Genomic DNA, 48,183 nt, shown 5'->3' on the forward strand with positions numbered 1-48,183 from the left:
TGAACAGGCTCTCGGTGAAGGTGTCGGCGCCGCGCATAGGTCTCTCTCAGATCGAGATGCTCACATTGTCCTCGCTGCGCCTCGCTCGACCATCACAACCGGTCGGTATTTCAGCAGCCTGCTAGGGGCGATTGACGCGCTGCAGTTGGTGCTGGACCTGGCGGGCATGATTCCTGGCGCTGGTGCCATCCCGGACTTGATCAACGCCGCCATTAGTCTGTGCCGTGGGGACTTCGTGGGCGCTCTGTTCAGCGCCGGGTCGGCGATCCCCGTCGTCGGTGACGCGGCCGGAGCGGCGAAGATCCTCAAGAACAGCGACAAGTATCTGGAGGCGGCCAAGGTCATCGAGCAAAAAGTGCTGCCGATGTTGCCCAAAAGCATGCGCAAAAAGCTGGAGGAATACTTGGCCAAGATGCGGGCCAAGATTGATGAGGTGATGAAGAAAGAGAGTCGCGCAGACCCCAGCCAGAGCAATAGCGGCAGTGGCGGCAAGAGCAAGGGGGAGGGCAAAGGGCCTGGCCCTTGCGACCATTTGAAGCAGGGCAATGGCACAGGGCCCTATCGTGGCGGCGCACACAGCAAGACCAAGGGGCCTGTGAATGACGGCAAAGACTCACATCACATGCCGGCGGATGATGTGAGCCCTCTGGCCCGCAATGACGGGCCGGCCATACAGATGGAGCCAGCCGATCATCGCCTCACAAAGAGCAATGGGTCTCAACCTGGCTCAGCCCGATATCGTGCGAAATTGGATCAGCTCTTGAAGTCGGGCCGATGGCGCGACGCGATGGTGAAAGAACTGCTTGACATCAGACGCATTCAGGACTTGATTGGTGAGCCCGGAAAATACAATGAGGCGATGCTGGAGATGCTTGAGTATTTCAAGTGCCTGGAAAAGAATAACTTGCTGAAGTAAGGTGGATGGCGATGAATCATTGGATCTTGAGCCCCTATAAATCGGTGGGGCCTCTGCGTTTTGGAATAAGCATGGCGGAGGCAGAGTCCATCCTGGGCGCGGCGGCATTTCGCTCCTACGACGCTGATGAGGGTGTGACGACGTTGTACTGGGACTCAAACGCCACTCAACTGGTTTTCGAGGGCAAGGCTGGTGGCTTGAGTATGGTGAGTTTATATGGCCCTGAAAATCAGGTCAGTGTGAACGGTGAGGTTCTGGATTGGCGCAATAGTTCAGCATTTTATGATTTTCTGAAGGCCTCGGACGCAAATTCAAAACACGCCTATGGGATCTCCATATTATTTGATTTTGGAATTGCCGTGGCTGGTCTTCATGGTGATGCTGTAGGTGATAAGTCAGTCACGGCATTTGCCGAGGGGAAATGGGATCCCATGGATCCGATGTTGAGTCCGCTTGAATGAGCGCTGCTGCAGAACAGACCTGAATGGCGGTCGGCCGTCGCACCTCCTGAAAGGGCAGTGCACAGCGAGAGCAGAGGTGCACGCCGGGTTCTGGCGCCCCCGAGTCATCACTGAACACCTACGCGGCGCAACCGCACGTCCGTAAAATGGTGGCATGTCTTTGCTGCGGCCGCCCCAACAACTGTCTTTGTTTGACATTCAGCCAGCAAGCCTCCCCATCGCTTTGGCGCCATCACCTCCCGCTGGTGCGCCCCAAGCGCCGCGTGGTCCGGCTCCAGTACCTGATGTCACGCCCGTCACCACCTTAGCCCCTCACGCCCCCGGCACCGTGGACCACCGCCATCCGCAAGCCGACCGAGAAATTCTTTTGGGCGAGTCCCTGGTGGCCTATCACCTCAAACGCGCGCTCCGCAAGTCGGTGGGCTTTGTCGTCAGCGCTGATGGCTTGGTGGTGACGGCACCCCGCTGGGTGGGGCAAGGCGAGATCGACAAGCTCCTGCGCGAGAAGTCGGCCTGGTTGCTGCGCAAGCTGGCCGAGCAGCAGGAGCGCCGCAAGCGCGTGGAATCCTCTCGTATCGAGTGGCGTGACGGCGCGACCTTGCCCTTCCTGGGTGAGCCCCTGCGCTTGGTGCTGAATGCCTCGGGCTCGCGTGCTCACGTGCAGGCTATTGAGGCGCATCGGCCGGGTGAGCCGCGCCAAGCCCTGCACCTGCCTTTGCCGCATGCCGCTGAGCCCCAACAGATTCGAGATGTCGTCCAAAGCTGGCTGCAACGCCAAGCCAAGCAGGTCTTTGAAGAGCGCTGCCAGCATTTTGCGCAGGCGCTCGGGGTCAAGATGAAGCGGCTCAGCCTCAGCTCCGCCCAAACCCGCTGGGGCAGTGCCACCGCAGACGGCGCCATTCGCCTGAACTGGCGATTGATTCACTTTGGCATGCCCGTCATCGATTACGTGGTGGCCCACGAACTGGCCCACCTGCGCGAAATGAACCACAGCCCAGCGTTTTGGGAGGTGGTGCGCTCGGTCGTCCCTGACTTCGCGACGGCTCGCCAGAGCTTAGTGAAGGAAGTGTTGCCGCCCTTGGGTTGACGCGTCTTATGGCGCCAAATCCAGCGCCAGTTGCCAAATTTCTGGCGAATCTGGCCCCTATCCCCTGTCATCCCCCCCCAAAGGGGGATAGTGGATTGACCACCCCCTGGGCACACTGTCTTCACCGCTGTCACGCAAGGCTAGATGAAGGTCCAGGGAGGACTAAAACGCTTATGCGGCATCAAAGAGGGAGGAAGCCGGTCAACGAGAGTTGATCGGCTTTCTTATTTCTGCCCTCCATACCGTGGTGTCGGGCAGCGCGCTTCTGAGGGTCTCCCTGTGGACCGACCGGCGAGCAGATGACGTAGACTGACGTTTACGTCAACGTCAACTGATCGCCGCCACCATGCCCACTGCTTCCCGCCAAGCGCGCCGCGCTGCGGATGCCGACGACTCGGTCGATAGCCGGGGCGAGCCTCGCACCTTCACCATCACTGAGCTGGCGCAGGAGTTCGACATCACGCCCCGCGCGATTCGCTTCTATGAAGACGTGGGCCTGATGGAGCCCGCACGCGCGGGCCGCAACCGGGTCTACACCCACCGCGACCGCACCCGCCTTAAGCTCACCCTGCGCGGCAAACGCCTGGGGCTGAGCCTGCAAGAGATCAAGCAACTGGTGGACATGTACGAGTCAGGAACCGACACCCGACCACAGTTGGAAGCCTTTATGCAAGTGCTGGCCAACCACCGCACCCAGTTGGAGCAGCAGCTTGAGGACATCCAGGTGACGCTGGCAGAAATCGAACAACATGAACTGCGTTGCCGCAGCCTCTTGGCCAAGCGGCCCAAAGCCTGACCCCTCATGACCACGCAACTGACCGAACTGTTTGAAAGCAACCGCCAATGGGCGGCTCTGACCGAAGCCCAAGATCCTGGCTTTTTCAGCAAGCTGCTGGAGCAACAAACCCCGCAATACCTCTGGATCGGTTGTGCTGACAGCCGCGTGCCGGCCAACGAATTGGTCGGCCTACTCCCAGGGGAGTTGTTTGTGCATCGCAATGTGGCGAATGTGGTGGCGCACTCAGACCTCAATGCACTGTCGGTCATTCAATTCGCCGTCGATGGCCTGAAGGTGCAGCACATCATCGTGGTGGGTCATTCCAACTGCGGTGGCGTCAAGGCGGCGCTCAATGACCTGCGCTTGGGTCTGGTCGATAACTGGCTGCGCCATGTCAAGGATGTGCGCCACCAGCACCAGGCATTCCTCGACCAAATCGATGCTGAACGCCGAGTCGATGCGCTGTGTGAGCTCAATGTGCTGGAGCAGGCTCGCAATGTCTGCACCAGCACGGTGGTGCTCGATGCCTGGACGCGCGGCCAGGAGGTGGTCGTCCACGGCTGGGTCTATGGGCTGCATAACGGCCTGCTGGACGACCTGAAAATGACTGCCCGCGCAGCGGAAGACGTAGACACCGCCTATGCGCACGCCTTGAGCGGCATCCGTGATCGTTATCTGGCTGCTTGAAGCCAAACGCCCATGTTCCCCCAGCAGCTCAACGACAGCCGTGCCTTTGACATTGCAGCTGCACTGCTGGAGGGCTTTAACCGCCATTACCGCTTGTTCCGCCAAACCAGCGCACAGGCCAAGCAGCGCTTCGAGCGTGCCGATTGGCATGGTCAACAGGCGGCCCAGCGCGAGCGTATTGAGTTCTACGACCTGCGCGTGGCAGAGAGCACCCAGCGCCTACAGCAGGAGTTCAGGGCCTCTGAGCTGTCCATGAACACCTGGCAGCAAATCAAGCTGCACTACATCGGCTTGCTGACCAATCATCACCAGCCGGAGTTGGCCGAGACCTTCTTCAACTCGGTCACCACCAAGATCCTGCACCGTCACTACTTCCACAACGACTTCATCTTTGTGCGCCCGGCGGTTTCCACCGAATACATCGAAAACGACGAACCGGCGGCCACGCCAACTTACCGCGCCTACTACCCGAGCAAGGACAGCCTGCGCGAGTCTTGCTGGCGCATGGTCAGCAACTTCCAGCTTGAAGGCCGCTGGGAAGACTTAGACCGCGACGTGGACGCTGTGCTGGCCGCCCTAGAGGCCCAGCTGGGGGAGTTCCGCGCTCGCGCCAACTTCCAGATCCAGGTGCTGTCCAGTCTGTTCTACCGCAACAAAGCCGCCTACATCGTGGGCAAGGTGGTCAATGGCTTTCGGGAGATTCCCCTGGCCCTGCCCATCTTGCACAAGGAGGCTGGGCAGCTGGTGATCGACACGGCCTTGTTTGGCGAAGAAGACCTGCTGCTGCTGTTCAGCTTTGCACGGGCTTACTTCATGGTCGACATGGAGATCCCCAGCGCCTATGTGCAGTTTCTACGCAGCCTGATGCCCCGCAAGCCACGCGCCGAGCTGTACAGCGCCCTGGGCCTGCAAAAGCACGGCAAGAACCTGTTCTACCGAGATTTTTTGCACCACCTGCGCCACAGCAGCGACCGCTTCCGCATTGCCCCTGGCATCAAGGGCATGGTGATGCTGGTGTTCGACCTGCCCAGCTTTCCCTTTGTCTTCAAGGTCATCAAAGACTACTACCCACCGCCCAAGGAGACCACGCGCGAGGGCATCATGGGCAAGTACCTGCTGGTCAAGCAACATGACCGCGTGGGGCGCATGGCCGACACGTTGGAGTTCAGCAATGTGGCCTTTCCGCATGCGCGCTTTGACGACGAACTGGTGGCCGAGCTCCAAAAGTTCTGCCCCAGCGTGCTGGAGATCTCCGACCGCGACGGCGACGGTCAGGTCGAGCTGATCCTGAAGCATGTCTACATCGAGCGGCGCATGATCCCGCTCAACATCTATCTGCAAGACGCCACGCCAGAGCAACTCACCCAAGCCGTGATCGAGTACGGCAACGCCATCAAAGACCTGGTGGCCGCCAACATCTTCCCCGGCGACATGCTGTGGAAAAACTTTGGCGTGACCCGCCATGGCAAAGTGGTGTTCTACGACTACGACGAGATCGAGTACATCACTGATTGCAACTTCCGCCGCGTGCCCGAACCGCGCAACGAGGAAGAGGAAATGTCCGGCGAGGTTTGGTACACCGTTCGCCCGGGCGATGTCTTCCCCGAAACCTTTGAGCCCTTTTTGCTGGGCAACCCGGCGGTGCGGCAAGTTTTTATGCAGCACCATGCGGACCTGCTCGACCCCGCCTTTTGGCAGCGCCACCAGGCGCGCATTGCCCAAGGCCATGTACACGACGTGTTCCCTTACGACCCTGCCAAGCGCTTCGTTCACCCACGAAGCGGCTTGACTCATTCAACCTTCCCTGAACCTTCGAAGGAGCTTTCTCATGAGTGATCCCATCGTCATCGTCTCGGCCGCCCGCACCCCGATTGGCGGCCTCTTGGGCGACTTCGCCAACCTGCCGGCTTGGGAGCTGGGCGGGGTGGCCATCAAGGCTGCTGTCGAGCGTGCGGGTGTGCCTGGTGACGCCGTCAATGAAGTGCTGATGGGCAACTGCCTGATGGCGGGCCAAGGCCAAGCCCCGGCACGCCAAGCGGTGCTGAAGGCCGGTCTGCCGCAATCGGCTGGTGCGGTGACGCTGAGCAAGATGTGCGGCTCAGGCATGCGCGCCATGATGTTTGCCCATGACATGCTGGCCGCAGGCAGTGTGGACGTGATGGTGGCTGGCGGCATGGAGAGCATGACCAACGCCCCGCACCTGATGTTTGCGCGCAAGGGCGTGAAGTACGGTGCGGCGCAGATGTTCGACCACATGGCCATGGACGGCCTGGAAGACGCCTATGAGCGTGGCAAGGCCATGGGCGTGTTTGCCGAACAATGCGTGGCCAAATATGGCTTCACCCGCGAGGCTCAAGACGCTTTCGCCATTGCGTCGACCACCCGCGCTAAGCAAGCCAACGAAGACGGCAGCTTCGACTGGGAAATCGCCCCGGTCACGCTGGCCGGTCGCGGTGGCGAGGTACTGATCAAGCATGACGAGCAACCCTTCAAGGCCAAACTCGACAAGATCGCAGGCCTCAAGCCCGCCTTCAAGAAAGACGGCACCATCACCGCGGCCAATGCCTCCAGCATCTCCGACGGCGCGGCCGCCCTGGTGCTGATGCGGGCCTCCACCGCCGCGCGCATGGGCCTGTCGCCCGTGGCGCGCATCGTCTCGCACGCCGTGCATGCCCAAGCGCCCGAGTGGTTCTCCACCGCCCCGGCGGGTGCCATCCAAAAGGCGCTGGCTAAGGCGGGCTGGACGGCCGAGCAGGTGGATCTCTGGGAGGTCAACGAGGCCTTCGCCGCTGTCACCATGGCCGCCATGCATGAGTTCAAGCTGCCGCACGAGATCGTCAACGTGCACGGCGGCGCTTGCGCCCTGGGCCACCCCATCGGCGCCTCGGGCGCGCGCATTGTGGTGACGCTGCTGGGCGCGCTCAAGAAGCAAGGCAAGAAGCGCGGCATGGCCTCGCTGTGCATCGGCGGTGGTGAAGCCACCGCCTTGGCCCTTGAGATGCTTTGACCCATATGGCCACGAGTCAATCTGTCTTGGTGATCGGTGCCTCGCGCGGCATTGGGTTGGAGCTGGTGCGCCAGTACCGCGCCGCTGGTGCCCAAGTCGTGGCTACCGCACGCGATGCGGCGGGCTTGGCCCGCCTGCGTGAGCTGGGGGCCAAGGCCTTGACGCTGGACGTGGCCGATGCTGTCAGCGCCTCAGGTCTCGCCTGGCAGATCGACGGCGAGGCCTTTGAGGTGGTGGTCATCAATGCCGGTGTTTATGGCCCGCGCCAAGACGCCATGAGCACGCCCACGCAGGCCGACTTTGACCACGTCATGCACACCAATGTGCTAGGCCCCATGCGGGTGCTGCCCCAGGTGGCTGAGGCTTTGGCGCCCGATGCGCGCGTGGCCATCATCTCCTCACGCATGGGCTCCAAGGGCGTGCGCAGCAATGCCTCGGGCTGGCTCTACCGGGCGTCCAAGGCGGCGGTTAACTCGGTGCTCAAAGATGCGTCTCTGGTGTTGCAGGGCAAGGCCCTGTGCGTGGCGCTGCATCCGGGCTGGGTGCGCACCGACATGGGCGGGGCGGGCGCGGACCTCACACCCGAGGAGAGCGCCGCTCAACTGAGGGCCAATATCGCGAACTTGCGGGCAGAGCACCACGGCTGCCTCTTAGACATCGACGCGCAAGTGCTCCCTTGGTGAACGACGAGTCAAACCCTCATGAGTCTTCAAGAAGTCCAACAGTTTTTTCAGCGCTACGAAGCGGCATTCAATGCCCTCGACGGCGACGCTGTGGCGGACCTGTGGCACTCGCCGTCGGGCATCGCGGTTGAGCGGGCAGGCCAGGGTGCATTGACTTGGTGGCCTGACGAGGCCCCGATGCGCGCCAACCATCAAGCCCTGTGCGAGGTCTACGCTCAGGCGGGCTTTCACACCACCGAGGCCTGCATCGTGGCCCATCAAGACCTGGGCGCTCAACACAGCACGGCTTTGCTGCACTGGGTGATCCGCCGCCAAGATGGCTCAGAGCTCCAGGCTTTTCACACCCACTATCACCTGATGCGCGGCCCGCAAGGCCCTAAAGTGCTGCTGTGCACCGCGTTCCAAGAAAACCTTTCGGAGATGAAACAACATGCTGCTCAGTGAAGACCACCGCGCCGTGCAAGATGCCGTGCGAGCCTATGTGCAAGACCAGATCGCCCCGCACGCGGCGCGCTGGGACAAGGAACACCACTTCCCCGACCTTGAGCTCAAAGGCCTGGCGGCCCTGGGTTGCTACGGCGTGGCCGTGCCCACCGAGTACGACGGCGCGGGGCTGGACTACCTGGCTCTGGCTTTGATCTTGGAAGAAATTGCCGCAGGTGATGGTGGCACCTCCACCGTGGTCAGCGTCAACAACTGCCCGGTCTGCTCCATCTTGATGGCCTTCGGCAATGAGGACCAGAAGCAGCGCTTTCTGAAGCCCCTGGCGCGCGGCGACATGCTGGGCGCCTTCTGCCTGACCGAGCCGCATGTGGGCTCCGAGGCCGGCGGCCTGCGCACCACAGCGCAGCGCGAGGGCGACGAGTACGTGCTCAATGGCGTCAAGCAGTTCATCACCAGCGGCAAGAATGGGGATGTGGCCATCGTGATGGCCGTCACCGACAAGGCCGCGGGCAAAAAGGGCATCAGCGCCTTTTTAGTGCCCACCGCCACGCCCGGCTACACGGTGGCCCGTATCGAAGACAAGATGGGCCAGCACAGCTCGGACACGGCACAGATCCTGTTCGAGAACTGCCGCATCCCCGCCGCCAACCGCCTGGGCGACGAAGGCCAAGGCCTGAAGATTGCGCTCTCAGGCCTGGAGGGTGGCCGCATCGGCATTGCCAGCCAGAGCGTGGGCATGGCCCGCGCCGCCTTTGAAGCGGCCCTCAAGTACGCCAAAGAGCGCGTGGCCTTTGGTGAGCCCATCTTTGAACATCAAGCCGTGCAGCACAAGCTGGCCGACATGGCCACTCAGATCGAAGCCGCGCGCCAACTCATCTGGCATGCCGCCAGCCTGAAGGACGCCGGCCTGCCCTGCCTTAAAGAGGCGGCCATGGCCAAGCTCTTTGCCAGCGAGATGGCCGAGAAGGTCTGCTCCGCCGCCATCCAAGTGCATGGCGGCTACGGCTATGTCAGCGACTTCCCCGTCGAGCGCATCTACCGCGATGTGCGCGTCTGCCAGATCTACGAAGGCACCTCTGAAGTGCAAAAGATCTTGATCGGCCGGGCCCTCGCCAACGCATGAAGCCGGCCGATGCCGCGGTCTTGCGCGGTCTGAAGCGGCGACTCGACAGACCCGCCGCCGATGCCCTGGTGCATCTGCAAGGCGCGCGGCCGGTGTCCGCCACCTTGGCGGCTTGGCTGGCGGCGCGCGGCTCGCTCTCTGCCCGCCTGCATCGCGCATTAGGCCCCTTGGCGGTGGCCCGTTTGGCGCAAGGCCTGCAGCCCCCTTGGGGTGACGAGCATGCCCTCTTAGGCTTGCCACCCCACACGCCCTTGCATGCCCGCGAGGTTCTGCTCTATGGCGCAGGCCAGCCCTTGGTCTATGCCCGCTCGGTCACATCACAACAGGCCTCTCGCGGCCCCTGGCGCGCCATTCGCGGCCTGGGCCAGCGGCCCTTGGCGGAGCTGCTCTTCATGCGACGGGACATCACCCGCTCTGAGCTGTGCGCACGCCGAGTTTGTGGGCCTGAGGCGCAGCGCGTGCGCCAAGCTTGGGAAAGGGCGGTTGGTTCATCGCCCCGTGGCCCCTGGTGGCGCCGCCATTCGGTGTTCCGCTTCCATGGCGCGCCCTTGCTGGTGTGCGAGTACTTTCCGGCCATTGCTCAGGCTTGGCCGCGCTGAGTTTTGTTCCGTGCTGCTCTGCGTAGCGCAAACCAGCCACCCCGGAGCCTGCTAGTTCGCCGATCGCGCAAATCAATGTCTGATTGCGAGGCCGCGCGCTGTCCTCAAGGGGGCACCCTCTTCAGCAGGCAGCAGTAAATCAGCAACATTGGCTGATCGCCGTTCTCTTGCCCAAACAGCGGGCATGCAAGAGGCTCATTGCGCAGCGTCGTGTACTTGAGGGTTCGGCTTGCCATACAGAAATGGTTTCGCTGATGTCCAGATTTTTATCTTTTGCCTTCTTGGTTTTGATGCTTGTTGGCCTGTCCTGGTGGCACCTTGGCACGGATGCTGAGAGCGAAGGTGAACACAGGGAAGCTGCGCACGTACCTGTCGCCGCCAGCGCCCCATGGGCGAATGAGGTCAGCCCGCCGACGACCCCTGCGCCGGCCTCTGCTCCACTTAGTTCGCTGGGCAAGCCTGCGCATGAGGCAACACAGGGCAGATACACAGCGATGCTGCCCACCCCCGCTGAGCAAGGGGCTTCTCCGGAAAGCCTCAGGCCACTGCTGCAGTGGTCTGTCTGGTGCCAATCGCGCCAGCCTGAACCGATGGAGCCGGTCAGGCGGGCTTGCATTCAGGTCGAGAAGCTGGCCAGCAGCGCCCGTCAAAAGGTCAATTTGGCCGCAAAGCAAGGCGATTCATCAGCTCGCCAGCTGATGAGTGATCTGGCCCAACTGCGCCGAGAGCGGGAACAACCTCCCCCAGACGACGACATGTTGGCTGCGGCCTTGGTGGAGTGGGTTCAACGGAACCAAGCGCAAACACTCCGGTGACAGCGGGCGCAAGGCCGCAAGGGGCCACCCGATCGAAATTGAACTGAACACTTTTGTCGAAAGGAACACATGTGAAGCATTCACTATTCCGTCTCACTGAGAGACATCTTCTGCGCAGCATGAGGGTGCTGATGGTGGGCCTCTCCCTGGGAGCGAGCCACTCAGCCTTTTCAGCCACCGGCGCATTGGTTCACGTCAACTCTGATAAGTGCATCACCACCGGAGGCCCTCTTGAATCTTGCGTACGCGGCGCAGCCAATCAGCAGTTTGAGAAGGTCAAGCTTGCTGGGGGCGCCCATCTGTACAAGACGGGCGCGAACAAATGCTTGGCATTTCAGGCAGGCACCTCTGTCGTCTACACGGGGGAGGAGTGCAACTCGAATGAGCCACGCCATCAATGGCGACTTGACGACGGCATGATCAGGAACGTGGGCGCCAACGCCTGCATCGCCTCGGGTGGAACCTGGCCCGCCATGGCGACTTGCAACCCGCAAGACGGAAACCTGCTTTTTGCTGACGGCAGCGCAGGCTTGGGTATCTTCAACCCATTTGCCGCGCAGTGCGTGGTGGTCAATGCCCAAGGATTGATGGAGTCTGGTTCCTGCTCCTATCACTCAGGCGCACTGTTTGACTATCGAGGTGATCGCCGCCTTGAATCCATGGCTCGCCCGGGCCAATGTATCGGCGGGACGACGAAACTCGCCTTGATCAGCTGCTTAAGTGCACCGACATGGACATTTTCAGAGAACAGATGGCGGCAAGACGGCACCAATAACTGCGTTGAAATCATGGACCCCCACGAAGCGCCAAGCATAAAAGCCTGTGGGGACTGGCAATCATTAAAGCAAGACTGGACTATTGGAGAGACCGTCAAATACTACAGAGCTCAGCCGCAGGATGTCTGGGGGAGTAACGGAAATGTCTGGCGAAACGGACTAGAAAGCGAAGGAAACGGATATGCGCCCCCAGGTAGCTGGCAGTGGATGAGCAATCTTGGATTGGGGTACAGTAAAGTCAGCGCCGGGCACCAATATGTTTGGGCCTTGACGACTACCGGAGATTTAAAAAAATGCCGCCAACCCTGTTATGCGTCCAATCAATGGTTGGGTGTATCTGCTCCGACTAGATTCACACACATCGATGTAGACCCGGCCGGGGAGCGCATCTATGCCGTGTCTGGCGGAAAGATCATCTGGAACCGAGAGTCTGGTATCGGGCCGTGGATGTCCCTACCCCCCCCCCAAGCGTGTCGATGAAGTGGGTGTCTGCAGGACCACATTGGATCTGGGCGGTGCAAACCAACGATGAATTGTGGCATTGCGCCCAGCCATGCAGTAGTTCCACCTCGTGGAAGAAGGCGCCAGGGTTGCTCAGAAATCTTGATATGCGTCATGGCTGGGTTTACGGCACAAATTCCAATGGCACGGTGTTTCGGATCAGGGCTGATCTTTCAAGTAGTTGGGAAAGCTTTCCCGAAGCAGGCGTCATGGACCAAGTCAGCATTGGGCAAAGGGACGTGTGGGGGGTGAGGGGTGGAAATATCTACCAGTGCCAGCGGCCCTGCAACACGAGTTCAGCGTGGACGCAGGTCCCTGGGCAGCTTACTTATATTGATGCGGAATGAGGTGCTTAACATGAAAATCAAAAGCTTGCATGCCAAATTGGCCTTGCTTGGAATACTGATGGCCAATACGGCTTACGGCGTGACATCCATTCCCATCAATGGTGGGCTTACCGGTTGCCGTTTCTATGTTCCCCAAGACCCCGCTACTGAGGAGCAGCGAGGAAGAATCTACTATGACCGCGAGGCCCTCAGCGTGGATGGCAATTGGCTGAAGCGCCGAGATCTAAACTCAAAATCAATGCCGTTCATGTTTTCGCTGATCAAGGTCAGCCAAAGCCCTTCTTATGATGAATATGTGGCAGTGCAAGAGGGGACGAACCACAGGTGTTTGGGAGCCGACGGACATGCTCTTTCGAATGGCATGCGCACTTTCAACATATTTCCTAAAGCTGAGGGTTGTGAAGCGGCATCAAAAATAGACCCGAATCTGCGGTGGTCGACAACATGGTCTTTTGAGCCAGCTCTTCAAAATTACTATTCTACCGCCTCTCAACGGGCGAGTCGTTTCCTATATCAGGACTTTGGAAAGCTGCATCTTTGGGCCCGAACTGGCGGGATAAGTAGGCCAGTGAGTAGCCTAGGAAACTCGCTCGCCATGTTGGGGGGTGGGCGTTTGGGGGGCAATACACAAAACCCTGTTCCAACACCCGGTCTGGAATGCTCGGGTGTCAGGACACCCAGTGATGTGCAAGTACCTTCCAATAACATTGAGCCTGGTGAAAGAGCTTTTGAGCGGCATCTACTTCCACTTATTCAAAATGCACAGCCGCGGCCACAGCATTTTTCAGTGCGCAACACCGAAATGCGTCGACTATTTAATCGTGCCTTGGGAGAGTTCGGTAGCAATTACCACAAGGTGATGTCGGTAGCCCAGACTTATGGTGAAACGCTGAACTTGCCACATGCCCAGCGCCAGGATGCGGCAATCAAACGTGCTGTTGAATACTGGCAGGCCATGGACGAAATACGGCCAGCCATGGAAACGTTCATTGCCAATAATGCTGCCCGCCTGCTTGAATTCACTGAATTCAATTCAAGCCTGCCAAGCGCAGCTATTGACTCTGCAGTGCAAAGAATTGCAATCAATAAAGATCGCTGCAACCACCTGCCTTCTGATGATCAGTCCATGTGTGCGAAGGAGGAGCTCCGTAGGCGCATACTAAGGCCATTTCCCGATAACAGCCATGGGGTAGATTTGTCTGAACTTCCGCCGTCGTCGGGGGCCGCCCATTTTATGGGTAACTCTTTTCAGGCGCGCCTAGCGATGCCTCAGTATTACCTCACTAATCCTGGTAGATTGGAGAGTTTTAATCAGATGGGTCTTAATATTAGGGTCTCGAAACCTTATTGGGCTTCCGTCAAAGGTCTTGGCCTCATGCATACGGATCGTGCTCACGATTGGGTAAAGGATACCTACATTGTGAGCCTTGAAATCACGAGGGATAATTTGGCTAAGGTAACGGGTTGGACACCCGAGAGGGCCTTTGCCGAGTTTACCAAGGCGGTGGGTAAAAGCACGACATCGGGCTTAGAGTTTCATGCCATCTTTCAAGGAGGGCAGCCGGTGGCCTACGAGCTAAACATGATTGCTGCGGACATGAACTTAAAGGCGACTGCTATAGAGTATTTTAAGGCGCAGCTTGCTACGTACGCAGCATCGCGGATGGCGTACGAAACCTTCGGTTTATTCTACAGTTCGGATAATGCCCACCACCTGTATGGTGCTGCCCGTAATATTGGCGCGGGGCTCTGTACCGCCTATCAGGCTGTGCGGACAATGTGCAGAGTTAATGCTGTAACTAATGATCTGAGTCACATGGCTGAAGCTATAAGTCAGGAGGTTTCGGCATCGGGTTTGGTTGAGAGGTTGAATTCCATGGCAGTGGACAATATAGCTGGAGCGGCTAATATTAATGCCGCCCAAGCCATAGCGGCCGGTGTTGCGAATGCCGCTGACCCTGAGATCGTTCAGGCTTTAAATGCCGGGGTGGCCCCAGCGGGTGAGCGGACATGGGCGCAGTTTTTCACTCAACCTACCCACTGGTTTGGCGAGTCAAGTGTTCCAATTGTTGAATTATCCTGGCGAACTCGTTGGAAGGCCGGTCAGGGATGGGTGCCGGTTTCGACGGCTATTGATTTTTCCCTCCTTTATCAGAATCGTGCAAATGTGGTGAGAGCTTTCAATAAGTCGACTCCTGCTGGTACAAAGGTATTGGACGTACATGTTCGTCAAGTTCATTCTCAAACCTATAGGATGTATATCTATAGTGATTGGGATTATATGAAGGCAAATGTATTCAATCTCAATGATAAGGAGCAAATGCTGACCAATGTAACTACAGGGCGGTAGTGATTGCTGGCGTGGTCTCGGGTCTCAAACCGCATCTAATGGCGCTCAGGCCACGCCCACCAGCCTGTGGAGAGCTGGTGGGCTCTGAGCATCAGTCCATGAAGTGTTTTTTTCGTTGCGAAGGCAGCTCCCCAAAGACCTTCTTAAAGTCTCTGATGAAAGAGCTGACATGGGCATAGCCAAGGTCTTGCGCCACGGCCTTCAGGGGTGCGTCGGTGTGCTGCAGCAAGTGGGCGGCATGCGCCATGCGCTGGTGGCGTACCCAGGCCAGCGGGCTCATGTTTTCGTACTTTTTCATGGCCGCTTCCAAGGTCCGTCGGCTGACCTTGACCCGCTTGGCCAGCTCGTCCATCTTCAAGGGCTGGGCTAGGTTTTGTAAGACCAGCTTTTCGGCCTGTTGCAGATAGGGCGGCTTGCTTTCTACGAGCCGGGCGGGGTGTTGGGGCACGGCTGCTTCTGGCGCTTGGCCAAAGGTTGCCAAGTCATCTTGGTCGGTGAACCACTGGTAGGTGGTGCGTTGCAGGTCGTGGTTCAACACCATGAACCGCGCATAGTGCGTCATTGCCGCTTCATGGCGGCCGAGCGCTTGAGCCAGGCGCGCCAAGGAGTAGGTGGCACCATGTACAAATCCCAAGCCGTGCCGCTCTCCCAGTTCGGCGGCCCGAGACAGCGCTTGGTAGGCTTGTGCATCACTGCCGCAGACCTTAAGCACGTTGCCGAAATTGATCTCCAGCCCTCCCACGTAATGGGGGGGCTTCTCACGCCAGCACTGCTTGAGGTTTTCATAAACGGCCGTGGCCGCGCGCAGCTGCCCCTCGCAGCCCAACACGGCCATTTCCAGCAGCTGAGTGCGCTCTCGGTTGATCTCGCTTTCTGCACAGCTGCTTGCCCTTGCAAGGCAAACCCTGGCTTCGGCCAAGTAGGCCAAGGCCGCCGCCTCGTTAGGCGGGCGCTCAGGCGGGATGTCCAAAGTGATGGAGGTCTGGTTATTCAGGGCACGCGCCTGTTGCTGCAAACGAAAGAAGCCCAGTGCCAACCAAAAATCCAGATGTTCGGGCCTGGCAGGTGCAGCGCCAAGCACGCTCAAAATGTAGTGCTGCGCCCAATGGTCCGCTTCGTCGTAGCGCAACAGGCTCGCCAATGCCTGCAGGCCGTAAAGGGCCAACTGCATGCGCTGCGTGCTGGCCAGTGCCTGGCTCTTGAGCGCCCGCTCTGTGACGGCAAAGCAAGCTTGCATATGGCCTCTCAGGCGCAAGCAGGCAGCGATGAGCACCAGGCATTGGTTTTCTTCATGCTGGCGCTTGTTTGCACAAAAGGTTTGGCGTGCCAGCCGCAGGTCAGCCATGGCTTGATCGTATTGCTGCATGCTGGCCGGCTGCCCATAGAGCACCAGCAGGCCCTCCGCCCGGCTTAAGGGCGATGCGCAAGCCAAGACTTCATCGCGAAAGGTCTGCAGCCCCTGGGCCATGGGTTGCAGCGCTGCCCCCATGTTCATCTGCAGGTCTCGCAGCCGCTGTGACCATGCGTCGGATGTGGACATACTGCCTCCTTCAATGGATCCCCGCGATTGTGGCCAAGCGACCTAAGCGGAGGGAGGGTGATGCAGAAAAAGCATGCCCTCCAAAGCAGACACAACCATGAACAGGGGTTAAGTTGCACTGACACGACCTGGGGGCGTCAGAGGCAACTGCCCTCTGAAGGGAAATGAAGAGACCGATGTCAGTTGGGCACCACGTCCGTCGGGTACTTCCAGAACTCTTTGAGCAGGTAGTTCATGGGCAGGTTCAGGGCCGTGTTCTTGGGCGGAATGGGCTTCATGAACCAGCGCTCATACAGCGCTTGGGCCTCGCCGCTGCGTATCAAGCGTTTCAGCTCGTCATCGACGATGCGTTTGAAGGCAGGGTCGTCCTTGGGCAGCATGATGGCCAGGGGCTCGATGGTCAGCAGCTTGCCCACCACTTTGAGCTTGTCGGGCTTGGCGCTCGCGACCCTCAGGCCAAACAACAAAACGTCGTCCATGGCAAAGCCATCAGCCTCGCCCTTTTCCACCATCTCTACGGCCCTGGCATGGTCAGGGGCTTCGAGGATCTGGATCTTGAGCAGGCGGTCTTTGTTGGCCCGATCAACGGCCTTGAGGGGCGTCGTCCCTTTGGTCGAGACTAAGGTTTTGCCTTCGAAGTCGGCCAACTCTTTGATGGGGCTATCGGCGCGCACCAAGTAGCGCGCACCCGTGATGTAGTGCGGTATGGTGAAGGCCACCTTGGCCCGACGCTCGGCATTGTTGGTGGTGGAGCCACACTCCAACTCGGCTTGGTGCGACTCGATGACTTGAATCCGGTCGGCCGCGCTGACCTTGCGGTACTTCACCTCTAGCTCTTTCAGTGCCAATTGCTTCTTCACGGCCTCAGCCACCTTGAGGCAGATGTCGACCGCATAGCCAACGGGCTTCTGGTTCCCATCTAGATAGGAGAAGGGCACTGAGGATTCGCGGTGCGCAATGGTGATGCTCCCGCCTTTGCGCAATTTTTCGATGATGGGTTGCGCTGTGCTTTCGCTGCTGGCGATGCGCGCCGGAGCTTGTGCCCATGCCAGCGGCAAGGTCGACAAGAGGACCGCTGCCAAGGTGCACTTTCGAAACAGCTTGTGTGCAATGGTGGGGGGCATAGCGAAAAAGGTGAACTGCAGTCTGGGGATCTTGCCAGCCCACGAGACCTTGGTCTATGAGGTATCGACCTGATGCGGCTGGCATGCCGCCCCACAACAGCACCGATTGCGAAGTCTCTCGCCCAAATGCGACATGCCGTAGCGACTTTCAGTCTGCAAGCCACAGCGCATGCCGCACGGTAACCATAAGCTGGCACGCCATTGCAATTGCGGTTTCACCGCGCAGCCCTTCGGGGTTCGGGGTGCAGCTTGGTCGGCGTCTTTGAGGTCGTTCACGAAAGCGACTTGCGACGTCAGTAGTTGTTCTTAGTTTGAATCGAGTGCTGTCCCATGGGTCAGTGATCGACATCGCGAGATCATGAATACAGTCATCCTCGGGTCTGGTTTGCCAGCACTTTGCGCGGCGCATGCGCTTTCAAATCTGGGTCACCTTGTGACCGTTCTTGAGCCCTTTGGGGTAGACCTCACATGGGACGCCGACGCGCCCATTTTCTTTGCGGCTGCAGAGGGTGCGAACGAGCTTGCTTTGAAGCGGGGGGCGAGCCGATTTCACCGCAGTGCGGAGTCCGTGCGCCACGCCTCCTGGTTGGTCAATCGGTGGGTGTCGCGACACTTCTTTCCCCAAGGGTGGCAGAGTGCGCGCATGGAGTCCCTCATGCGGCGCAGCCATAGTGATCGCCTTGCAATGCAGCAGCAACTCGGCCTGCCAGGCGCAAATTCGGCGTATGCAGGGCTCATGAGCATTAAGCTGGGGGGCGCGTGCAGCATGAGCAGTGTTCCAGCATTGCTAGACGTCGCCGACTCTAAGTTGCACTTGCGTGGCAGCCTGATTCAGCGCGGGGTGCGGTTTGCAGTGGGTGTGGCCACGGGCACGGTGACGCAATCTCGACAGCTCCAGATGCTGACAGTACGAGTCAATGGTGGACGGCCAGAAGCTTGGCCCACCCGATGGCTTGTGGTGACGGACTGGTCGCAAGCTGAGGGTTTGCTTGTACGGGAAGGTGTCAAGCCCACCTTGGCTCGTTTGAGCCGCCTCGGCATGCGGCTGACCTCGGCCTGGTCTCAAGGGGCACGCAGTCCTTGGTGTGTCAGCGACAAACGGTCCGGCCTGAGAGCCATCAGGAGCGGTGGTGCAGGCTGGGTGTATGGGCCTTCGTGGCTGGGTGCGGTTCCGAATATCGACCCGGAAATGGCGCTACCTCTTGCTGAGTTTGCAAGGCAAGTGCTTGGTGGGCACTGGGTGGCGACATCCCATCGACCGAAGCTGTCTTCAACATGGGTCAGTCCCACCGGGCTGCCTTTGGTGGAGCCGACGGCGTTGTCCAATGTGTACCTGAATTTGGGACACTCTGACGCGAACGTTGGCAGCACTTTTGGTGCCGCGACGTGGCTGGCTGAAGACATAGAACGAGTTGGCAGCAAGCGCCGGCACGATGCCGTCGACTTGGGCCGTTGGCACACTTCGCGGAACCCAGCATGCTGATGCGCACTGCACCACTCGCTCAAGTAGATCGAGCCAGTTCGGGACTGAAAGTACCTCTGGCATGGCATCTTCCGCCGCCGGTCATGAGCGCCGTGGACAGCGGCTTGATGGGGATGACCCTGGACGACATCGAGGGTCTGTTGATGCGAAGCCGCTTGTACGCACATGCGGCTGGCGACTTGGCTTCCTTCACACCGTACCCGGGCTTGATGTCTTCACCGCTGAGACGAATAGGCAATAAGTCTGTTCAAGAGCTCACTGGCATTTGCGCTGGCAGCTTGCAGGTATGGCTGAAATGCGATCACGAGACTCCCATCGGGAATTCGATCCATGCGCGTGCTGTCACACACGCTTTGCTCCCAAAGTGGCCGGTCAGCAAGATTGCGGTGCTGGGTAGCCCTGGTTTGGCAGCTTGCGCTGCGCGCATGGGCAAAAGCATGGGCTGGTCTGTAGAGCACCATAGTGCCAGGCCCTTGGCATCAGACATCCGGTGGGGGCTTGCCAAAGCGGGCGTGATCCAACATGTGCACCACTGCACGCCGGGTGATGTGCGCATTGTGATGGCGTCCCAAGTCAGTCGCGACCCAGCGACCTGTTGGATTGACGCTTGCGAGTCGGAGGACACCGCACTTGCTTATGCCTGCGCGGCCATTGAGCTCAAAGAGCAGCTTCATGGCGCGGGGGTGAAGGTTGACAGCAAGAACCCATTGCTGGTCCTTGTGCCAAACGCAGAGGGGGTCTCTGCTGCCGCACTGGCCATGGCGTTGAAGCAGATTTACGGGCGAGCCGTTCGAACCGTCTTGGTCGAAGAGGACGCAAATCTCAGCCTCTTGCCGAGCTTGATGGATTGGCCTAGGACCTCAGAGCACTATCGCCCCCATCTCCCTTGGGTTCTTGCCCGACGCGCTGTGGCGGGCGTTTTGACCGTGGAACAGGCGGTGCTTCAAGAATGGGTGAAGCTGGTTTCTCGGCGTTTAGGTTGGACGCTCTCCCCCATGGGTGTGGCTGCTCTGGCTTCGCTCGGTATGGCCACAGCTGAGTATTCGGGACTTCCTTCTGCTGCTCGTTCGATGTGGGGTGATCGTGTTGATGCACCGTGTCGCAATGTCGTGGTCTGGTTGACAGAGGCGGCAGGTGAGGGCGCTGTTGGGCAGACGCCAACAGCGCAGACGAGCGGTGAGGATTGCGAGTCCCCAGTGCAGGACACGGACTAAGGCTTGAGATAAATCGCGTCTGAATAGGTCGCCAGCCACTGCGGCCTGAAGGCGACGAAGATGGCGACCATCATGCCGGTCAAGAAGGCATCGGCCCAGGCCGAAAGCCAGCGGCCCAGCAGCAGGTCTTCGGCCTGCACCCCGGCGGGCTCCCCTTGCACCATCCAAGCGAGCAGGCCCGAGAGGCTCATGGCCAAGAGGCTGGCAAAAAAGCCCCGGCCCAGGATGTAGACAAACAGATGATGTGGCAGCCAGCGGCGGATCAGTGCGCCCAGGCCCACGGTCAAGGTGGCGGGCACCACCCCTAACCAGACCAAGCGCGACAGGCTCTCGGCCCAGCCCAGATCGGCCACGGTGCCCGTCAGCCCGGCCACGACCACCATGGCCAGCACGCTCAAGGGCCAGCCGGCCATCATCACCAACAGGCAGGAGCCTGCAATGGGCTGCACCAAGGGAATGCGCGCGATCTGGTCGGCCCCCCACAGCAGCGGCATCGCCGCCCACCAGGCCAACCAGGGCCAGGGTGGCCCTTCCGCAGGCGCGGCTCGCCAGGGGCGCAGGGCCAAGGCGATGCAGAGCGCCAGACAGGCGAGCGCGAGGTTCAGGGTCATGGCCGGATGCTACGGCCATCTGTGGCGCCGTGCATGACGCATCGCAAGTGCCGCCTCGTATGATGGCGGCTTATGAACATCATCATTTTGGGCGCGGGGCGCGTGGGCGAGAGTGTGGCCGAGAGCCTGGTCTCCGAGAAGAACGACATCACGGTGATCGACCCCGACCCCGCCCGCCTGCGCCCGCTGCAAGACCGCTTGGACCTGCGTGGCGTGGTGGGTAACGGCATTCAGCCCTCGGTGCTGGAGCAAGCTGGCATTGCCGATGCCGACATGCTGATTGCTTGCGCTTCGTCCGACGAGACGAATTTGGTCGCCTGCAAGGTGGCGCATGACCTGTTTAGCGTGCCCACCACCATTGCGCGCTTGCGCTCCAGCGAGTTTTCGCCCGGCTCGGCCTTGATGGCCAAGACGGGCTTTGCGGTGGACGAGGTGATCTGCCCCGAGGCGTCCGTCACCGCCACCATCCGCAAGCTGATTGCCTACCCTGAAGCACTGCAGGTGATGGAGTTCGGCCACGGCTTGGTCAGCCTGATGGTGGTGCGGGCGGTGCCCGGCGGCCTCTTGGTGGGCCACCGCTTGGAAGAAGTGCAAACCTTGGCGCCTGGCCTGGACATGCGCGTGGTGGCCATCTATCGGCAAGACCGGGTCATGCCCTCGCTGGATGGGCAGACGGTGATCGAGCCCGGCGACGAGGTCTTCGTGCTGGCTGCCACCGAGCACATTGCGGGCGTGCTGGCGGCCCTGCGTCAAACGGCGCTGCCGCCGGTCAAGCGGGTCATGCTGGCCGGTGGTGGCAAAGTGGGCCTGCGCTTGGCCCGCGAGGCCTGTGTGGACTACCAAGTCAAGCTGATTGAGCAAGACCGAACCCGCTGCGACTACTTGGCCACGCAACTGGGCTCACAAGCCCTGGTGTTGCACGGGGACTGCACCGACGAAGATTTGCTGGAGGACGAAAACGTCCGCGACATGGACCTCTTCGCCGCGCTCACCAATGACGACGAAGACAACATCATGGCCTGCCTGCTGGCCAAGCGCATGGGCGCCAAGCGCGTGCTGGCGCTGATCAACCGCAAGGCCTATGCGGACCTGGTGCAAGGCACGCAAATCGACATTGCCCTCTCACCCGCCAGTGCGGTGATCGGTGAGCTGCTGGCTCATGTGCGGCGCGGCGACGTGGAAGCGGTGCACAGCCTGCGGCGGGGTGCGGCCGAGGCGCTAGAGGCGGTGGTGCGCGGTGACGCCCGCACCTGCCGCATGGTGGGCCGCCGGGTGGATGAGTTGGACCTGCCGCATGGCGTGCAGGTGGGCGCCATTGTGCGAGGCCTGCACACGGCCGATGGTGCCTTGGCGGGCGAGGACGCCCAGCCCCAGGTGCTGATGGCCCACCACGACACCGTCATTCAGGCTTTGGACCATGTGATCGTCTTCGTGCCCCGCAAGCGCATGCTGCGCCAGGTGGAGAAGCTGTTCCAGGTCGGGGCGACCTTCTTCTAAAGCGCGGAGACGGCAGTGGCTCACTTTGCGCCTGTGTTCACCGTGCTGGGCGGTGTGTTGATGATGTTTGCGCTGGCCATGGGTGTGCCCACGGCCTTTGCGTGGTGGGGCGGCGACGCAGCCTTGCATGCCTTCTTGGTGTCGATAGCGATCACCTTTGCGTCGGGTCTGTGGGTGTTCTTCGCCAGCCGCCGCAGCCGTCGAGAGCTGCAGCCACGCGATGGTTTCTTGTTGGTGACCCTGGTCTGGACGGTGCTGCCTTTGTTTGGAGCCTTGCCGTTGTGGCTGCAATTGCCGCAGCTCAGTTTCACCGATGCCTACTTTGAAGCCATGTCCGGCTTGACCACGACATGCGGCACAGTGCTGACGGGTTTGGATCACTTGCCTCTGTCGATCAATGTGTGGCGCTGCTTCATGGTGCTGCTGGGTGGCATGGGCATCTTGGTGTTGGCGGTGGCGATCTTGCCTTTGCTGGGTGTGGGGGGCAGCCAGATCTTCAAGGCTGAAACCCCCGGGCCCATGAAAGACCAAAAGCTCACGCCTCGCATCGCCGAGACGGCCAGAGGCCTGTGGGCGGTGTACTTCTTGGTGTGCGTCAGCTGCTTGCTGGCTTATCGCTGGGCGGGCATGGGCTGGGCGGATGCCTTCATGCACATGTGCACCACGGTGTCCTTGGGCGGCTTCTCTTCTTATGACGCCAGCCTGGGCGCGTTCAACTCGCCCTTGATTGAGTCGGTGGCCATCTTCTTCATGCTGGCAGCAGGGGTTAACTTTGCGCTGTACTTCGTCGCTTGGCGGCGCAAGAGCTTGAAGGTCTTGTGGGCTGACTTTGAGGCCAAGTGCTTTTGGGCCTTGATGCTCGGCGCGGTGTTGCTCATTACGGGCGTCCTGCTGGCTCACGGCACCTACGCAGAGCCCCTGGAGGCGCTGCGCTTTGCTGCCTTCAATGTGGTCTCAGTAGCCACCACCACCGGCTATGCCACGACGGACTATGCACAGTGGCCCGTGTTCGCACCGGTCTTCATGCTGTTTCTCTGTGGTTTTTCCACTTGCGCGGGCTCCACCGGCGGTGGCATCAAGCTGGTGCGCAGCCTGCTGTTGCTCAAGCAAGCCAAGCGTGAGCTGACTCGCATCTTGCACCCCCGAGCGGTGCAGCCTGTGACCTTGGGTGGAGGGGTGGTCAGCGCCGATGTGCTGTCAGCCATCTTGGCCTTCATGCTGATCTATGGCGCGGTCACCATCGGTGCCACCATGCTCTTGCTGCTGTCAGGGCTGGACGCCATCACCGCCTTCACGGCCGTCGTGGCTTGTATCAACAACACCGGGCCGGGCCTCGGGCAAGTGGGGCCTGCAGGCAACTTCCAAGGGCTGACCGACTTTCAAACCTGGGTTTGTACGATCACCATGCTCTTGGGTCGCTTGGAGTTGTTCTCGGTGTTGGTGCTGCTGACACCGCAGTTCTGGCGCAAATAGAGGGTCATTCGGCGGCTTTTCTAGGGGCATTCAGGGCAAGCCCGCTGGGCGGCCAGGCCCCGCTGCGTTTATCGTTGAGACCTATGAAATCCCCCATCGAGTTCTACTTCGATTTTTCGTCGCCCTATGCCTATGTGGCGCACGAGTGGATCGACGCGCTGGCGGCCCGCCACGGCCGCACTGTGCGTCGCCACGCGATTTTGCTGGGTGTGACCTTTGCCGCCGCCGAGCTGAAAAGCCCTGTGGCCTATCCGCTTAAGCGCGAATACTCGCTGCGTGACTTTGCCCGCTCGGCCCGCTATGAGCGCGTGCCCTTTGTGCAGCCCGAACCTTTTCCGATTGCCACGCAGAACGCCGCACGCATTTTCTGGTGGCTGCATGACACCCAGGGCGAGCCCGCCGCCGCCCAATGGGCGCGCAGCGCCTTCAGGGCCTACTTCACGCGGGGCGTCGCCCTCAACGATGCCACCGCCCTCAAGGCTTTGGTGCTCGAGTCGGGTCTTGATGCCCCGGCTGCCGAAGCCGCCTGGAATGACCCCGCTTGGAAGGAGCGCCTGCGCCAAGTCAACGAGCAGGCCATTCGCATCGGGGTTTTCGGTGCGCCCTTTTTCATCGTCGACGGCGAGCCCTTCTGGGGCAACGACCGCAAGGCGCAGATTGAACGTTTGTTGGCCGAAGGGCCGTTTTGAGCGGCGCTCGCGCACTGCACCCTTGGCAGGTCATCACCGGTGGCATTTGTGGCCTGGTGTTGACCATTGGCTTGGCGCGCTTTGCCTACACGCCGTTGCTGCCCGCCTTGCAGGCGCAAACAGGCCTGAGCGACGCAGCGGCGGGCGGCTTGGCGGCGGTCAATTACGCCGGCTATATGAGTGGCGCTTTGGCGGCCGCCTGGATCGACGACGCCCGCTGGCGCCACCGGCTCTACGGCGCGGGCTTGTGGATGGCGCTGTTGTGCACCGCCTTGATGGCCGTCTCGGCCTGGTGGCCGGCCTGGGCGCTGTGGCGCTATCTGGGGGGCTTGTGTGGCGCCACCGGCATGTTGCTGGGCTCGGGGCTGGTATTGGGCTGGCTGATGCGCCAAGGGCGGCGGCCTGAGCTGGGCGTGCACTTCATCGGCTTGGGGCTGGGCATTGTGGTGTCGGCCGTGGGCGCCTGGGCTTTGCAGCGCGTCTGGCCTTTGTGGTCCACCCAATGGCTGGCGCTGGCGGTGGTGGGCCTTGTCTTCTTTGCCCCGGCCTGGCTGTGGCGCCCGCCGGTGCCGCCGCCTGCGGCCACCGCGGCTGCGCAAGCCGCCGCGCCCACCGCGTCTAAGCGCTGGATGTGGACCATGGCTGGCAGCTACTTTGCAGCGGGCTGGGGCTTTGTGATCAGCGCCACGTTCACGGTGGCCATCGTCGAGCGCGAACCGGCCTTGGCGGGGCAAGGGCCGCTGGCCTGGGCGCTGGTGGGCTTGGCTGCCATGCCGGCGGTGTTTCTGTGGGACAGGGTGGCACGTCGGCTGGGTGACACGCGGGCTTTGCTGTTGGCCTTTGGGCTGCAGACGCTGTCGGTCATCTTGCCCGCGTTGTCGGGCTCCTTGGCAGCAGCGCTGCTGGGGGCGGTGGGTTATGGCGCCACGTTCATCGGCATCGTCAGCCTGACCTTGGCGCTGGTGGGGCGGCGCTCGCCCGCCAACCCTGGCAAAGCCATGGCTCGGCTGACCCTGAGCTATGGTGCGGCGCAGATCATCGCGCCCGCAGTCGCGGGTGCCATGGCCCAAGCCAGCGGCAGCTTTCGAGGTGCGTTGTGGTTGACGGCGGCCGTGATGGCGCTGGGCATGGCCATCTTGGCCACATTGCCTGAGGAAGCGCCCGCCCTTAAAGCCTGAAACAAGCGCCAAAGCGCCTGCCTTTTTGCGAGGCGGCGGGGGCGGTAGCTGCTCAGAATGGGCGGCATGATCTCCGCCCTGAAAACCAGCTTGATGGCCGTCTCAGCCTGTGCAGCATGGCTGTGTGCGTGGCCTGCCGCCTTGGCTCAAAGCCAACACGCTGACGGCCGCCACGGCAAGCTGCTGCTGACGGGCGGCGTCTCCAGTGTGGACGGTGCCGCCGGCGGCGGCCTCACGCCCTGGGCCTTGACTGGCACCTATGCCACCGAGGGCCAATGGGGCCTCTCGGCCTTCGTCACCCGGCTGCGCACGCAGGACTACGGTTTCTGGGGCGGTGGCCTCACCCTCAGTGGGGACGACCGCTGGGAGATCTCCCTCGCCCACCAGGACTTTGACACCGGTGCCACGGGCGCAGCCCTGGGCTTGCCCGGCCTGCACCTGAAGCAAGATGTGCTGTCCGGCAAGTGGCGGCTTGTCGGTGAGGCATTGCTGGACAGCGACAGCCTGTGGCCACAACTGGCGGTAGGCATGCAACTGCGGCGTCTAGACGCTGGGGGCTTGGCTCCCACGTTGGCGGCGCTGGGGGCTCGCACCCGCGACGCCGAGTTCACCTTGGGTGCGACCAAGCTGTTGCTAGGCCCCAGGGTGCTGGTCAATGGCACGCTGCGCTGGACCCGTGCCAACCAGAATGGTCTGCTTGGCTTTGGCAGTAGCAACAGCCCAGCACGCAGTCTGCAGCCCGAAGTCAGCGTGGCCTGGCTCTTGCGGCGCGACTTGGCCGTGGGCGCAGAGTACCGACGCATGCCTGACAAGCTCAACCCCTCGGCCTTGGGTGATGGCTTGGCGGCGGATGATTGGAAGGACTTTTTCGTCGCCTGGGCGCCTACTAAGACGGCCTCCTTGACCGTGGCCTGGGCCGACCTGGGCCGCGTCGTCCCGGCGGTGACCCCCAGGCCGCAGCGCGGCCTCTATCTCTCTGTGCAAGTCACGCCATGAGTCACACTGCCTCCCCCAAGTCGCCAGTACGCTGGTGGTCTCATCCGGCGGGTCAGGCGGTGGCGGCGGCCCTGCTGTCGGCCAGTGTGTTCGCCCTGACCTGGAGCCTGGCCACCCAGGCCCGCGCCGAAGAGCCCGACCCGGTATTGCCCGACCTGCGAGACACCTACCTGCCCCCCGTGCCTGCCGATGACGGCCTCTACCGCGCCCTGGGCGGGCAAGCCGGCATCGAGGCCTTGGTGGCGGTCTTTCACACGCGCTTGCTGGCGGATAGGCGCGTGGCGCCGTTCTTTGAAGGCTCTGACGCCCAGCGCTTCAAAACCGAGCTGGCCCTGGAGTTCTGCCAGGTCAGTGGCGGCCCTTGCAGCCGCCAGCGCAACCACCGCCGCCTGCACAGCGGCATGGACATCACCCGCGCCGACTTCAATGCCGTGGTCGAGGTTTTGCAGCACAGCTTGGATGTGCAGGGCGTGCCCTTTGGCGTGCAAAGCCGTTTGCTGGCCGTGCTGGCCCCCATGCACAGGGACATCGTCAACGCTCGTTAAGATTATTCTTAAGTGAAGAGTCAAAAAAGCTGACTTCACCTTATCCATCTGCCCTCCTAGGATGCCGTCCAACGCATCCCAAACCGGAGACGACAGATGGACCAATCGAACCGCTATGCCGACCTGAGCCTGAGTGAAAAGGCCTTGATCGACGGTGGCCGCCACATCTTGGTGGCCTACACCATGAAGCCCAAGGCCGGGCACGGTTATCTGGAGGCGGCCGCCCACTTTGCGGCCGAGTCGTCCACAGGCACGAACGTGGAGGTCAGCACCACCGACGAGTTCACCAAAGGCGTGGACGCCTTGGTCTACTACATCGACGAAGCCAGCGAGGACATGCGCATTGCCTATCCGCTGGACCTGTTCGACCGCAACATCACCGACGGTCGGATGATGATCGTCAGCTTCCTGACCCTGGTCATCGGCAACAACCAAGGCATGGGCGACATCCAGCATGCCAAGATGATCGACTTCTACATGCCGCCGCGCGCCATCCAGTTGTTCGATGGCCCAGCCAAAGACATCTCCGACCTCTGGCGTATCTTGGGGCGCCCCATCAAGGATGGTGGCTACATTGCCGGCACCATCATCAAGCCCAAGCTGGGCCTGCGGCCTGAACCCTTTGCCAAAGCGGCGTATGAGTTCTGGTTGGGGGGCGACTTCATCAAGAACGACGAGCCCCAAGGCAACCAAGTCTTCGCCCCCATGAAGAAGACCATCCCGCTGGTGGTGGACGCCATGCGCCGTGCCATGGACGAAACCGGCCAGGCCAAGCTCTTCTCGGCCAACATCACGGCGGACGACCACTATGAAATGGTGGCTCGCGGCGAGTACATCCTGGAGGCCTTTGGCCCCGATGCCGACAAAGTGGCCTTCTTGGTCGATGGCTATGTCGGTGGCCCGGGCATGGTCACCACCGCCCGCCGCACCTTCCCCCACCAATACCTGCACTACCACCGTGCCGGCCACGGCGCTGTCACCAGCCCCAGCGCCAAGCGCGGCTACAGCGCCTATGTGCTGGCCAAGATGTCGCGGCTGCAAGGCGCCAGCGGCATCCACGTGGGCACCATGGGCTTCGGCAAGATGGAAGGCGAGAGGGACGACCGCGCCATCGCCTACATCATCGAGCGCGACAGCTACCAGGGCCCCATCTACCCGCAAGAGTGGTTCGGCATGAAGCCGACCACCCCCATCATCTCGGGCGGCATGAATGCGCTGCGCCTGCCGGGCTTCTTCGAGAACCTCGGCCACGGCAATGTCATCAACACCGCCGGCGGCGGCAGCTACGGCCACATCGACAGCCCTGCAGCCGGTGCCACCAGCCTGCGCCAAGCCTATGAGTGCTGGAAGGCCAAGGCCGACCCGATTGAATGGGCCAAAGAGCACCGCGAATTTGCCCGCGCCTTTGACAGCTTCCCCAAGGATGCCGATGCCTTGTACCCGGGTTGGCGCGACAAGCTCTCCGGCGTCCACCGCTGACCTGAGGCCGGCCCATGGACCCGCTGCAGGATTGGCGCATCGCGCGCGAGCCCCACTTCCAAGCCCAAGCCGATGAAGTGGCCTTGTTCGAGGCGGCCTATGCCGCACGCCTGCCGGTGATGGTCAAAGGCCCCACCGGCTGCGGCAAGAGCCGCTTTGTGGAGTACATGGCCTGGCGGCTGCAGCGACCCTTGGTCACCGTGGCCTGCAATGAAGACATGACGGCGGCTGATCTCGTCGGGCGCTTCTTGCTGGAGCCCAGCGGCACCCGCTGGCAAGACGGACCGCTGGCCCTGGCCGCCCGCCACGGTGGCATCTGCTACCTGGATGAAGTGGTGGAGGCTAGGCAGGACACCACGGTGGTCATTCATGCGCTCACGGACCACCGGCGGCAACTGCCCTTGGACAAAAAGGGCGAGTTGATCCACGCCCACCCTGACTTTCAGTTGGTGATCTCTTACAACCCCGGTTACCAAAGCCTGATGAAGGACCTGAAGCCCTCGACCCGCCAGCGCTTCACGGCCTTTGATTTCGACTACCCGCCCGCGGAGGTCGAGGCGGAGATCCTGTGCACCGAGACGGGTATCGGCGTGGCGCAGGCCCATCAACTGATCGTGGTGGCCCAAGCGGCCCGGCGGCTGAAGGGCCATGGTTTGGTCGAGGGCATGTCCACACGCCTGCTGGTCAATGCCGGGCGATTGATGCAAGGCGGCGTGAGCATGCAGGCGGCGTGCCGGATGGCCATGGTCCGCCCGTTGACGGACGATGCAGACCTGCGCGACGCCTTGGAACATGCGGTCTTGGCCGTGATCTGAGCCTGGAGCGGCTGTGAACCCCCCTGTGCCGGCCCTTCGCTTAGAGGCCTTGCGCCAGCGCTTGGACTCGCGCTTTGCCGAGGTGCAGGCGGTCTTCGAGGACCATGTGACCCACGCGGTGCAATGCCTGCCCGCGAGTGACATCGACGCCTGGCTGGACTTCTGCGCAGGGCTGGGCCGCCTAGGGCGCGGCCCAGAGCCCTTGCTGGCGGGCATGGATGTCTTGCCGGCGCTGATGCAGCACCAAGGCTCGGCCCTCTTGCCCACGGTGGCCGACACCGTCGCCGTCTTGCAAAAGTCGCCCAACGGCCGGGCGATTGCTCCTTATCTGCAGAGCCTGCCGGGGGTGGCGCGGCGATGGCCTGGCCTCGCTGCATTGCAGGTCTATGGGCAATGGGTGCAGCGTTTGGTGCAGGCCACCAGTGTGTCCATCCATGGCCGTCATGCCACCGAACCCAGCCCCAGCTTGATCGACTTTTTAGAGCATGCGCCGCGTTTGCTGAGCCAAGTGCCCCTGGCGGGATTGGGGCGCTGGATGGAGGTCGGCATCCGCCTGCATGGCCGCCACCCGCAGCGACAGCGCGCCTACTTCAGCCTGCAGTCCGAGGACAGCCGTGCCGTGCTGCAGCGCGAGCGCCGTGGCCTGCTGCTGATGGATGTGCAAACCCGCCTGACCTTGGGCCTGCGCGCGCTGTGGGCGCTAGAGGCCCAGCTCGTGCCCATGCCTGTTGCGCTGCAAGAAGGGGCGGCCGAGGGGCCGCTCGCCGCAGCGCCCCTGCAGCCCTATATGGCGCAAGAGGGGGACTTGCTGGGCCTGCGTCTGCCCGAGGTGCTGGAGGATCAAGCGGGCGTGCCTGCCCTCCTGGCTTACCGCCTGATGTTGGCGCACCTGGCCCAGCACCGGCGAGCGTCCAGCCCTTTGGTCGCCGACAACTGGAGCCCCCTGCAGCGCTTGGCCGTGGAGTGCTTTGAAGATGCGCGCATGGACGCCTTGGTCATACGACAGGCCCCAGGGCTGCAAGACGCCATGCGCCGCCTACACCCGTGGCCCAGCCTAGACGGCATAGACGCCCAAGGGCAAAGCAGCTTGCGAGTGCGCCTGACGCGCTTGTCTCGCGCGCTGCTGTGGGGCGACTTGGAGGCGGATGCTGAGCAGGCCGGCTTCATCACCCGCTTTCAAGCGGCACTGGTACAGGGGAGCAGTTCCACCCGCGAGATGGCTGAGCTGGCCCTGGCCTGGGCGGCGCGCACGCGCCAGCAAAGCGATCAGCGTGCGGCCGTGTGCTTTGCCGACACCCACGTGCCTTGGCGCGATGACAACCGCCATCTCTGGACCTTCATCGAAGACGGTGATGAAGAAGATCAGCCCCAGCGCACACGGCCCCAGGCAGCACCACAGGAAGGGGGGCTGCCACCTCGCCATTACCCCGAGTGGGACCCGAGCAGCCAACAGATGCGGCCCGATTGGGCCTGCGTGTTCGATGGCCTGCAGCCCGCAGGTGATGCGACCCAGATCGACCGCTTGCTGGCCGAGCACGGCGCCACCAGCCGGCATCTGCAGCGCCTGCTCGATGCGCTCAAACCCCAGGACCGCCAGCGCCTGCGCCAGCAAGCGCAGGGCACGGAGTTGGATGTAGACGCGGCGCTGCGAGCCCTCATCAACGCCCGCGCCAGCGGCCAAGCAGTGGACGAGCGGGTCTACACCAGCCACCACCCCCAAGGGCGGGACATGGCCGTGCTCTTGCTGTTGGACCTGTCGGCCTCGGTCAACGATGCGGTGCCCGGCACCGAGGGGCAGACGGTGTTGTCGCTGACGCGCGTCGCCGTGGCCCTCTTGGCCCAAGCCATTCAAACCCTGGGCGATCAGTTGGCCATTGCTGGCTTTCACTCCAATACCCGCCATGAAGTGCGGTACTGGCACATCAAGGGCTTTGGCGAGCACTGGGAGCGTGACGCTCTGCCCAAGGCCCGCTTGGCCGGCGTGCAGGCGGCCTATTCAACCCGCATGGGCGCGGCGCTGCGCCATGCCGGGCATTTGCTGAGTGGCCGCAAGGCCGACAAGCGCCTGCTGTTGATACTGACCGACGGCCAGCCTGCGGACGTGGACAGCGATCACCCCATGGCGCTGATCGACGATGCCGCCCAGGCCGTGCGAGCCTTGCGCGACGAATGCGGCATCTACACCCACTGCGTCAGCGTGGACGCCAAAGCCGACGGCTATGTGCAGCGCATCTTCGGTGCGCGCTATTCCGTGATTGACCGAGTCGCGCAACTGCCGCAGCGACTGCCGGAGATCTTCATGGCCTTGACGCGCTGAAGCTCCGCTGGTTCAGCGAAGTGGGGCCTTCAGAGCGCCGCCCCTGAGCCGCCTGCCTGGCCGATTTGAGCACCGGTGCACCATGCCGTGCTGCGCGCCCACAAGGCCTGGGCCAAGGCCAGATCCTGGGCCACAGCGCTGGGCGGCTTCAAACGCTCGCGGTCGTAATACCCGCCGTGCTGTAGCTCGGCGCTGGGGGCGGTGGCGCACTTCAGCGTGCTGCGGGCGCCTTCTTGCGGGGTGATCATGCCCCACATCAGGCGCAGCAGTGGCCGCACCAGGGCAGGCACATGGCGCCAGACCTCGGTGGCGACGATGCCGGGGTGCACCACATAGCTCTCCACGCCGCTGCCCGCCAAGCGGCGCGCCAGCTCGGTGGCGAACAGCACGTTGGCCAGCTTAGAGACGTTGTACTCGGGCACGCCGGTCAGGCTGGCTGTGGGCCGCTGCAGCGCCTCCCAATCGAGGCCATTGGCCCGAAAGTGCATCTTGCTGGCCACGGTGATGACCCGCGCCGGGGCTGAAGCCTGCAAGCAAGGCAGCAGGGCTTGGGCCAGCGCAAAGTGGCCCAGGTGGTTGACGCCAAACGCCATCTCAAAGCCCGAGGCGCTGCGGCCGCGCTGGCCCGCCAGCCCGGCGTTCAAGATCAAAGTGTGCAAGGGCCAGCCCAGGTCCAAAAAGGCTTGGGCACAAGCGGCCACCGAGGTCAAATCGCCCAGGTCCAGCTCCAGCCAGAGGGCTTGCGGTGATGCGGGCAGCGCGGCGATCTCGTCGAGCACGGGCTGGTGTTTGCTGGCACTGCGGCCTGCCAGCACCACGCGGTGGCCGGCACGGGCCAGCTCAAGGGCGGTGACACGGCCAATGCCGCTGGAGGCGCCGGTGATCAGGGTCACGGGTGAAGAGGTGTTCATGGGGTGATCATGACAGTTGTTGGGCCGCATGGCGCTGCACGCAGGCGCTGAGATCGTCCAGCACGGGCACCTCCAGGGTGACCACCTGCCAATACAGCGGCACATCCAGCGGCTTGTCGGGCAGCAGCTCCACCAAGGCGCCGCTGGCCAGCAAAGGCGCCACCAAGGGCAGCGGGTTCATGCCCCAGCCCATGTCGGCCAGGGCGGCGCGCACAAAGGCGTCTGAGGACGGCAGGCGGTGGGCGGGCAAGGGCAGGGGGCGGCGCAGCAGGCGCTTGACCCAGCGCTCTTGCAGGCGATCATCTTGGTTGAACACCAGCGAAGGCGCCACGCTCAGCGCCTCGGCACTGACCCCGCGCGCGAACCAACGCGCCATGAAGCGCGGGCTGGCCGTGGCCACATAGCGCAGCGCACCCAAGCGGCGGCTGCGGCAGCCCGGCACGGCCTGGGCTTGCGAGGTGACGGCCGCCAGCACCTGCCCGCGCCGCAAGCCCTCGGCGGTTTGGTCTTGGTCGGCCACGGTCACATCCAGCCAGGCGCTGCCCGCCTGGGCTAACTCGGCCAGCGCGGGCAGGAACCAAGTCGCCAAGCTGTCGGCATTGACGGCAATGCGCAAGCTGCTGCGGGCCGTGCTGGCGCTGGCAGTGGCGGGCATCTGCCGCCGCAGCTCATCTTCCAGCAGGCCCACGATGTCGGCATGGCGGCAGAGCTGGGCACCGGCCTCGGTGGCGCTGCAGGGCTGGCCGCGCAGCACCAGGGCCGTGCCCAGGCGGTCTTCCAGCAAGCGCACGCGCTGCGACACGGCCGACGGGGTGATGTGCAGGCGCTGCGCGGCACGCTCGAAGCTGCCCTCACGTACCACCGTGGCCACGGTCAAAAGGAGGTGGGTGTCAATCATAGTCAGATGAAAATGGCTTCATCAACCTTAGCAGATTTCATTCGAGTTCAGCACGATCGCGGCGACACTGAGGCCATGTTGATGTTGAACGACTCCACCTGGCCCGTGCTGCTCACGGGCTTCACCCTCAGCGCTTCGCTCATCGTGGCGATTGGTGCGCAGAACACCTTGGTGCTTCAACAGGGCATCAAGCGCGAGCATGTCGGCGCGGTGGTGGCCACCTGTGCGGCGCTGGATGTGGTGCTGATGACCCTGGGCGTCAGCGGCCTGGCCGCCAGCCTGGGCCAGCATCCGGCCGCCCTGCAGGCCCTGGCCTTGGGCGGCGCGCTGCTGCTGGCCTGGTATGCGCTGTCGGCCTTTCGGCGCATGGGCCAGGCCGAGGCGCTGCGGGCCGACGCGAGCACCGCCACCCGCCCGGTGGGGGCGGTGCTGGCCCAGACCTTGACGCTGAGCCTGCTGAACCCCCATGTCTATCTGGATACCGTGGTGCTGGTGGGGGCGGTGGGGGCGCGCCAGCCGCCCGGCACGCAGGCGGCGTTTTTGCTGGGGGCGGGCGGCGCCAGCGTGTTGTGGTTTGTGCTCTTGGGTTATGGTGCGCGGGCCTTGGCGCCGCTGTTTGCCAAGCCGCTGGCCTGGCGGGTGCTGGACGGTGTGGTCGGCCTGACCATGAGCGTGCTGGCCATCAGCCTGGCGCGTCAAGCGCTTCAATGACCACCCATGTGACGATGTACACCACCACCTTCACCTTTCTGCCCGGCGACTACGACGAGACCTTCCACGCCCTGGATGAGCGCATCGCCCAAGCGGCCCGCGCGCTGCCCGGCTACATCGGCGAAGAGAGCTGGACCTCCACCACCACAGGCCAAATCTGCAACGTCTATTACTGGCGCGACGAGGCCGCCATCCAGGCCTTGATGGCCCTGCCCGAACACCGCGAGGCCAAGGCCTTGCAGGCGCGCTGGCTCAAGGGCTACCAGGTGGTGATTGCCGAGGTGCTGCGCCACCATGGGGATGGGCGCTTGGCGCACCCGCTGACGGGCCTGTGAGTGGCCGCAGGCCTGCCAAGGCCCACTTCAACCCTCTGTTTCTCCACTCAGCTTCAGCCAGGGCGCATCATGCGCCGCCAGGTACTTTTCCCCCTCTTCAAGGATGAAGTAGCGAAAGGCCTCGGCGGCGGGGGAGAGCACCCGGCTTTGCAGATGCACCACATTCCACAGCCGCATCACCGGCGTGTCTTCAACGTTGACGATCTCCAGCTCGCGCGTCTTCAGCTCTAACCCCAAGGTGTGCAGGCTCAGAAAGCTCAAGCCCATGCCGGCCATCACGGCTTGCTTGATGGTCTCGTTGCTGGGCATTTCCATGGCAATGCGCGGCTCAACCCGGTGGTTTTGGAAGAAGCGGTCCATCAGGGCGCGGGTGCCTGAGGCCGCCTCACGCACGATCAGCGGAAAGGCTGCCAAGGCCGACACCGGCGGGTGGCCGCTGCGAAAGATGGGGTGGCCGGGCGGTGCCACAAATACATGCGGGTTGGCGGCAAAGGGCTCCGAACGCGCGGCCAGCTCGAGCGGCGGGCGGCCCATGATGGCCAAGTCCACCTCGCCGTTCACCAAGTGCGTGACCAACTGCTCGCGGTTGGCGCTGACGGTGAGCTTGACCTCCACGCCCGGGTGCTCTTGCCGGAAGTTCACCAAGAGGCGCGGCACAAAGTACTTGGCCGTGCTGACCAGGCCCACGGTCAACAAGCCGGTCTCCAGCTTGCGAAAGCGGGCCATGGCGTCGTTCGCGTCTTTGAGCGTGGCCAGCAGGCGCTTGGCATAGACCAAGAAGTACTCACCGGCGGTGGTCAGTGCCACTTTGCGGCCTTGGCGGTCAAACAGCGGCAGCTCAATTGCCCCTTCCAACTCCTTGATCTGCATGGTCACGGCTGGGGGCGTGAGGTGCAGGCTTTCGGCCGCCCGCACAAAGCTCAGGTGGCGCGCCACTTCGGTGAAGACGCGGAGCTGGCGGAAGGTGACGGTCTTCATTGATTAAGTTTCTCTGAATCAAAAGCCAAAGATCAATGAATTTACCTTAAACGACGTCGTCTCTACATTGCGTCATCGGCCCTGCCGGCCCCTGCCTGCACTGGGTGCCCCCGCCTGTCAGAACAATGAGGAGACCTCCCCCATGCCTTTGTCCAACCGGTCCACGCTGACCCAGTATCTGATTGAGCAGCGACGCCGCTTCCCAGGGGCCAGTGGCGAGCTCAATGCGCTGCTGCTGGATGTCTCACTGGCCTGCAAAGCCATTGCCCGTGCGGTGGCCTTCGGGGAGTTGGGCGGCAGCAGCGGCGATGTGGAGCTGGCGGGCGGCGCCATCAATGTGCAGGGCGAGGTGCAGAAGAAGTTGGACGTGCTCTCCAATCAAGTGTTCATTCGCCGCAATGAGTGGTCGGGCCACTTGGCGGGGCTGGCCTCTGAGGAGATGGCCGAGCCCTATCAGATTCCGGCCAGCTACCCGCGCGGCAAGTACCTGCTGGTGTTTGACCCGCTGGATGGCTCGTCCAACATCGACGTGAATGTGTCGGTGGGCAGCATCTTCTCCATCTTGCGGGCGCCCCCAGAGGTTATTCAAAGCGGGCGCGATGTGAGCGAGGCGGACTTTCTGCAGCCAGGCGCCGCCCAGGTGGCTGCAGGCTATGCGCTGTACGGCCCCACCACCATGTTGATGCTGAGCGTGGGCAACGGCGTGGTGGGCTTTACCTTGGACCCGAACCTGGGCGAGTTCATGCTGACCCATCCGGACGTGCAGGTGCCTGAAGACACCCGCGAGTTCGCCATCAACGCCAGCAACAGCCGCTTTTGGGAAGCGCCCATCAAGCGCTATGTGGACGAGTGCTTGGCCGGCGCCACCGGCCCGCGCGGCAAAGACTTCAATATGCGCTGGATCGCCTCCATGGTGGCCGAGGCCCACCGCATCCTGATGCGCGGTGGGGTGTTCATGTACCCGAGAGACACCAAAGACCCGAGCAAGCCGGGCCGTCTGCGCCTGCTGTATGAAGCCAACCCTGTCGGCTTCTTGATGGAGCAGGCCGGTGGCCGCGCCTCCACCGGCCGCCAGCCGGTGCTGGGCGTCAAGCCCACCGAGCTGCACCAGCGCATCGGCCTGGTGTTTGGCTCCAAGAACGAGGTCGAGCGCATCGAGCGCTACCACCAGCAGCCGGCACCGCGCGACGAGGTCGTACCGCTGTTCACCGAGCGCAGCCTGTTCAGAGACTGACCGCTTTTCGCCGCCTTGCCGAGTGCAGGGTGAGGCCGCCGCATTGCCATTTTGGAGACGCCCCATGTCTGAGAAACACCCCATCATCGCCATCACCGGTTCGTCCGGCGCGGGCACCTCGTCGGTGACCCGCACCTTTGAGAACATCTTTCGCCGCGAGAAGGTCAGCGCCGCCATCATCGAGGGCGACAGCTTCCATCGCTATGACCGCCTGGAGATGCGCAAGCGCCAGGCCGAGGCCGAGAAAGCGGGTGACAAGAACTTCAGCCACTTTGGGCCAGAGAACAACCTCTTCCCTGAGTTGGAGCAACTGTTTCGCAGCTATGGCGAGTGTGGCAACGGCCAGCGCCGCAAATACCTGCACGACCCAGGCGAGGCTGCGCCCTACCAACAAGACCCCGGCACCTTCACGCCCTGGGAGGCGCTGCCCGAGCAGACGGACCTCTTGTTTTACGAAGGTCTGCATGGGGGTGTCGTCACGCCCGAGGTGAACATTGCGCGCCACCCCGACTTGCTGACCGGCGTGGTGCCGGTCATCAATCTGGAGTGGATCCAGAAGCTCTACCGCGACAAGAACGTGCGCGGCTACAGCGCCGAAGCCGTGACGGACACCATCCTGCGCCGCATGCCCGACTACGTGAACTACATCTGCCCGCAGTTTGCGCACACGCATGTCAACTTCCAGCGCGTGCCGGTGGTGGACACCTCCAACCCGTTTATCTCGCGTGACATCCCCAGTGCCGACGAAAGCCTGTGCGTGATCCGTTTTGCCAACCCCAAGGGCATCGACTTCCCCTATCTGCTGAACATGATCAACGACAGCTTCATGTCCCGTGCCAACACCGTGGTGGTGCCAGGCGGCAAGATGGAGCTGGCCATGCAGCTCATCTTCACGCCCTTCATCTGGCGAATGATGGAGCGCAAGAAACGCGCGATGAATTGACCCCCCCGAAGCGGCTACGCCGCTCCCCCAGGGGGCGCCACCAGTGGCCCGGCAAAGCCGGTTCCACAGTGGCCGCTTGACGCGACGCCTGCGGTCACGCGGGAGGCCTCTTCAGTGTGACGGCGTCACTTCGCTTATCGGCAAAACCAGGAGCCACCAATGGCATCAACTTCTTCTGACCGGGTGGTTCGCCCGGATAACGGCCAACGTCACCCCCTGGCCAACGCCCTGCGCGCCTTGGCCATGGACGCGGTCCAGCAGGCCAACTCCGGCCACCCCGGCGCACCCATGGGCATGGCCGAGATGGCCGAGGCGCTGTGGACGCGCCACCTCAAGCACAACCCCAGCAACCCGCAGTGGTGGGACCGCGACCGCTTTGTGCTGAGCAACGGCCATGCGTCCATGCTCTTGTATGCCTTGCTGCACCTGACCGGCTACGACCTGCCCATGTCTGAGCTGCAGCGCTTTCGCCAGCGCGGCAGCCGCACCCCAGGCCACCCGGAAGTTGGCCACACCCCCGGGGTTGAAACCACCACCGGACCGCTGGGCCAAGGCTTGACCAATGCCGTGGGCATGGCGCTGGCCGAGAAGCTCTTGGCCGACGAGTTCAACCGCCCGGGCCACATCGTGGTGGACCACCGCACCTGGGTCTTCATGGGCGACGGCTGCCTCATGGAAGGTATCAGCCAAGAAGCCATCTCCTTGGCCGGGGCCTGGCGCTTAAGCAAGCTCTGTGTGCTGTATGACGACAACGGCATCAGCATTGATGGCGGCGTCACGCCCTGGTTTGCAGACGACACAGCCGCTCGTTTCACCGCCTGCGGCTGGCAGGTCATCGGCCCTGTGGATGGGCATGATGTGGCCGCGCTGGATGCAGCCTTGCAGCAGGCCCGCGCACACACCGCCCAGCCCACGCTGGTGATTTGCCGCACCACCATTGGCAAGGGCAGCCCTGCCCGCGAGGGCACGGCCAAGGCGCATGGTGAGCCCTTGGGCGGCGCAGAAGTTGACGCCACCAAGGCCGCCTTGGAGTGGACGGCGGCACCGTTTGCGGTGCCTGCCGACATCGCGGCGGCTTGGAATGCGCGCCAAGCAGGTGAGTGTGCTGAAGTGCAGTGGCAGCAGCGCTGGACAGCCTATGCGCAGGCGTTTCCCCAAGAGGCGGTAGAGCTGGCACGCCGCATGTCGGGGCAACTGCCCAAGGGCTTCGAGGCGGATTGGCTCGCTCAGCTGGCAGCGGTGCAGCAGCGGGCGCAAACGGTGGCATCGCGCAAGGCGTCTCACAACGCCATTGCGGTGCTGGCGCAACGCTTGCCCGAGCTGCTGGGCGGCTCAGCCGACCTGACGGGCTCCAACCTGACCGATTGGCCCGGTGCGCAAGCGCTGCGGGGCGGGGAGCCGGGTGGGCGCTACATCAACTACGGCGTGCGCGAGTTCGGCATGGCCGCCATCATGAATGGCGTGGCCCTGCACGGCGGCTTGATCCCTTTCGGCGGCACCTTCCTGACTTTCAGCGACTACAGCCGCAACGCCCTGCGCATGGCGGCCCTGATGCACCAGCGGGTCATCCATGTGTTCACGCACGACAGCATTGGTTTGGGCGAAGACGGCCCGACCCACCAGCCCGTTGAGCATGCGGCTTCATTGCGGCTGATCCCGCACTTGGACGTGTGGCGCCCGGGCGATGAGTGCGAGACCTTTGCTGCCTGGGGCATGGCATTGAGCCAATCGGACCGCCCTTCATCGCTGCTCTTGTCGCGCCAGAACCTGGCAGCCCAGCCGCGCACGCCTGAGCAGGTGCTGGACATCCGGCGTGGGGGCTATGTATTGAGCGACCGCCCCGAGCCCCAAGCGGTGATCATTGCCACCGGCTCTGAGCTGGCGCTGGCCATGCAGGCGCAAGCCCTGTTGGACACGCAAGGCTTGGCCGTGCGGGTGGTCTCCATGCCGTCGACCTCGGTGTTCGACCGCCAATCTGCCGACTACCAGCGCAGCGTGTTGATGAGCGAGCGGCCCCGGGTGGCGGTGGAGGCGGGTGTGACGCGCTTATGGGCCGCGTATGGCTGCTGCGCCAGCGTGGGCCTGGACCACTTTGGAGAGTCGGCCCCAGGGCCTGAACTGCTGAAGGCCTATGGCTTCACGCCCGAGCATGTGGCGCAGGTGGTGAGTGCGGCCGTGGCCCGCGCGCAAGCCCGGCCCCTGTCTACCCTTGGATGAATGGAGAGCAACACATGCGCTACAGCGTGATCACGTTTGACTTGGACGGCACCTTGGTGGACACCGCGGCAGAGATTGCCGAGGCGGCCAACCGCACTTTGGTGGAATGCGGCCTGCCACGCCAGCCGGTGGAGGTGGTAAAGCAGTTCATTGGTGCCGGCACGCGGCAGATGATGCAGGGCCTGCTGGCCCATGTGCTGCGGCAGTTTCCAAACCACCAGCTCAAGCTCAACGAGACGGAGATGCTGAACCGGTTGGACCATCACTACAGTTGCACCGCAGGCATGGACCCGCAGCCCTATCCAGGCTGTGTCGAAAGTCTTCAGCGCCTGCGTGCGTCGGGTGTGCGTCTGGCCTGCCTGACCAACAAGGAGCATCGCTTTGCGACCAAGGTCTTGCACGCGGCGGGGCTCTCTTCCTTGTTTGAGCTTGTGATTGGGGGCGACTCTTTGCCGCAGCGCAAGCCCAACCCGCAACCTGTGCTTCACATCCTCCATGTGTTGGGTGGCGAGGTACAGCGCGCTGCCCATGTCGGCGATTCGCGCACCGATGTGCAGACCGCGAAGGCGGCGGGTGTGGCGGCCTGGGCGGTGCCCTGGGGCTACAACGCCGGTGAGCCCATCGAAGCGACCCAGCCCGAGCGCATCTTCATGAGCCTGCCGGAGCTGGCTGAGCATGTGGTGCAGGCCAACCAAGCGCATGCCTCGGCCACGCTGGTGAGAGCCTGATTCCATGTTCAAGTCACCCGTGTCGTTGTGGCTTCGCGCCTAAGCACGAATGAGGGTGAAGTGGAACGAGCTGTGATGCAGCGCACGGCCTTTGGGCCTGAGCTTTGCATACTCGCCGCTTTTAAAACTGGAGAGTGTGATGCGTTCAAAAGCCTTGGTGATCGGTATGTTGGGTGCGACGGTGCTCTGCTCATGGGCCTTGGCCCAGCAGGAGGGCGCACATCACGGTCACCATGCCAGCAGCGAAACCCGTGCGGCTGCGGCAGTGCCCAAGGCCAAGCCGTCCAGCCGGGAGGTGGTGTCCGTCAACCGGGATGAGTATGACCATGTGCTGGGCGATATGAACCAGATGTTGGCCACCTTGGGACAGATCAACCAAGCGCTGTCTCAGCAGGACATGGCGACCGTGCGCAAGCTGGCCGACGCGCTGCGGCCTCAGCACACCATGCAGAGCCAAGACCCGGCCTCCGTGAGCTTCCATGCCAAGTTGCCCAGCCGCTGGCGAGAGTTTGGTAGGCCCATGCACCAGGGCTTCGCGCGCATGGCCGATCAGGCGGCTCGCCCCGACGTCACCGTCGCCCAAATACAGGCCTTGATGGCGCAGACCACGCAGTACTGCGTGGCTTGCCACAGTACTTACCGTTTACATCTCAACCCCTGAATCATGAGGACTCTTCGATGGCCTTGATTGCCCTGCGACAACTGTTGGATCACGCCGCCCAACACAGCTATGGCGTGCCCGCTTTCAATGTCAACAACCTGGAGCAGATCCAGGCCATCATGCAGGCCGCTCAGGCCACCGACAGTCCCGTGATCCTGCAGGCCAGTGCGGGGGCGCGCAAGTACGCCGGCGAAGCCTATCTGCGCCACATGGTGCTGGCCGCGATCGAGACCCATCCAGACATTCCCGTGTGCTTGCATCAAGACCACGGTGCGTCTGCGGCCGTCTGCATTCAATCCATCCGCTCCGGCTTCTCCAGCGTGATGATGGACGGCTCCTTGTTGGAAGACGCCAAGACGCCTGCCAGCTATGACTACAACGTCGCGGTGACGGCTGATGTCTGCCGAATTGCGCACGCGGTGGGCGTCTCTGTTGAAGGCGAACTGGGCTGCCTCGGTTCGCTGGAAACCGGCGAGGCTGGCGAGGAGGATGGCGTGGGGGCTGCGGGCAAGCTCAGCCATGACCAGATGCTGACCGACCCCACGGAAGCAAAGGACTTTGTGGCCCGCACAGGCGTAGATGCCTTGGCCATTGCCATTGGCACCAGTCACGGCGCCTACAAGTTCACCCGGCCGCCCACCGGCGAGGTGCTGGCCATAGACCGCATTGCGCAGATCCATGCGGCCATTCCCAACACGCACTTGGTGATGCATGGCAGCTCCAGCGTGCCGCAAGAGTGGCTGGCCATCATTCGTCAGTACGGCGGCGATATCAAAGAGACCTATGGTGTGCCCGTTGAAGAGATCGTTCGTGGCATTGCCAACGGCGTGCGCAAAGTCAACATTGACACCGACATTCGCCTGGCCATGACGGGGGCGATGCGCCAACTGTTCGCCCAGCAAACGGCCGAGTTTGATCCGCGCAAAGCCTGGGCTGCCGCCACCAAGGCCGCCCAAGGACTCTGCCAGCAGTGCTTTGAGGCCTTTGGCTGCGCGGGCCATGCCACCCGCTTGAAGCCCTTGCCGCTGGATGCCATGGTCAAGCGCTATGTCTGAGTGGCAGTGCTTGTTGTGGGACGTCGACGGCACCATCGCTGAGACAGAACGCGATGGGCACCGCGTGGCATTCAATCTGGCCTTTGCACAAGCCGGGCTGGATTGGGGTTGGGACGAGCGGCGCTATGGGAAGTTGCTGCACATCACGGGGGGGCGGGAGCGCTTGCTGCACTTCATGCAAGGGCGCGACGATGTGCCGCGCGATCCGGTTGCGCAAGAGGAGTTGGCGGCCCGCCTGCATCAGCTCAAGAACCAGCACTATGCGGCCGTGGTGAATGAGGGCTTGATCCCTGCCCGCCCCGGTGTACTGAACCTGATACGCGAGGCCCGCGCGGCGGGTGTGCGCCAGGGCATAGCCACCACCACCAGCCGCAGCAATGTGCAGGCTTTGCTGGGGCGGCTCTTGGGCGCTGATTGGCGCTCTTGGTTTGAGGTGGTCGTGTGCGGAGAGGACACCCAGCGCAAGAAGCCCGACCCGGAGGTGTATCTGAAGGCCTTGCAGTCCCTCGGTCTTGAAGCCGACCAAGCGGTAGCCATAGAGGACTCTAGCCCCGGCGTGGCGGCAGCTCTCGCCGCAGGACTCCAGGTTTGGTGGCGCCCCAGTGTCTACTTTCCTTCCCTGGGCAGCGATCACTTGGCCAGCCCAAAGGTGGCCTCTTGGGCCGCTCTGCCGCCTGGGCGGTGTCGAGCCGCCAGGGTTTGGTCAGCCTGCCGCACAGATGAGTAAAAATCAGTAGATCAGTGGCCGCTCAACTTTTATATCATTAATAATGAATATAAGACCTTGAAGACAAGGTCGAGCGGGCTCAGCGTCTGGGCTGTAGGTAGTTTCAGGAGATCAATGATGAAGAATGTCAAGCAAGCCGCCGCTGTGTTGGCACTGGCCTTGGTGGGTGTGCCCGCCGCTTACGCCAACCTCGACCTGGCCAAGAAGAACGCTTGCATGGCCTGCCATGCCGTGGACAAAAAGCTGGTGGGCCCGAGCTACCAAGAGGTGGCCAAGAAGTACACGGGCGACAAAGATGCCGTGGCCAAGCTGACGGAGAGCATCAAGAAGGGTGGCAGCGGCAAATGGGGCCCCGTGCCCATGCCCGCACAAGCAGCGCTGTCTGACGCTGATGCCAAGACCTTGGCGGCTTGGGTGGCTGGCGGCGCCAAGTGAAGCAAAGCTGGCTGACGGCACTTGGCCTGACGCTGGTGGCGGCCGCAGCAGGTGCGGCCGATTTCACCGCACAAGACTTGGAGCGGCTGAAACTGGACACCCGCCAAAAGGCCATGCCGGTGCTGCCGCAAGTGGTGGGCATGGCCACCGCTGAAGTGCAGCAGCGAGGTGCGGCGCAGGCCATCCCAGTCTGCAAAGAGAAAGCGCCCCAGGCCTTGCAGCGCAAGGCTGAAGAGACAGGGTGGCGCCTCAGCCGCGTCAGCCTCAAGACCCGCAACCCCGAGCGAGGCCGCCCAGATGCCTGGGAAGCGCGGCACTTGGCGGAGTTCAACATCCGTTCAGCGCAGGGCGAAAAGCCCGAGGCGCTGGAAGTCGGTGAGGTCGTGACCGACGGCCAGGGCAAACAGGAGTTCCGCTATCTGCGGGCCATTCCGGTGGGCCCGTTTTGCGTGCAGTGCCATGGCGTGGGTGAGCAAGTCGCGCAAGATTTGCGCGCTAGCTTGGCCCGCGACTATCCTCACGATCAAGCCTTGGGCTATAGCGTCGGGCAGATTCGCGGTGCTTTGTCGGTCAGGCGACCGCTTTAAGTGGCCAGACAGACCCGTCAACAAAAAGGGGGCCCAGGCCCCCTTTTTTGCCTGTCGCTCAGCGCGGCGTATAGACCGGTGCAGAGGCCCCCGCCATGGGCGGCGTGCCTGCCGGGGCGCGGGTGACGCGCACTTTGCCGCCGGTCGTGACGATGATGACTTGCTCGCCGGGCTGCAGGGTTTCTGTGCCCTTGGCCTGCACGATGGCACGGCGATCTCCGTTTTTGAGCTGTACCAGCATCTCAATCGCTTCTTCTTGAGTGCCCGCTCGCTCGATGGCGTTGCCTACAACGGCACCCGCCACTGCACCCAGAACGCCAACGACGACGGATTCGCGCTTGCCACCGACCGATGAGCCGGCCACGCCACCGATCACGCCACCAGCGACGCCACCGATGCCGCTTTGCGAGCCTTCGACTTTGACGGGACGGCTGGAGAGCAACACGCCATCTTGAATGGTGGACATGCGCTGCGCGTCTTCACGCTTGATGACGTCGGGGCTGGTGGTGGAGCAAGCGGCCAAGCTGGCCAGCATCATCAGGCTGAGGGCAATCTTCTTCATAGCTTCTTCCTTGGATCAAGAGCGATCATGGGCTGTCGAACGCCCGCAGGCGCTACGCCGTTGACCGGCGATGGCGCCAGTATGGCCTTAGTTCGGTAAAGAAGCGTGTCGGGGGGGTCAAGGTTTGGCCGTGAAGCGGTAGAAGTCTCGGTTGAGCACCGCGGCAACAGCTGTGACTTCCTCTGGAAAAAACTGCAGGTTCAACTGATTGGCACACAGGTCCACCATGCCGCGAAGGGCGCCGGGCGTGTTGATCTTGCCCTTGGGGTTGTAGATGTCGTCACCGGGGCCATTCATGTGGCGGCCGTGGCAGCCGGCACAGTTGTGGGTCTTGATCAGGCTTTCACCCAGTTTCAGGTCGGCACCCACAAACAGAGGTGGGGTCTGTGCCTGAGCGGTGGACATCAGCATGCAGCCAAGCCAAAACAGCAGGGGGTGTACTTTTGCCATGGTCAAGCTCCTGTGGTGACCCAGCGGGCCAAGCCGAGGATGTCGCTCTCTGACATTTCCCCGGGAATGCGTTCCAAGAATCGGCCGCTGGGCGCAATGACTGCGGTGAAGGGGATGACCCGGCGTGCCGTGACCTTTTCTCGCAGGGCTTGGGCACCCGGTGTGATGGCAAATCTCAGGCGCTGAGTGTCGCGGTAGCGGCGCAGCGCATCTCCGTCGCTGTCCAGTGCAGCCCCCAGGACCCTCAGGCTTGAGGTTTGCAGAGCCAGCGCGCTCAGGCGCTGATTGTGGCGACGGCAATAGGGGCAGTCGATGCTGAAAAACACCAGCACGGTCGGGCTGGCGCCGAGTTGTTCCGCGTTCAGAGAGGGGGCATCCAACAAGGCCAAAGATGCAGGCCATGTCATCATTTCAGATGTTGCGCTTGGCGTGGCCTGAGTCTCACCCAGGCGGCTCAGCCCACCCAACAGCGCGGCGCAACTCAGCGCCCACGCTCTCCGGTGCAATGGCTTCGGGCTGTGACATTGGTGGGGCATGGGCTGGGTCCAAGGAAATTGGTGAATGTCGTGCCACTAGGGATAACACTGCATCAGCATTCAGTGATATTTAGCCACACTTCGGGGTGTCGATACAAGCACCCTGCCCACTCGCGAAAGATTCCCATGATGAGAACACCCACATCCTCTGGCGCAGTGCGCCGACTATGGTTTCCGACTTTGGCACTGGCATTGTCAGCGCTGACGTCGGGCGGGGCGCTGGCCGCAGACACCAATGTGCTCAGAACGCGTGCCTTGGCCGCTACTTGCGCCCAATGCCACGGCACCGAGGGCGTGGCTGTGGAAGGGCAAGCAATGGTTCGTTTGGCGGGCTTGCCAGAGGACTACATCCTCAGCCAGTTGATGGCCTTTCGCAATGGCCAGCGTCAGGCCACCATCATGCACCAGATCACCAAGGGCTATTCGCAAGAGCAGTTGGAAACCCTGGCCAAGTATTTCGGCGCCAAGAAGTAAGGACGGACCATGATGCAACGTAGAACGCTTTTGGCCGGTCTGGCTGCCGGTGGGGCTTTGGGCCTGACGGCTTGTGCGGGCAGGGCCGGTGGGGACCCTGGCCGTGCCAAGGTCTTGGTGGTGGGCGGTGGCTATGGGGGGGCCACGGTGTCCAAGTACATCCGCCTGTTGTCAGACTACAGCATCGACGTGATGATGGTGGAGCCCAACAAGGCTTTTGTGTCCTGCCCGATCTCTAACTTGGTGATCGCCGGCATGAGGACCATGAAGGACATCACCACGCCTTACGATGGGCTGAGCAGCAAGCACGGTGTGCGCGTGGTGCATGACACCGTGACTCGCATTGACCCCGCCAAGAAGGTGGCCCTCTTGGCCAGTGGTGGCGAGGTGCGCTACGACAAGTTGGTGATGTCCCCCGGCATTGATTTCATGTGGGATCAAACTGAAGGCTTGAAGGCCGCCCATGAAGCCGGGCAGATTCTGCATGCCTGGAAGGCTGGCCCTGAGACCATGGCTCTGCAAAAGCAGTTGCAAGACATGCGCGATGGCGGTGTCTATGCCATCACCATTCCCGAGGCGCCGTACCGCTGCCCTCCTGGACCCTATGAGCGTGCCAGCGTGGTGGCCGACTATTTCAAAAAGCATAAGCCCAAGTCCAAAGTGTTGATCTTGGACGGCAACCAAGACGTGACTTCCAAAGGCCCCTTGTTCAAGAAGGCCTGGAAAGAGCTGTACGGCGACATGGTGGAGTACCGGCCGCAGCACAAGGCGGTGGCGGTGGACGGCAAGACCCGCACGGTCAAGTTCGACGTGCAAGATGACGTCAAGGCAGACGTGCTGAATGTGCTGCCCGTGATGCGGGCCGGGGCTATTGCCGTCAACACCGGCTTGGCCAATGCCAATGGCCGCTGGTGCCATACCAACTTCCTGAACTTCGAGTCCACGGCGGCCAAAGACATCCATGTGCTGGGTGACTCCATCCAGGTCGCGCAAGGCATGCCCAAGTCGGGGCATATGGCCAACTCCCACGCCAAGGTCACGGCAGCGGCCATCGTGGCTGAGCTGAAGGGCTGGGAGATCGACCCCCACCCCATGCTGACCAACGTCTGCATGAGCTATGTCGACGCCACCCACGTCATCCACGTGGCCAGCGTGCATGAGTATCAGGCGCCCAAGAAGAGCTTCTTCACCATCGGTGGCTCTGGCGGTGTCTCCGATGTGCGCTCTGACTTGGAAGGCCGCTACGCCGAAGCCTGGGCAGCCAATATTTGGTCTGACACGCTCAAGTAATGAACCACCATCAGGCGCAGGCGGCAAGGCCGCTGCGCCTGATGTAGGTCAAGACCCGCCCGGCGTCTCAGTGACACCATTCGTCCATACGAATGGAAAGAAAGAGCCACTGCCATGGGACTGGAATCACTGATGAGCCGCTGGGGGGAGATGTGGACCATCACCCTCACGGGTGGCCTGATAGGGCTGCTGTTTGGCTTTTTTGCGCACCGTTCACGCTTTTGCTTGCGGTCGGCAGCGATTGAGTTTTCGCGCGGCACCCGGGAGGGCAAGCTCACTGTCTGGCTGTTCGCCTTTGCCACGGCGGTGTTGCTCACCCAAATCTTTATTTTGATGGGCTGGTTGGATGTCCGCGAGGCACGCCAGCTCTCTGCGCGCGGCAGTCTTTCCGGGGCGATCGTCGGCGGGGCGATGTTTGGCGCAGGCATGATCCTGGCGCGCGGCTGCTCTAGCCGCTTGTTGGTTTTGGCGGCGCAAGGCAATCTGCGCGCGCTGCTGTCGGGCCTGGTGTTTGCCGTGACGGCCCAAGCGGCCCTGACCGGCATGCTCTCCCCGGTGCGTCAGACCATTGCAGGCTGGTGGACGGTGGAGGGCGGGACGGCCCGCGACCTCATCGCGCTGACCGGCATTGGCCATGTGGGCGGCGCCATTTTTGGCGCCATATGGCTGGCCGCCGCACTGTGGTGGGCCAAGCGCCAAGGTGTGCGCTTTTGGGGCTGGTTTGGCGCGGTTGGCGTGGGCGCCATGGTGGCCGTGGCCTGGCTCTTGACCTATCAAGAGAGCCGCCTTGCCTTTGACACCATCATCCCCATCCAAGCCTTGTCGTTCACCGGTCCGTCGGCAGATGTGCTGATGCTGGTGCTCTCGCCCCCCGGTCAGCCGCTCAAGTTTGACCTTGGGCTGGTGCCTGGCGTGT

General features: G+C 62.5%; 47 protein-coding genes. 38 read left to right on the forward strand and 9 right to left on the reverse strand.

Annotation, left to right across the window (positions count from 1 at the left end):
- The 14 genes from ACIQ3Q_RS14365 to ACIQ3Q_RS14430 all read left to right on the forward strand — a co-directional run.
- The coding region (locus ACIQ3Q_RS14365) for a hypothetical protein (RefSeq protein WP_396269817.1) at positions 1-916 on the forward strand (916 nt) is incomplete at its 5' end.
- 11 nt (positions 917-927) lie between these two features.
- Positions 928-1,377 (forward strand): hypothetical protein, encoded by a 450-nt coding sequence (locus ACIQ3Q_RS14370; RefSeq protein ID WP_396269818.1) that lies wholly within the window; start codon positions 928-930, stop codon positions 1,375-1,377.
- A gap of 154 nt (positions 1,378-1,531) precedes the next feature.
- Positions 1,532-2,464: a M48 family metallopeptidase gene (locus ACIQ3Q_RS14375; protein ID WP_396269819.1), complete on the forward strand. Its 933-nt coding sequence runs from the start codon at positions 1,532-1,534 to the stop codon at positions 2,462-2,464.
- 346 nt (positions 2,465-2,810) lie between these two features.
- Positions 2,811-3,260 (forward strand): MerR family DNA-binding transcriptional regulator, encoded by a 450-nt coding sequence (locus ACIQ3Q_RS14380; protein ID WP_396269820.1) that lies wholly within the window; start codon positions 2,811-2,813, stop codon positions 3,258-3,260.
- A 6-nt stretch (positions 3,261-3,266) separates the two neighbouring features.
- Positions 3,267-3,929 (forward strand): carbonate dehydratase, encoded by a 663-nt coding sequence (can, locus tag ACIQ3Q_RS14385; RefSeq protein WP_396269821.1) that lies wholly within the window; start codon positions 3,267-3,269, stop codon positions 3,927-3,929.
- A gap of 12 nt (positions 3,930-3,941) precedes the next feature.
- Positions 3,942-5,765, forward strand: coding sequence for a bifunctional isocitrate dehydrogenase kinase/phosphatase (gene aceK / locus ACIQ3Q_RS14390; protein WP_396269822.1), 1,824 nt, complete (start codon positions 3,942-3,944; stop codon positions 5,763-5,765).
- A complete protein-coding gene (locus ACIQ3Q_RS14395; RefSeq protein ID WP_396269823.1) occupies positions 5,758-6,936 on the forward strand; it encodes an acetyl-CoA C-acyltransferase in 1,179 nt (392 codons plus the stop codon). The genes aceK and ACIQ3Q_RS14395 overlap by 8 nt, the downstream gene beginning before the upstream one ends.
- 5 nt (positions 6,937-6,941) lie before the next feature.
- Positions 6,942-7,619 carry an SDR family oxidoreductase gene (locus ACIQ3Q_RS14400; protein ID WP_396269824.1) on the forward strand — a complete coding sequence of 226 codons (678 nt, stop codon included), beginning with the start codon at positions 6,942-6,944 and terminating at the stop codon, positions 7,617-7,619.
- 18 nt (positions 7,620-7,637) lie between these two features.
- On the forward strand, positions 7,638-8,063 hold the full coding sequence (locus ACIQ3Q_RS14405) for a hypothetical protein (RefSeq protein WP_396269825.1): 426 nt from the start codon (positions 7,638-7,640) through the stop codon (positions 8,061-8,063).
- Positions 8,050-9,186: an acyl-CoA dehydrogenase family protein gene (locus ACIQ3Q_RS14410; protein WP_396269826.1), complete on the forward strand. Its 1,137-nt coding sequence runs from the start codon at positions 8,050-8,052 to the stop codon at positions 9,184-9,186. Before ACIQ3Q_RS14405 ends, ACIQ3Q_RS14410 begins: the two co-directional genes overlap by 14 nt.
- Complete coding sequence (locus tag ACIQ3Q_RS14415) at positions 9,183-9,785, forward strand: chorismate--pyruvate lyase family protein (protein WP_396269827.1); 603 nt, start codon at positions 9,183-9,185, stop codon at positions 9,783-9,785. Before ACIQ3Q_RS14410 ends, ACIQ3Q_RS14415 begins: the two co-directional genes overlap by 4 nt.
- 946 nt (positions 9,786-10,731) lie before the next feature.
- Entirely contained in the window at positions 10,732-11,856 is a 1,125-nt protein-coding gene (locus tag ACIQ3Q_RS14420; protein ID WP_396269828.1) for an RICIN domain-containing protein, read from the forward strand.
- Positions 11,853-12,224: a tectonin domain-containing protein gene (locus ACIQ3Q_RS14425; RefSeq protein WP_396269829.1), complete on the forward strand. Its 372-nt coding sequence runs from the start codon at positions 11,853-11,855 to the stop codon at positions 12,222-12,224. Before ACIQ3Q_RS14420 ends, ACIQ3Q_RS14425 begins: the two co-directional genes overlap by 4 nt.
- 10 nt (positions 12,225-12,234) lie before the next feature.
- Complete coding sequence (locus ACIQ3Q_RS14430; protein WP_396269830.1) at positions 12,235-14,574, forward strand: hypothetical protein; 2,340 nt, start codon at positions 12,235-12,237, stop codon at positions 14,572-14,574.
- A 91-nt stretch (positions 14,575-14,665) separates the two neighbouring features.
- Here ACIQ3Q_RS14430 and ACIQ3Q_RS14435 read toward each other — a convergent pair whose 3' ends face one another.
- The gene (locus ACIQ3Q_RS14435; RefSeq protein WP_396269831.1) at positions 14,666-16,114 is read right to left on the reverse strand and encodes a helix-turn-helix domain-containing protein; all 1,449 of its coding nucleotides are present in this window, start codon (positions 16,112-16,114) and stop codon (positions 14,666-14,668) included.
- 179 nt (positions 16,115-16,293) lie between these two features.
- Positions 16,294-17,196, reverse strand: coding sequence for an amino acid ABC transporter substrate-binding protein (locus tag ACIQ3Q_RS14440; RefSeq protein WP_396269832.1), 903 nt, complete (start codon positions 17,194-17,196; stop codon positions 16,294-16,296).
- 1,518 nt (positions 17,197-18,714) lie between these two features.
- Here ACIQ3Q_RS14440 and ACIQ3Q_RS14445 point away from each other — a divergent pair.
- Positions 18,715-19,935 (forward strand): pyridoxal-phosphate dependent enzyme, encoded by a 1,221-nt coding sequence (locus tag ACIQ3Q_RS14445; protein ID WP_396269833.1) that lies wholly within the window; start codon positions 18,715-18,717, stop codon positions 19,933-19,935.
- Here the strand turns inward: ACIQ3Q_RS14445 and ACIQ3Q_RS14450 are convergent.
- Positions 19,932-20,546 carry a hypothetical protein gene (locus tag ACIQ3Q_RS14450; RefSeq protein WP_396269834.1) on the reverse strand — a complete coding sequence of 205 codons (615 nt, stop codon included), beginning with the start codon at positions 20,544-20,546 and terminating at the stop codon, positions 19,932-19,934. The two genes, ACIQ3Q_RS14445 and ACIQ3Q_RS14450, sit on opposite strands and share 4 nt — an antisense overlap.
- A 72-nt stretch (positions 20,547-20,618) precedes the next feature.
- Between ACIQ3Q_RS14450 and trkA the strand changes: the two genes are divergently transcribed.
- The 9 genes from trkA to ACIQ3Q_RS14495 all read left to right on the forward strand — a co-directional run bounded on the left by trkA (position 20,619) and on the right by ACIQ3Q_RS14495 (position 31,535).
- Positions 20,619-22,043, forward strand: a complete 1,425-nt coding sequence (gene trkA / locus ACIQ3Q_RS14455; RefSeq protein WP_396269836.1) for a Trk system potassium transporter TrkA — start codon at positions 20,619-20,621, stop codon at positions 22,041-22,043.
- Positions 22,044-22,058: 15 nt separating this feature from the next.
- Positions 22,059-23,516, forward strand: a complete 1,458-nt coding sequence (locus ACIQ3Q_RS14460) for a TrkH family potassium uptake protein (RefSeq protein ID WP_396269837.1) — start codon at positions 22,059-22,061, stop codon at positions 23,514-23,516.
- A gap of 83 nt (positions 23,517-23,599) precedes the next feature.
- A complete protein-coding gene (locus ACIQ3Q_RS14465) occupies positions 23,600-24,205 on the forward strand; it encodes a 2-hydroxychromene-2-carboxylate isomerase (protein ID WP_396269838.1) in 606 nt (201 codons plus the stop codon).
- Entirely contained in the window at positions 24,202-25,383 is a 1,182-nt protein-coding gene (locus ACIQ3Q_RS14470; protein ID WP_396269839.1) for a YbfB/YjiJ family MFS transporter, read from the forward strand. The genes ACIQ3Q_RS14465 and ACIQ3Q_RS14470 overlap by 4 nt, the downstream gene beginning before the upstream one ends.
- Before the next feature lie 66 nt (positions 25,384-25,449).
- Positions 25,450-26,379: a DUF3034 family protein gene (locus ACIQ3Q_RS14475; RefSeq protein WP_396269840.1), complete on the forward strand. Its 930-nt coding sequence runs from the start codon at positions 25,450-25,452 to the stop codon at positions 26,377-26,379.
- The gene (locus ACIQ3Q_RS14480) at positions 26,376-26,924 is read left to right on the forward strand and encodes a group 1 truncated hemoglobin (RefSeq protein WP_396269841.1); all 549 of its coding nucleotides are present in this window, start codon (positions 26,376-26,378) and stop codon (positions 26,922-26,924) included. The genes ACIQ3Q_RS14475 and ACIQ3Q_RS14480 overlap by 4 nt, the downstream gene beginning before the upstream one ends.
- Positions 26,925-27,020: 96 nt before the next feature.
- Positions 27,021-28,403, forward strand: a complete 1,383-nt coding sequence (locus ACIQ3Q_RS14485) for a ribulose-bisphosphate carboxylase (RefSeq protein WP_396269842.1) — start codon at positions 27,021-27,023, stop codon at positions 28,401-28,403.
- A 14-nt stretch (positions 28,404-28,417) separates the two neighbouring features.
- Positions 28,418-29,218: a CbbQ/NirQ/NorQ/GpvN family protein gene (locus ACIQ3Q_RS14490; RefSeq protein WP_396269843.1), complete on the forward strand. Its 801-nt coding sequence runs from the start codon at positions 28,418-28,420 to the stop codon at positions 29,216-29,218.
- A 13-nt stretch (positions 29,219-29,231) separates the two neighbouring features.
- A complete protein-coding gene (locus ACIQ3Q_RS14495; protein WP_396269844.1) occupies positions 29,232-31,535 on the forward strand; it encodes a nitric oxide reductase activation protein NorD in 2,304 nt (767 codons plus the stop codon).
- Between the two features lie 29 nt (positions 31,536-31,564).
- Here the strand turns inward: ACIQ3Q_RS14495 and ACIQ3Q_RS14500 are convergent, their stop codons facing one another.
- The gene (locus ACIQ3Q_RS14500; RefSeq protein WP_396269845.1) at positions 31,565-32,446 is read right to left on the reverse strand and encodes an SDR family oxidoreductase; all 882 of its coding nucleotides are present in this window, start codon (positions 32,444-32,446) and stop codon (positions 31,565-31,567) included.
- A gap of 7 nt (positions 32,447-32,453) precedes the next feature.
- Complete coding sequence (locus ACIQ3Q_RS14505) at positions 32,454-33,344, reverse strand: LysR family transcriptional regulator ArgP (protein ID WP_396269846.1); 891 nt, start codon at positions 33,342-33,344, stop codon at positions 32,454-32,456.
- Positions 33,345-33,425: 81 nt separating this feature from the next.
- Between ACIQ3Q_RS14505 and ACIQ3Q_RS14510 the strand changes: the two genes are divergently transcribed.
- Both ACIQ3Q_RS14510 and ACIQ3Q_RS14515 read left to right on the forward strand, forming a co-directional pair.
- A complete protein-coding gene (locus tag ACIQ3Q_RS14510) occupies positions 33,426-34,055 on the forward strand; it encodes a LysE/ArgO family amino acid transporter (protein WP_396269847.1) in 630 nt (209 codons plus the stop codon).
- A gap of 14 nt (positions 34,056-34,069) precedes the next feature.
- Positions 34,070-34,390: an antibiotic biosynthesis monooxygenase family protein gene (locus tag ACIQ3Q_RS14515; protein WP_396269864.1), complete on the forward strand. Its 321-nt coding sequence runs from the start codon at positions 34,070-34,072 to the stop codon at positions 34,388-34,390.
- 27 nt (positions 34,391-34,417) lie between these two features.
- Here the strand turns inward: ACIQ3Q_RS14515 and ACIQ3Q_RS14520 are convergent, their stop codons facing one another.
- Complete coding sequence (locus ACIQ3Q_RS14520) at positions 34,418-35,368, reverse strand: LysR substrate-binding domain-containing protein (protein ID WP_396269848.1); 951 nt, start codon at positions 35,366-35,368, stop codon at positions 34,418-34,420.
- A gap of 142 nt (positions 35,369-35,510) precedes the next feature.
- On the opposite strand from ACIQ3Q_RS14520, the gene ACIQ3Q_RS14525 reads away from it, so the two are divergent.
- The 9 genes from ACIQ3Q_RS14525 to ACIQ3Q_RS14565 all read left to right on the forward strand — a co-directional run bounded on the left by ACIQ3Q_RS14525 (position 35,511) and on the right by ACIQ3Q_RS14565 (position 43,955).
- Positions 35,511-36,602: a class 1 fructose-bisphosphatase gene (locus ACIQ3Q_RS14525; RefSeq protein ID WP_396269849.1), complete on the forward strand. Its 1,092-nt coding sequence runs from the start codon at positions 35,511-35,513 to the stop codon at positions 36,600-36,602.
- 64 nt (positions 36,603-36,666) lie between these two features.
- Positions 36,667-37,545, forward strand: a complete 879-nt coding sequence (locus ACIQ3Q_RS14530; protein ID WP_396269850.1) for a phosphoribulokinase — start codon at positions 36,667-36,669, stop codon at positions 37,543-37,545.
- A gap of 159 nt (positions 37,546-37,704) precedes the next feature.
- A complete protein-coding gene (gene tkt, locus ACIQ3Q_RS14535; RefSeq protein WP_396269851.1) occupies positions 37,705-39,762 on the forward strand; it encodes a transketolase in 2,058 nt (685 codons plus the stop codon).
- Positions 39,763-39,776: 14 nt separating this feature from the next.
- Entirely contained in the window at positions 39,777-40,490 is a 714-nt protein-coding gene (gene gph, locus ACIQ3Q_RS14540) for a phosphoglycolate phosphatase (protein ID WP_396269852.1), read from the forward strand.
- 139 nt (positions 40,491-40,629) lie between these two features.
- Entirely contained in the window at positions 40,630-41,151 is a 522-nt protein-coding gene (locus ACIQ3Q_RS14545; RefSeq protein ID WP_396269853.1) for a cytochrome c, read from the forward strand.
- A gap of 17 nt (positions 41,152-41,168) precedes the next feature.
- Positions 41,169-42,206: a class II fructose-bisphosphate aldolase gene (gene fba, locus ACIQ3Q_RS14550; RefSeq protein ID WP_396269854.1), complete on the forward strand. Its 1,038-nt coding sequence runs from the start codon at positions 41,169-41,171 to the stop codon at positions 42,204-42,206.
- Positions 42,199-42,933, forward strand: coding sequence for an HAD-IA family hydrolase (locus ACIQ3Q_RS14555; protein WP_396269855.1), 735 nt, complete (start codon positions 42,199-42,201; stop codon positions 42,931-42,933). The genes fba and ACIQ3Q_RS14555 overlap by 8 nt, the downstream gene beginning before the upstream one ends.
- A gap of 117 nt (positions 42,934-43,050) precedes the next feature.
- Positions 43,051-43,368: a c-type cytochrome gene (locus tag ACIQ3Q_RS14560; protein WP_396269856.1), complete on the forward strand. Its 318-nt coding sequence runs from the start codon at positions 43,051-43,053 to the stop codon at positions 43,366-43,368.
- Positions 43,365-43,955 carry a DUF3365 domain-containing protein gene (locus tag ACIQ3Q_RS14565; protein WP_396269857.1) on the forward strand — a complete coding sequence of 197 codons (591 nt, stop codon included), beginning with the start codon at positions 43,365-43,367 and terminating at the stop codon, positions 43,953-43,955. Before ACIQ3Q_RS14560 ends, ACIQ3Q_RS14565 begins: the two co-directional genes overlap by 4 nt.
- Positions 43,956-44,013: 58 nt before the next feature.
- On the opposite strand, the gene ACIQ3Q_RS14570 is transcribed toward ACIQ3Q_RS14565, so the two are convergent.
- The 3 genes from ACIQ3Q_RS14570 to ACIQ3Q_RS14580 form a co-directional block, all read right to left on the reverse strand.
- On the reverse strand, positions 44,014-44,517 hold the full coding sequence (locus tag ACIQ3Q_RS14570; RefSeq protein ID WP_396269858.1) for a glycine zipper 2TM domain-containing protein: 504 nt from the start codon (positions 44,515-44,517) through the stop codon (positions 44,014-44,016).
- Between the two features lie 117 nt (positions 44,518-44,634).
- The gene (locus ACIQ3Q_RS14575; protein ID WP_396269859.1) at positions 44,635-44,967 is read right to left on the reverse strand and encodes a hypothetical protein; all 333 of its coding nucleotides are present in this window, start codon (positions 44,965-44,967) and stop codon (positions 44,635-44,637) included.
- Between the two features lie 2 nt (positions 44,968-44,969).
- Positions 44,970-45,374 carry a TlpA family protein disulfide reductase gene (locus ACIQ3Q_RS14580; RefSeq protein ID WP_396269860.1) on the reverse strand — a complete coding sequence of 135 codons (405 nt, stop codon included), beginning with the start codon at positions 45,372-45,374 and terminating at the stop codon, positions 44,970-44,972.
- A gap of 258 nt (positions 45,375-45,632) precedes the next feature.
- Here ACIQ3Q_RS14580 and ACIQ3Q_RS14585 point away from each other — a divergent pair, with 258 nt between their 5' ends.
- The 3 genes from ACIQ3Q_RS14585 to ACIQ3Q_RS14595 form a co-directional block, all read left to right on the forward strand.
- On the forward strand, positions 45,633-45,977 hold the full coding sequence (locus tag ACIQ3Q_RS14585; protein ID WP_396269861.1) for a c-type cytochrome: 345 nt from the start codon (positions 45,633-45,635) through the stop codon (positions 45,975-45,977).
- A 9-nt stretch (positions 45,978-45,986) separates the two neighbouring features.
- Entirely contained in the window at positions 45,987-47,267 is a 1,281-nt protein-coding gene (locus ACIQ3Q_RS14590) for an FCSD flavin-binding domain-containing protein (protein WP_396269862.1), read from the forward strand.
- 114 nt (positions 47,268-47,381) lie between these two features.
- Positions 47,382-48,183 (forward strand): YeeE/YedE thiosulfate transporter family protein (locus tag ACIQ3Q_RS14595; protein ID WP_396269863.1); only part of this gene is annotated, 802 nt, incomplete at its 3' end.

The sequence above is a fragment of the Ideonella sp. genome (assembly GCF_044358605.1).
GTDB lineage: Bacteria > Pseudomonadota > Gammaproteobacteria > Burkholderiales > Burkholderiaceae_C > Ideonella.

Bases quoted from the DNA above. Each gene is read 5' to 3' on its own strand.
- ACIQ3Q_RS14370 (WP_396269818.1), top strand. From the start codon at position 928: ATGAATCATTGGATCTTGAGCCCCTATAAATCGGTGGGGCCTCTGCGT.
- ACIQ3Q_RS14375 (WP_396269819.1), top strand. From the start codon at position 1,532: ATGTCTTTGCTGCGGCCGCCCCAACAACTGTCTTTGTTTGACATTCAG.
- ACIQ3Q_RS14380 (WP_396269820.1), top strand. From the start codon at position 2,811: ATGCCCACTGCTTCCCGCCAAGCGCGCCGCGCTGCGGATGCCGACGAC.
- can (WP_396269821.1), top strand. From the start codon at position 3,267: ATGACCACGCAACTGACCGAACTGTTTGAAAGCAACCGCCAATGGGCG.
- aceK (WP_396269822.1), top strand. From the start codon at position 3,942: ATGTTCCCCCAGCAGCTCAACGACAGCCGTGCCTTTGACATTGCAGCT.
- ACIQ3Q_RS14395 (WP_396269823.1), top strand. From the start codon at position 5,758: ATGAGTGATCCCATCGTCATCGTCTCGGCCGCCCGCACCCCGATTGGC.
- ACIQ3Q_RS14400 (WP_396269824.1), top strand. From the start codon at position 6,942: ATGGCCACGAGTCAATCTGTCTTGGTGATCGGTGCCTCGCGCGGCATT.
- ACIQ3Q_RS14405 (WP_396269825.1), top strand. From the start codon at position 7,638: ATGAGTCTTCAAGAAGTCCAACAGTTTTTTCAGCGCTACGAAGCGGCA.
- ACIQ3Q_RS14410 (WP_396269826.1), top strand. From the start codon at position 8,050: ATGCTGCTCAGTGAAGACCACCGCGCCGTGCAAGATGCCGTGCGAGCC.
- ACIQ3Q_RS14415 (WP_396269827.1), top strand. From the start codon at position 9,183: ATGAAGCCGGCCGATGCCGCGGTCTTGCGCGGTCTGAAGCGGCGACTC.
- ACIQ3Q_RS14420 (WP_396269828.1), top strand. From the start codon at position 10,732: ATGGTGGGCCTCTCCCTGGGAGCGAGCCACTCAGCCTTTTCAGCCACC.
- ACIQ3Q_RS14425 (WP_396269829.1), top strand. From the start codon at position 11,853: ATGAAGTGGGTGTCTGCAGGACCACATTGGATCTGGGCGGTGCAAACC.
- ACIQ3Q_RS14430 (WP_396269830.1), top strand. From the start codon at position 12,235: ATGAAAATCAAAAGCTTGCATGCCAAATTGGCCTTGCTTGGAATACTG.
- ACIQ3Q_RS14435 (WP_396269831.1), bottom strand. From the start codon at position 16,114: ATGTCCACATCCGACGCATGGTCACAGCGGCTGCGAGACCTGCAGATG.
- ACIQ3Q_RS14445 (WP_396269833.1), top strand. From the start codon at position 18,715: ATGCTGATGCGCACTGCACCACTCGCTCAAGTAGATCGAGCCAGTTCG.
- ACIQ3Q_RS14450 (WP_396269834.1), bottom strand. From the start codon at position 20,546: ATGACCCTGAACCTCGCGCTCGCCTGTCTGGCGCTCTGCATCGCCTTG.
- trkA (WP_396269836.1), top strand. From the start codon at position 20,619: ATGAACATCATCATTTTGGGCGCGGGGCGCGTGGGCGAGAGTGTGGCC.
- ACIQ3Q_RS14465 (WP_396269838.1), top strand. From the start codon at position 23,600: ATGAAATCCCCCATCGAGTTCTACTTCGATTTTTCGTCGCCCTATGCC.
- ACIQ3Q_RS14475 (WP_396269840.1), top strand. From the start codon at position 25,450: ATGATCTCCGCCCTGAAAACCAGCTTGATGGCCGTCTCAGCCTGTGCA.
- ACIQ3Q_RS14480 (WP_396269841.1), top strand. From the start codon at position 26,376: ATGAGTCACACTGCCTCCCCCAAGTCGCCAGTACGCTGGTGGTCTCAT.
- ACIQ3Q_RS14485 (WP_396269842.1), top strand. From the start codon at position 27,021: ATGGACCAATCGAACCGCTATGCCGACCTGAGCCTGAGTGAAAAGGCC.
- ACIQ3Q_RS14490 (WP_396269843.1), top strand. From the start codon at position 28,418: ATGGACCCGCTGCAGGATTGGCGCATCGCGCGCGAGCCCCACTTCCAA.
- ACIQ3Q_RS14500 (WP_396269845.1), bottom strand. From the start codon at position 32,446: ATGAACACCTCTTCACCCGTGACCCTGATCACCGGCGCCTCCAGCGGC.
- ACIQ3Q_RS14505 (WP_396269846.1), bottom strand. From the start codon at position 33,344: ATGATTGACACCCACCTCCTTTTGACCGTGGCCACGGTGGTACGTGAG.
- ACIQ3Q_RS14510 (WP_396269847.1), top strand. From the start codon at position 33,426: ATGTTGAACGACTCCACCTGGCCCGTGCTGCTCACGGGCTTCACCCTC.
- ACIQ3Q_RS14515 (WP_396269864.1), top strand. From the start codon at position 34,070: ATGTACACCACCACCTTCACCTTTCTGCCCGGCGACTACGACGAGACC.
- ACIQ3Q_RS14520 (WP_396269848.1), bottom strand. From the start codon at position 35,368: ATGAAGACCGTCACCTTCCGCCAGCTCCGCGTCTTCACCGAAGTGGCG.
- ACIQ3Q_RS14525 (WP_396269849.1), top strand. From the start codon at position 35,511: ATGCCTTTGTCCAACCGGTCCACGCTGACCCAGTATCTGATTGAGCAG.
- ACIQ3Q_RS14530 (WP_396269850.1), top strand. From the start codon at position 36,667: ATGTCTGAGAAACACCCCATCATCGCCATCACCGGTTCGTCCGGCGCG.
- tkt (WP_396269851.1), top strand. From the start codon at position 37,705: ATGGCATCAACTTCTTCTGACCGGGTGGTTCGCCCGGATAACGGCCAA.
- gph (WP_396269852.1), top strand. From the start codon at position 39,777: ATGCGCTACAGCGTGATCACGTTTGACTTGGACGGCACCTTGGTGGAC.
- ACIQ3Q_RS14545 (WP_396269853.1), top strand. From the start codon at position 40,630: ATGCGTTCAAAAGCCTTGGTGATCGGTATGTTGGGTGCGACGGTGCTC.
- fba (WP_396269854.1), top strand. From the start codon at position 41,169: ATGGCCTTGATTGCCCTGCGACAACTGTTGGATCACGCCGCCCAACAC.
- ACIQ3Q_RS14555 (WP_396269855.1), top strand. From the start codon at position 42,199: ATGTCTGAGTGGCAGTGCTTGTTGTGGGACGTCGACGGCACCATCGCT.
- ACIQ3Q_RS14560 (WP_396269856.1), top strand. From the start codon at position 43,051: ATGAAGAATGTCAAGCAAGCCGCCGCTGTGTTGGCACTGGCCTTGGTG.
- ACIQ3Q_RS14570 (WP_396269858.1), bottom strand. From the start codon at position 44,517: ATGAAGAAGATTGCCCTCAGCCTGATGATGCTGGCCAGCTTGGCCGCT.
- ACIQ3Q_RS14575 (WP_396269859.1), bottom strand. From the start codon at position 44,967: ATGGCAAAAGTACACCCCCTGCTGTTTTGGCTTGGCTGCATGCTGATG.
- ACIQ3Q_RS14580 (WP_396269860.1), bottom strand. From the start codon at position 45,374: ATGACATGGCCTGCATCTTTGGCCTTGTTGGATGCCCCCTCTCTGAAC.
- ACIQ3Q_RS14585 (WP_396269861.1), top strand. From the start codon at position 45,633: ATGAGAACACCCACATCCTCTGGCGCAGTGCGCCGACTATGGTTTCCG.
- ACIQ3Q_RS14590 (WP_396269862.1), top strand. From the start codon at position 45,987: ATGATGCAACGTAGAACGCTTTTGGCCGGTCTGGCTGCCGGTGGGGCT.